Genomic DNA, 57,671 nt, shown 5'->3' with positions numbered 1-57,671 from the left:
GTTACTTGGTGAGTCCTTGCAAGGAGCTGCTGGCGAAATACCTTTAGATCAAACTCAAGTGAGAGTGCAGGTTTTTGTGATTAAAGAGCGCCAGGCGCGGCAAATATTGGTAAACTACACTCAAGTACAACAATCCGCTCCTGATTGGGTATGCCCCAACTGTAATGAGCATAATGGGCCAACATTTGAAATTTGTTGGTCTTGTAGGACACCAAATAATGACTAAAGCGAATAATTTTCAGCGTATAAGAGAGCTTAACTATTTGCAGCAAGCGGTACTGGCAGCAGCATTAATTGAACGCATGCTACCTAATTATGGTTTATTTAGTGAAGCAACAGGATTTGGTGACGAAGCTATTTTACGCAGTGCACTTAATTTGTGTTGGGAAAAAATCTTACTGCCGAAAAGTAAAATAAGCCTTGAAAAGCAAATTGAGAAAATAGAGCCTAATGTTCCAGAACTCGCTGATTTTGATATGTTCGGTACTTATCCTGCTATAGATGCCGCCACTGCCTTATTAGGTTTAATGCATGGTTTAATTGCCAAAGATGAGCAAGAATTTATCAGCATTAGTAAAATCTCTCAGGCGACTGTTGCGCGTTTTATTGAATATCAATTAACGGTTGAAGGTGAGCTGGCTGATAATACAGCGGTACGTGAACATCCGTTAATGCAATACGAAATTGAAGTGTTAGGCGAGTTAATTGATTTTGTTGAGCAGATGGGCAGAGTAACAGCTGAAAATGTGAAAGCGTTAAAGCAACATGCTATCGCTGATGGACAAACAAACATTGGTATTACACTTTAAGTAACCAAAACTCTGATTAAGAGATTTATTTTAAGAATTTAAAAGTGCCAAAGGGCATGGGAGAAAACTGCAGTGCGAATTTTAGGCATTGAATCGTCGTGTGATGAAACGGGAATTGCAATCTATGATGATGAACAAGGTCTACTTGCTCATCAACTCTATAGCCAAGTAAAAGTGCATGCAGATTATGGCGGTGTAGTGCCTGAACTTGCATCTCGAGATCATGTTCGTAAAACCTTGCCATTAATCGATGCTGCTTTTGCACAGGCCGGTTGCGGACCTGAAGATATCGATGGTATTGCTTACACTGCAGGCCCAGGACTGGTGGGAGCATTATTAGTGGGTACTTCAATTGGACGCTCACTTGCCTATGGGTGGAATATTCCAGCAGTGGCTGTTCATCATATGGAGGGCCATCTACTGGCGCCAATGCTTGAAGAAAACGTGCCTGAATTTCCGTTTATTGCTTTACTCGTATCAGGTGGACACACCATGATGGTTAAAGTCGCTGGGATTGGTCAGTATGAAGTATTGGGTGAATCGGTAGATGATGCTGCAGGCGAAGCATTTGATAAAACAGCTAAGTTACTTGGTTTAGATTACCCTGGTGGGCCACGGTTAGCTAAACTTGCTGAGCAAGGTGTTCCTAAGCGCTTTATTTTCCCACGACCAATGACAGATAAACCGGGCCTTGACTTTAGTTTTAGCGGCTTGAAAACGGCGGCTGCAATTACTATTCGTAATAATGACGATGATCAGCAAACCAAAGCCGATATCGCTCATGCGTTTCAAACCGCAGTTATTGATACATTAGTTATTAAATGTAAGCGTGCTTTAAAGCAAACGGGTATAAATCGCTTAGTAATTGCCGGTGGTGTAAGCGCCAATATACAGCTACGTGCGCAACTAGAGCGTGTAATGCAAGGCATGAAAGGACAGGTTTATTATCCGCGCACAGAGTTTTGTACTGACAATGGTGCCATGATCGCCTATGCGGGTATGCAGCGCTTAAAGGCTGGGCAGTTTGCCAGCCTTGATATGAAAACGAAACCACGTTGGCCGATAGATAGTTTAGAGGCTATTTAAATTTAAGTATTGTTATCATCTTTAGTTGGTGGCGTTTTTTTGTCACCAATTTTAGGTTCTTTGCCACTAAATAAACGTTTAATATTGGCGTGGTGGCGAAAGATAATCAAAATAGTTAAAAATGTTACTGGTAAGGTATAAAGCGGTTTGATCCACCAAGTGTATAATGGCGCTAAAGAAACGGCAACTAATGCCCCAAGTGACGAATAGCGTGTAATAGCAACAACAGCCACCCAGGTTGAAATTAATAACCCGCCTAACAACAAGCCAATGGGTAGCAATGTTCCAAATGCAGTTGCAACTGCTTTACCGCCTTTAAAGTGAAAGAATACCGGAAACATATGTCCTAAACACGCAGCAACCCCTATCAATCCCAGCATTAGTGGTTCAAGTTGTAAAAAATAAGCTCCCCAGACAGGAATAGTCCCTTTGAGAATATCAAACACTAAGACTAAGCAGGCTGGAACAGCCCCACCAAGACGATAAACATTAGTTGCGCCAGGGTTGTTTGAGCCATTGCTGCGAGGATCGGGTAGTTTAAATAGCCGAGACACTAAAATGGCTGATGAAATCGACCCGAGTAAATAGGCTAAAACTAACATTAAAACGGCTATCACGCGCTTCCTTATTTTTTAATCGCAGTTTTTCGGCTATCATTGGCCGCAAAAATTGCATTCATACTTTTCGTGGTTCAAATAGCAGATACATAATGTATCTATACGCTTATATCATATGGGTAATTTTTACATGATGTACCTATAGGCTATTGTATGGGTAATTTTTACATAATAAAACACAGTTAAAGTGTATAAAGGCTATAAATGCAAATTATAGCCGATGTAGACTCAAGTCAATGAGTTTTAAGTTTTTGCCAGTTGGAGCAGTTATGGATAAGGTTTTTATATCGCAACTACATGTTGACACTATCATAGGCGTGTACGATTTTGAAAAAGAAACTAAACAGAGTTTGTATTTTGATATCGAGATGCTGTGTGATATTAAACCCGCAGCAAAAACCGATGACATTGCCTTAGCACTTGATTACGCAAAGGTAAGTGAGAGAGTAATCGCGCACACGACAGCAAAGCCTGTTGAGTTATTGGAGACCTTAGTAGAGCAACTAGCGGCTATCATTTTAACCGAGTTTGCTACAACACAAGTTACCATTCGAGTTAGTAAACCCGCAGCCGTCGCGCAAGCACGCACTGTAGGTGTTGAAATTACCCGACTCAAGGCACGTTAAGATGGCGCAAATTTATATTAGCCTTGGCTCTAATGTTGATAAAGAACATTATATCCGCCAAGCGTTAATCGCCCTAAAAGCACACCTTGTAGAATTCGAGCATTCCAGTGTCTTTGAAAGCGAAGCAGTTGGCTTTGCAGGTAATAACTTTTACAACTCAGTCATTGGTGCACAAACACAGATACCGCTTCCCCAGTTATGTCAGTTACTCAAACAGATTGAACGAGAGAATGGTCGTACAAATAACGATAAAAAATTTAGCCCGCGTACACTCGATCTAGATTTACTGTTTTACGATGATGTAGTGTGTGATTCTCCTGCACAGTTACCCCGTGATGAAATCACCAAAAATGCCTTTGTCCTGCAGCCATTGGCAGAAATAGCCCCCGATTTTTATCATCCTACAGCAAAGCAAACAATTGCCCAGTTGTGGAATACTTACAACAACCCTAAGCAAAAACTATGGAAGGTGGAGTTTACTAACCCATGAGTATTATCGAAATTATTGTTTTAGCCCTGATCCAGGGATTAACTGAGTTTTTACCTATTTCAAGCTCAGCTCATCTCATTCTCCCTTCACAAATTCTTGGTTGGCAAGATCAAGGCCTTGCCTTCGATGTTGCGGTGCACGTTGGTACCTTGATTGCGGTGGTGATTTATTTCCGCAAAGAAGTGGTAGAAATACTTGCGGCATGGTTTAAATCATTTGGTGCACAAGGTGCAACAGATGATAGTAAACTTGGCTGGTGGATTATTTTAGGCACTATACCAGCCGCTGTACTGGGTTTAATTTTTAAAGACTTAATCGAGCTCTATTTACGCAGTGCGTGGGTAATTGCAATCACCACTATTTTGTTTGGCTTATTACTTTGGTATGCCGACGTAAAAGGTAAGCAAACTAAAACAATTTATCAATTAACTTGGAAATCAGCACTGATGATCGGTATGGCGCAAGCGATGGCGATGATCCCTGGTACGTCACGCTCGGGTATTACTATGACCGCCGGTTTAATGCTGGGGATGAATAAACAAAGCGCTGCGCGTTTTTCATTTTTACTCGCAATTCCAGTGATCTCAATGATGGGCTTGTATTACACCATTGAGCTGGCATTAGGGGATCATGTAGTTGATTGGACAACGTTAATTTTAGGTGCCGGTTTATCGTTTATCTCTGCGTATGCGTGTATTTTCCTGTTCTTAAAAATAATTGAACGTATGGGGATGATGCCATTTGTTATCTATCGATTATTATTGGGCGTAGGTTTAATTGTATTTTTGATGATGTAGCACTGCGTTTATTAAAGATAAATAAAAACGCCTTAGCTCAATGAGCTAAGGCGTTTTTTATAAGCCAATATACCCTTCAATTAGAAAGTGTATTTTGCACCCATCGATAAGCGACGACCTTTAACGTCAAAGAACTCACCATTATCATAAGTGAATGGATTACGAGGTGGTGCACGGTCTAGGATATTGTTTACACCAATACGTACTTGTAATTCATCTAATAGATAAGTTTTGTACATAAAATCGAACGTTGTGTAAGACGGGATATCATTGTAGTTATTATCTTCAATGTTCCATTCATTACTTTCTACACTACTATGGCGGTAATTAGCCGTTAAAATGTAACTTGAATCATCATGTGAGTAGATTGCGTTAAAGCGACCTTTCCAGCGAGGATCTGCCATTTCACCTACATTTGAGCGGAAATCTGCCGTACGACCGGTTGGGTTTTCACTGTCTTCTTCTAGGTAAGTTGCAGTAAGTTTAATTGCTAAATCACCATTCCCTAACTCTGTGCGGTAAGCTGTTTCAATATCTAGGCCTTTTTTGGCGATGATAGAAGCATTAATTGGACGCTCATAATAGTTAATGATGTCGCCCGTTTCTTTATTTCGTACGAAGTTTGAGCAAAATGGGTTGTCTAGCGATGATGACTCATAACATAGTTCTACGCTATCACGTCCAAAGTATTGAATCGCACCTTCAATTTCAAATGACCAGTAATCAAGAGTTAAATCTAAGCCTTCAATAAATTCAGGAGTGTAGATCAAGCCTATAGTGTAATCGTTTGATGTTTCGTTTTTTAGTGCTTGGTTACCTTGTACAAAACCTGGCAGGCTACCAGCGGCTTGCCAATCGGCAGTTGGCATCCAACCTTCAGCTAAACCGTCCGCTTGACAGTTAGCGATTACATTTACTTTATATTCGCTACCTGAGCTGGTAATTTCATCAGCACGACATGGGTCTTTACGGCCTGAATTAAACGTTTGTGAGCTTGGCGTAAATAAGTCACTTAGGCTTGGTGCACGTACTGATTTTGAACGATTTAAACGCACACGTACTTCGTCTGTAACGCCCCAGTTTAATGATAACTTCCACGCATCATCACCACCAGTAACCGAGTAATCCATATAACGGTACGCAGTTTCAAAGGTTAAGTCAGTTGCTAAAAAATGATCTACAAGCAATGGCACTGAGATCTCTGTTGAGAATTCATTTACATCGATATCACCTTTCATTGGCAAGCTTGAGTTCCCAAAAATAAGGCCATTTTGCATTGCGTGATCAGGATGAGTCTCGGCGCTTTCTCGGCGATGTTCAACGGTAAATGCGGCAGCGACAGCACCTGCTGGTAATTCAAATAATAAACCATCAAATGTTGCAGCAACAACTAGCTGGTCTTGTTTGGCAGTACGCGTAGCATTCGTTGCTATATAATTAAGCTGTGCTTGAGAAGCACTTTGTGCGCCCATAGGGTTAAAAGCAACACACCCTTCACGTTCACCTGTGACATTACCATCGGCATCACGAACTGCACACACGATTTGGCCATTAAGTTCTACAGCATCTATTGCATTGACTAAATTTTGCTCTAATACTTCACCGCGCCATAAGGTATCTTGTTCGATACGGCCATACTGCACATAGGTGCTGTAGCCCCAGTCATCGTTTAAAATGCCTTCAAAACCAAGAGATGCACGGATCACCGAACGATCTTGTTGATAGGCGCGATCACCCCATAGATTTTCGTTAGCTTGGCGCAAAGTAACTTTATCTAACCCGTTAGCATCCATAATCTTAGCCATATCATCGCGGATAAAGGCATTATCACGACGAATCGTGTGAGCAAAGAAAGCTGGCGAGCTTTCAGTAGTTGCTTTTGAGTCAGACCAAGTAAAATCGAATGTTGCAGCATGGTCGTCATTAATTTCGTATGTACCATACGTTGATAAAATAGCGCGCTCTAATGGAGTTTGAAAATAGCTTTTGTAACCATGACTAAAAACACCATCGCCTGGGTTATTAGCATCTGCGTAATAACGGTTATTAGCTGATGCGTTAGGCACACCAGAGTTTTCTACGCGACCTAGACCATAATCAAATGCTTGTACGTTACCGCTATTATCAAATGCCCAGTGATGGTTGTTGTAATGATCGTCAGTTAGCGAGCCTGTTTTACTGAAAAAGTCACCGCCTTCAGAGTAATAGCCAAGGGTACTTTGCTTACCTAATATAACGCGCTCAGGAATACCATCGGTACCAGATTTATTAGCTGGATTTGCGTATGAAGTTACAGGATTACGGTAAAAATCACGACTTAACTTGTTATAGCTATCTGTTTTTGAGTAGTTAAGAGACGTTACAAACGATAGCTTGTCACCTTCCATACCACCGGTGATAGAGAAAAAGTTTTGCTCGCCACCGCTTTGTTCTGGACGAATCGTAGATGCATCAATTTCAATGCCATCAAATGATTTTTTTGTGATGATGTTTACGACACCTGCTACAGCGTCGGCACCATATACTGCTGCTGCACCCCCTGTGGCGATTTCTACTCGTTCGATCAGAGTTGTTGGAATATTATTTAAATCTACCGCAGTGCTGCCTACTGAACCTGCGACAAAGCGGCGACCATTTACTAATACCAGTGTGCGCTCAGACCCTAAACCACGTAAATCGGTGGTGTTTAATCCTGATGCATAAATAAAGCTAGTAGTGGTTTCCGGAGATAGGCCAACCGTTGCTTGCGGTAGCTCAGCTAATAAATCATTAACGTTAGTAATGCCGGCGTTTTCCATCTCAACGCCACTGATCACCGTAACTGGTGTCGGTGAAGTAAGGTTAAATCGCTTTATTTTCGAACCTGTTACTTGAATGCGTTCGACAGGTTTTACGTCAGTTGCTTCTTGTGCAAATGCATTGGCAGCACCAACAGTACCAGTAATTAATACTGCATTAATTGCAGCTGTAATAAGATTTAATTTTTTCAACATAACACCTTTTAATTTCGACAAGGTTTACCCTGTGGGTAATTTAACTTGATGGAATTCACAAAGGACTTACATTGTTAGCCATATTAACTTTGAGGTTAAATATATGCCTTTCAATGTAACCAAATGTAATTTAGTGCGATGTTTTATCACAGTACCCAAATAGAGTCTTTTGTGGGGCAAATATGTCTTTTGTTGCTAAAAAGTGTTTTTTGTTTTTATTATGGGTATTTGTTGGTATCATCTTGATTTTAAATTATATTATTTGTATTCATAGCTTTACGTTTTTTGTTTTTAGTATTTTCATAACATTGAGTTATCTTGCTCATTAACTATTTTGCAATTAACTATCAATTATTTTGTTTGTAAAATGAGCTTTAAAGTTAATTTTGTTTAAAAAGTGTCGCGCAATACTTGAGCGGTTAGGCATAAGTAAGGGAACTATTTAACTTATATACTTATTCGTTGTCATTTAGCACAAGTGTTGTGTTAGATGGCAATGGTAACTGAACGCTATTTTTGGCATTATGGCACCTCATCTATTATCTATTTTTTAGTGCTGCGTAAGCTATGTGTGGCGGCAAAGGAATAATATGCATATTCATATTTTAGGCATTTGCGGCACCTTTATGGGTGGTATTGCAGCGATAGCTAAGTCGCTAGGCCATACAGTCACGGGCTCGGATCTAAACGTATATCCGCCAATGAGCACGCAACTTGAAGAGCTTGGTATTAAATTAACCCAAGGCTATGATGTCTCTCAGTTAGAACCTGCACCAGATATGGTGATTATTGGCAATGCAATGAGTCGTGGTAACCCATGTGTTGAATATGTATTGGACAAGGGCTTAGCGTATACTTCCGGCCCTGAATGGTTAAAGCATAATTTATTACAAAACTCCTGGGTACTGGCGGTTGCTGGAACTCATGGTAAAACCACCACTGCAAGTATGCTGGCATGGATTTTAGAATTTGCGGGTTTAAAGCCAGGATTCTTGATCGGTGGTATCGTGCAAAATTTTGGTTTGTCGGCACGGGTTGGCGAAACGCCTTTTTTTGTTATTGAAGCTGATGAATACGACACTGCATTTTTTGATAAACGCAGTAAGTTTGTTCATTACTTACCGCGCACACTGATTTTAAACAATCTTGAATTTGATCATGCTGATATTTTTGAAGATTTAAACGCTATTAAAAAACAATTTCATCATTTGATGCGTACACTACCAAGTAGCGGCAAAGTTATTTGGCCACAACAAGACGATGCTGTGCAAGATGTGATTAACCAAGGTTGTTGGAGCGAAAGTGAAACACTGGGCGCTGATTGGGGATATGAGCTGATTAATGCCGATGGCAGTGAATTTGCAGTGTTACTCAATGATGAATACCAAGGCTCAGTAAAATGGCAAGCGTTTGGTGAGCACAATGTTAAAAACGCTATTATGGCTATTGCTGCCGCGCGCCATGTCGGGATTGCAATTGAACATAGCATTGCAGGGTTAGGGGAATTTATTAGTCCTAAACGTAGGATGGAGCTAAAAGCCGATATTGCCAATATTAAAGTGTATGACGACTTTGCTCATCACCCAACAGCTATCACTACAACGCTTGCTGGGTTGCGTGCAAAAGTAGGCAATGAAAAAATTATTGCGATATTAGAGCCGCGCTCAAACACTATGAAAATGGGTGTACATCAACATACGTTATTGGCGTCATTAGCTGATGCTGATGATGTGTATTTATTCGAGCCAGATAATTTAACCTGGTCATTAAGTGAGCAGGCCAAACAGGCTGGTATGTTATGCTTGAGTAATACAGATGAGATCGTTGAACAAGTAGTCTCCCAAGCGCAACCGCAGCAACATATTTTAATCATGAGTAATGGTGGCTTTAATGGCCTCCACGACACATTGATAACAGCTTTGCAGCATAAATTTATCCAGCAATAAACCGGAGCGACAGTGCAATATAAAGAAACCATAACGCTGGCCTTTAGTGGTGCGTCAGGCGCGCCATATGGCTTACGATTACTTGAAGTATTGCTCGCGCAGCAGTTTCGCGTGTATGTATTGATCTCAAGCGCGGCGCGTGTAGTGCTAGATACTGAATCAAACATTAAATTATCAGCCAATGAAGATAAAGCCACCGAACAATTAAGTAGCTTATTTAAAGCACAGCCAGGACAGTTACAAGTATTTGGTAAAGATAACTGGTTTAGCCCTGTGGCATCTGGCTCTGCAGCGCCGAAAAAAATGGTCGTGTGCCCGTGTAGTGCAGGCTCTGTCTCTGCAATAGCGATTGGGGCCTCTGATAATTTATTAGAGCGCGCCGCTGATGTCGTGATTAAAGAGCGTGGTCAGTTAATTTTAGTGCCACGAGAAACGCCATTTAGTGAAATCCATTTAGAAAACATGCTAAAGCTCGCAAAGCTCGGGGTAACAATTATGCCAGCTGCACCAGGGTTTTATCATCAACCGCAAACTATTAATGACTTAGTTGATTTTATGGTTGCACGTATTTTAGATCATTTAAATATTGCACACACACTAACTAAACGTTGGGGTTATGGGGAGGGTAAATCATGAGTAAAGCATTGGCTTTGAATATTGAAGGCCTGACCAAGGTATATAAAAATGGTGTTGAAGCCGTTAAAGGCGTTGATCTAAAAGTATATGAAGGTGATTTTTTTGCCTTGTTAGGCCCAAATGGCGCGGGTAAGTCAACTACCATTGGGGTAATCTCATCATTGGTCAATAAAACCAAAGGCTTAGTAGAGGTGTTTGGTCACAACATAGATTCAGATTTAGAAGCCGCTAAATCACAACTAGGCTTAGTGCCACAAGAGTTTAACTTTAGCCAGTTTGAAACGTTGACGCAAATACTGGTAAATCAAGCGGGTTATTACGGAGTTCCCCGTAAGGTGGCGCATCAACGAGCGGATAAATATTTAGCGCAATTAGGCTTACTTGAAAAGAAAGACAAACAAGCACGAACACTATCAGGCGGTATGAAACGTCGTTTAATGATTGCTCGCGCGTTAATGCATGAACCAAAACTGCTAATTTTAGATGAGCCAACCGCCGGTGTTGATATTGAATTACGCCGTTCGATGTGGGATTTTTTAAGACAAATTAATGAGCAGGGGGTGACGATTATTCTCACCACCCATTACTTAGAAGAAGCCGAACTGCTGTGTAAAAATATCGCGATTATTGATTCCGGCATTATCGTTGAAAACACCACCATTAAAGCACTGCTTGCCAAACTAGATAAAGAAACCTTTATTCTTGATTTAAAACAGCCTGTCCAGCCAGTTACCGTTACGCTTGATGGTTATAAGTTTACTATGGCTGATGATCATACTATTGAGGTTGAAGTAGCCAAATCACAGGGCTTGAATGCAGTATTTACAGCATTAACCGAGCAGGGCAATACCGTGCTTAGCATGCGTAATAAAGCTAATCGATTAGAAGAGTTGTTTGTAGGTTTACTAGAGCAAGGGCGGGGCAAGTAGATGTTTAAATATGGCGTAGCCTTAAAGAGTTTATGGTTTAAAGAGTGCATTCGATTTTTGCGTATCTGGGTACAAACACTCGTGCCGCCGGCAATCACTATGAGTTTGTACTTTGTGATTTTCGGTAATCTTATAGGCTCTCGTATTGGTGATATGGGGGGCTTTAGTTATATGGAGTTTATTGTACCGGGTCTTATCATGATGTCGGTGATCACTAATTCGTATTCTAATGTGGCATCAAGCTTTTATTCAACCAAGTTTCAAAAAAGCATTGAAGAGCTGTTAGTTGCACCCGTGCCTAATTATATTATTGTGCTTGGCTATATGGGTGGCGGCATGACCCGTGGCATGCTGGTAGGATTAATTGTTACGTGTGTGTCGTTATTATTTGTTGATATTCAAATCCATAATATTTTTGTGATCATCGCGACAGTAATTTTAACTTCTGCGGTATTTGCTTTAGGCGGTTTGATCAATGCTATTTATGCTAATAGCTTTGACGATATCAGTATAATTCCGACCTTTATTTTAACGCCATTGACCTATCTAGGTGGTGTGTTTTACTCAATCACTTTATTGCCAGAGTTTTGGCAAGGCGTATCGCAGGTTAATCCAATTATTTATATGGTTAATGCCTTTAGGTATGGTTTCTTAGGCGTGTCGGATGTTGATTTAACTGTCGCATTTGGCGTGTTGTTATTATTTATTACAGCCTTATTTATATTAGCTTTAACGTTAATTAAAAAAGGTGTGGGGTTAAGACACTAATGAGTGATGCAAATTCACGAAGTATTGTATCGAATCAACAAGGCTTACATGAAAAGCTGGATGATATAGTTAATAAGCATTTAACTGCACAGTTTAAAAAACCCATTGCAGCTCATACGCAAACGGCGTTTGATCAAGTAAATGAAAAAGTGCAGGCTTTTAATGGGCCCATTATTTTAGATTCGTGTTGTGGGGTAGGTGAAAGCACGGCTAATTTAGCTAAACGCCACCCTGATGCGTTAGTTATAGGAATTGATAAGTCATCGCATCGTTTGGATAAGCATGATATTGAATATAAACAAACCGATTCAGGTCAGTACATTTTAGTGCAAGCCGATTTAAATGACTTTTGGCGACTCGCAGTGGCGGCTAATTGGCAACCCACACATCATTATTTGCTGTATCCAAATCCGTGGCCAAAAGCGAAGCATATTCAACGTCGCTGGCATGGCGCTGCTATTTTTCCATTTATCGTTAAATTAGGTGGGCTGTTAGAAGTTCGCAGCAATTGGGATATTTATGTTAAAGAGTTTGCTCAAGCACTGAAGCTCACCGGACACGACTGCACAGTCGAACTTTATCAAAATGACCTGGCAGTTACGCCATTTGAACGTAAATATTGGGCAAGTGGTCAACAAAGTCACCGTTTAGTGATTAATTTAAATGCTGGCTCGAAATAAAAATTAAGTGTTTTATAAGTTAATGTTTTCGTATATCTCTTAACCTGAGTTCAGGTTAAGAGATTGGATACGGTTGATTTTTATTTGCAGTAATATGTGGCACAGGCTCGGCAAAGTAATTGCCTTGCATTAGCGTCACATTTGCTTTTTTAAGCGCGTTGGCGATAGGTTTACTCTCTACATGCTCAGCAATTAGCTGTAAGTTGAGTTGCTTTGCAAAGTTGGCAATATGCTCAACATATAGATAAATGTCTTTATCGTGAATGATCTGTCTGATCAAACTACCATCAAGCTTAATACCATCTACTTCTAATTTTAGTACATTAGAGATATTCGAATAACCTGTACCAAAATCATCAATTATTACCCGTATACCACGATTTTTAACCATGGTTATAAATGCTTTTACTTCAGAAAAATTTGCGATAGCTTCGGTTTCCAATAGTTCTAAGGTAATATTACTCGGTAGTGGATAGCGTTTAAATTCGTTTTCCAAAAATTCAGCAAGGCTTGGATCAAGCATATCTTGGGCTGTAATATTGATGCTCCAGCACGTACTGGTTTTTCTAAATCGTGCAAAGCATTGTGTGAGCATAGTGCGGGTGAGCATGCCATCCATGCGAGAGCGATTAACGACATCTAAGAACGATTCTGGTTTAAGAATTTCACCATGGCAGGTGATCATTCTAGCCAAACATTCATACTGAATAATGGCATTCGTTTCATTATCATAAATTGCCTGAAAATAAGGCACAATTCTGTTGTTCTCAAATGCTTCACGTACTTCTTTTGCCATTGCTACATTATACTGATATTGGTTTTTTACATCATGTAGTGCGCTGGAGTAATTGACCACAGTGTGGCGTCCCTGCTTGGCTTGTAATGCGGCAATATGGGCATTTTCAAGTAACATTGATTTATTGCCACTGGCGATGCCTGCGCACAAGGTGATGTATATAAAAGGGTCGGTAAGTAATGGGGTACTGCAATTATAGGCTTGGATCACCTCGAGAAAACCTGCATTATCTTTACCCAAAGGAGCGATGAGGACTATTTTGTTGGTCGTTAGACGAAACATCTGACTACCCGCAGGGCGGCGCTTTTTGAAGTGTTGCAACAAGTTTTTCATAACGCGGTCGCCTACTTCAGTACCATAAAAACTGCTTATATCTTCAACTTCATTTACCCAAATAACAGCAAGTTGCAGATGATGATTAGGGGAGTTTTTAATATAATATTCAAGTGCAATATGATTGGCAAAGCCACTACTGGTATCGGTTGAAATTGCACGTTTCAATAAATACACATAAATACCGGCTACCAACAGAGCAATAAAAAAGAAAAAAATGGCCATGCCCGCAGCTTTAGATACACTTTGCGCTAATCGCTGATTGAGATCGTATATGGTGATATCGGCCCCTGTTAAGTAGGTGACTCCATTGGCATCAACGAAAGGGACAAAAATTGTTTTAAAATGTCCCCATTGATCTTTTGATATTTCAAACACCGGCTCTGTTGAATAAAATGCGCCAATATTAGCGGCAGTTGCTTCAGGGTAAAGATCGAGTAATTGGGTGATTCTACCGGTATTTTGATCGTTTTGAGTGTAACTCGATGCACTAAAATGTACATTACCGTCTTTTAATATCATGGCGTACACATAAGCGATATTTAACGCATTAGCAAACTCTGAAAGTTGCCGACTTTTTTGTTGGTATTCGGTTGATGATATATATTGGCCTGCATTGATTTTTTGATGATAGTCATCACCAAGTATATGCTTGACACTTAATGCGGCATTGAGTAATCGAGTATCGACGCTGTGCATAATATCGTTACGGGTGCTGTTGTAGGTGTAATAGATGTAGCTTAATAAACTGATAAAAAACAGTATGAAACCCGCGATTATCCAATTTGTCCGTAAATTTGTATTTATCATGCTCTTCCTTGATTTATTAGCCCTTCTATTATACAAAAAAAGGCTGTATCGCCTATAAAAATATAGTTAGCCAAATTAATGATAAATATTAATCAACTTATCATTAATTTGTCATGCAATTGGCTACTTTTGTGGCTTTATACGAGACATTTCTACTCTATTACAGTAAAGTTAACGCATTTCATAGAATCATTGTAGTTTTGGCGTTATTAGCGATGGAGTTCATTGATATGGATCTTCAGCTAAACAAAGCTACATTCACTGGGTATAAAGATGGATCAAAAGCGTTGTGCCGTCGCCTCTAAAGAAACTCTGATGCGTATATTTACTGTGCCTGAAGCACCAGACTCAACTTTGAGTAAAATCGAACTTGAGATCTCGAGCAATTTAGCAGGTTTTTTGAATGAGAACATAGCGGCAATTGAAAAGCCATTGCATGAGATTGAAAAAGATTTTCAATCGGCAGCGATCCCAGAAGATCCGACTTTTGTATCTGCTTATGCGCAAGATATTATGGAGCAACTTGTCGCTCATTCAGTGCATACGGCTGCGCCAAGCTTTATTGGTCACATGACGTCAGCATTACCGCATTTTGTATTGCCACTTTCTAAGTTGATGGTTGGCCTTAATCAAAACTTAGTAAAAATAGAAACCTCCAAAGCATTTACTCCACTTGAGCGCCAAGTGCTTGGTATGATGCATCATTTGGCATACGGGCAAGATGACAGTTTTTATAGCAAATGGATGCACAGTGCGAAAACGTCGCTAGGTGCTTTTTGTTCGGGTGGCACAATCGCCAATATTACCGCATTGTGGATTGCTCGTAATCGCTTACTGAAAGCGGACGGTGAATTTAAAGGGATTGGTTCACAAGGTTTGATCAGTGCAATGTTGCATTATGGATATAAAGGCCTTGCAGTACTTATTTCTGAACGTGGCCATTACTCGCTAGGAAAATCAGCTGATTTACTTGGCATTGGTCGTGATAACTTTATTGCCATTAAAACTGCAGATAACAATAAGGTTGATGTTGATGCAATGCGCGCCAAAGCCCATGAGCTAGCAGCGCAAGGTATAAAAGTGATGGCCATTGTTGGGGTAGCCGGCACGACTGAAACCGGTAATATTGATCCTCTTGATGCTATGGCTGATTTAAGCGCTGAACTCAACTGCCATTTTCATGTAGATGCAGCATGGGGAGGAGCTACGCTGCTTTCTAGTACATACCGCTCGTTACTAAAAGGTATTGAGCGAGCAGATTCAATTACCATCGATGCTCATAAACAAATGTATGTGCCAATGGGCGCTGGGTTAGTGCTATTTAAAGATCCTACAGCTACGGATGCTATAGAACATCATGCAGAATATATTTTACGTAAAGGCTCTAAAGATTTAGGCAGCCACACACTTGAAGGTAGTCGTCCTGGTATGGCTATGTTAGTGCATGCTTGCTTACGCGTTATTGGCCGTAAAGGCTACGAAATATTAATAGATAAAGGGATTGAAAAAGCCCGTTACTTTGCTGATTTAGTGAAAGCAGATGACGACTTTGAGCTGATCTCAGAACCTGAGTTATGTTTACTGACATACCGTTATGTGCCAAAACAGATAAAACAAAAAATAGCTCAAGCAGATGAACAAACGCGTTTGGATATCTTTGCCTCGTTAAATCGTTTTACTGCCAGTATGCAAAAACGCCAACGTGAAGCCGGTCGTTCATTTGTGTCCCGTACCCGTTTAACTCCCGCGCAGTATGATCATCAACCTACAGTGGTATTTCGAGTCGTACTTGCAAATCCGCTGACATCAGAGAGTATTTTAAAAGATATACTTGCTGAGCAAAAAGAGCTGGCTAAAACAGATCCTGTATTTAAGAAATATCTTAAGAAATACATGGACTGAGCAGTAACAGTTGCGTTATTCCCAGGTTGCGTGGGGATAACGCAAGCAGCACTTTCTTTGTTAGCTAAAACACGATGTTCTGATCATTTCAGTGATAATATGTTGAGATGGTTTAATTTTTTCCATCGCCAAAAATTCATCGGGTTGGTGAGCCTGATTAATTGAACCCGGTCCCATCACAATCGTTTCACAACCTAATTGTTGAATAAATGGCGCTTCAGTACAGTAGTTCACTGCAACTGCTTGCTCTCCTGATATTTTTTCTGCCAGTTTAACTAATGCCGAATCAGTACTGCCGGTAAAAGCGGGGATTGGCTCGTGCATATCCATCACACTGACTGAATCTGGATATTGGTTATTGATCTCTGTAGCTATTTTTAACAGCATCATTTGCAGTTCTTGCACACTTAGACCCGGTAAAGGGCGCATATCAATATGCATTTCACAGCAGCCACATATGCGATTTGCATTATCGCCACCATGAATGTGTCCTAGATTTAAAGTAGGGTAAGGAATAACAAAATGCTCAACTGCATATTTATTCTTTAATTGCTCTTTTAAAGTTAACAGTTTTGCAATAACTTTATGCATCACTTCAATGGCATTTAAACCACGTTCAGGATCAGAGCTATGTCCGGAACGACCGACTACGCGAATCGCGCTGCTCATATGTCCTTTATGTGTGAAAACAGGTGTCATATCAGTAGGTTCACCAATAATACACCGAGCTGGCTTTAAGTTTTTATGCTGACAAACTTGCTGTGCACCGGCCATGGTGGTTTCTTCGTCGGCAGTAGCTAGAATCAAAATTGGCTGTGTTTGAATATTCTTATCTAGTTCACTGATTGCCTGTAATACAAAAGCGAAAAAACCTTTCATATCAATACTGCCTAGACCATATAATTTATTGTTATCTTCACTTAATTTAAACGGATTATAGTTCCAACGACTATCATCAAATGGGACTGTATCGGTATGACCGGCAAGCATTAAACCACCATCTCCCTGGCCACGTTTTGCGAGTAAGTTAAAACGACCTTTAGGGCCCGACAACTCAGTAATTTCACATTCAAATCCAAGACTTGTACACCAAGTAGCTAATAAATCGATCACCCCTTTATTGCTCATAGACAATGACTCATCCATGGCACTAATTGAAGGTGCAGCAATCAATTGCTGATACATAGATAAAAAAGACGGTAATGACATAAAAAAATCCAAAATAAGTATTCAATCTAATTGCATAACAATATAAAAGTATTTATGATGAATATCAATTCACTTTTTAAGCATAAATATATTAAAGCGACGCAATGAATATAAAACGACGATAACCAGATTTCATTCATAAAATAGTGTTTTATGCACTGTTAAACCCGATTTGAATATATATGTAGTAACAAAAAACCAAAAAGAGTAACGAATGAAAGTAGTGATTATTGGCGCAAGTGGCTATAGCGGCGCAGAATTAGCAAGTTTGGTAGTAAAACACCCGCAATTAACCTTAGCTGGTTGCTATGTATCTGAGCAAAGCTTAGATAAGGGTAAATTATTAAGTGACTTGTATCCTGAGCATTTAGGTTTGCTTGATTCTCCTTTATTGCCTCTTAGTGAGAGCGCTTATAACGACATTGAAAAGTCGGCCGATTTTGTATGTTTGTGTACTGATCATAAAGTGAGTGTTGACTTAGCGCCACGTTTTTTAAGCATGGGCAAAAAAGTATTTGATTTATCGGGTGGCTACCGTTTAAGCAGTAATGAAGATTATCAAACTTATTATGGTTTTGAGCATCAACATACGGAATTACTCAGTGAAGCGGCTTACGGATTGGCTGAATGGAATAGTGAAGCAATCGCTAAAGCGCAGTTAGTCGCTGTGGCTGGTTGCTATCCAACAGCAGCGCTGAATGCGTTAAAACCTTTGCAACAAGCCGGCTTATTAGCCGATCAAACCATTATTATTAATGCTGTATCGGGTGTAACCGGTGCGGGGCGTAAAGCTAGTGTAGCCACGCATTTTTGTGAAGTGTCGTTAGCACCTTATGGATTGTTTAATCATAGACACAGTCCTGAGATTGAGCAGCATTTAGGTCACAAGGTGTTATTTACGCCGCATTTAGGTAATTTTCCACGCGGTATTTTAGAAACTATTTATGTGCAATTGAAACCTGGAGTTACACCAGAGCAAGTTACACAAGCTTATCAAGTGCTTGCTGATGAGCCACTGATCAGATTGCTTGGTAATAAAATGCCATCAATTAAAGGAGTTGCAAAGCAGCCTTACGTTGATATTGCATGGCAGCAGCAAGGTACGCAGCTAATTGTGATGGCAGCTATTGATAACTTATTAAAAGGTGCTGCAGGGCAAGCATTGCAGTGCATTAATTTAGCCATGGGTATTGCCCATAGTACAGGTTTAAAAGGGTAGTTAGTAATGCAAACATGGGTCATTAAACTCGGTGGTGCAGTACTCAATACAGAAGACGCGGCTAAAGCGTTATTTGAGGCGCTTGCATCGCAAACTCAAGCACAATTTGTCATCGTTCATGGTGGCGGTTCACTAGTTGATAATTGGTTGACTGAGGCTGGTTTTGCTAGTGCGAAACATCAAGGTTTACGCATCAGTCCAAAAGAGCAAATGCCTTATATTGTTGGCGCGCTTGCTGGGTGTGCTAATAAACAATTAATGAGCCAAGCAATTATCGCAGGTCATAAACCCGTCGGGCTTAGTTTATACGAAGCGGGCATTATTTCGTCACAAAAACTCAAAGCGCTTGGTCAAGTTGGTAATTGTGACGGCGGTGTGCAAAGTGTGATACCGGAGTTATTAAAACTTGGTCGTTTACCTCTGGTCAGCTCTATCGGCTTTGGTGAAGATGGCCTTTGGTATAACGTAAACGCTGATGAAGCCGCGGCGGCAATAGCTAAAGAGCTTAATGCGGAAATTATTTTTATGACTGATGTAGAAGCTGTACTTGATGCAAATAAACAGCCGTTACATCAACTTGACACAAACCAGATCAATACTTTAATTGCAGAAGGAGTAATTTTGGGTGGGATGGAGGTCAAAGTAAAGACCAGCCTTCTTGCTGCCCAGCACTTACGACGTGGCGTTTACATTTCGAGCTGGCAAAAGCCAGAAAACTTAATTGCTCTACTCGCGGGTGAGCACGTCGGAACAAAAATTACACCATAGGTTTTATATGTTTAATCATTTTTTATCGGGTCTAGAGTTAGACCAACAAGGCGCACTTAAATTACTTAACTTAGCGCAAAAAATTAAAGCTAACCCAGCTGATTTTAGTCAAGCACTGGCTGGCAAATCGGTGGTTACTTTATTTGAAAAACCAAGCTTACGTACGCGTTTATCATTTGATATAGGTATTAATAAGTTAGGTGGACATGCTGTGTATCTTGATTCACAAAATGGCGCCATGGGCGCACGTGAATCAGTAAAAGACTTTGCATTGAACATTGCCAGTTGGGCTGACGGTATTGTGGCGCGGGTATATCAGCATAAAACATTAACCACACTTGCTGAATTTTCAAGCGTACCTGTGGTCAACAGTCTGTGCGATTTATATCATCCATGCCAAGCACTTGCTGACTTTCTAACACTGCAAGAAGTATATGGCGATGTAAGCCAGCTAAAATTAGCTTATTTAGGTGAAGGCAACAACGTAACGCATTCACTGATGTTACTTGCGGCTACTTTAGGCACAGATTTTGTTGCCGTATGCCCTAAAGGTAGTTCACCAGACTCGCAAATTTTAAAGCAGGCTGAGCAAATTGCCGCAATGAATGGTGCATCAGTGATGGTGAGTGATCGTGTTGAAGCGGCTGTAGGCGCTAACGCAGTGTATGCCGATACATGGGTATCAATGGGCGATGATACGCCACTTGAACAAGTAAAAGAAAAGTACATGCCGTATCAATTAAATGCGGCGTTGCTTAAACAGACTGGGGCTGACACTGTACTGCATTGCCAGCCAGCACACCGTGAATTTGAAATTACTTCTGAGGTAATGGATGGTCCGGCGTCAAAAATTATACAACAAGCAGAAAACCGTATGCATGCGCAAAACGCATTGCTTGTTTCATTATTAAATCCAAATTTTGTGTAAGGTATCACCAATGAGTTCTATTAAAAAAGTTGTATTAGCCTATTCTGGTGGTTTAGATACGTCAGCCATCGTGCCATGGTTAAAAGAAAACTACGGTTGTGAAGTTATCGCGTTTGTTGCCGATGTAGGTCAAGGTGCTGAAGAACTTGAAGGCGTTGAAGCAAAAGCGATCGCATCTGGTGCGTCTGAATGTTATGTAGTTGACTTAAAAGACGAAATGGTAAGTGATTATATTTACCCAACGTTAAAAACCGGTTCAATTTACGAAGGTACTTATTTATTAGGTACGTCAATGGCACGTCCTATTATTGCTAAAGCGCAAGTTGAGATTGCTCGTAAAGTAGGTGCTGATGCACTTTCTCATGGTTGTACTGGTAAAGGTAATGACCAAGTGCGCTTTGAATCTTGTTTTGCGGCCCTTGCGCCTGATCTTCAAGTTATTGCGCCATGGCGTGAGTGGGACTTATCAAGCCGTGAGTCATTACTTGACTACTTGGCAGAGCGTAATATTCCATGTTCTGCATCGGCAACTAAAATCTACAGCCGTGATGCAAACGCGTGGCATATTTCTCACGAAGGTGGCGAGCTTGAAGATCCGTGGTGTCAACCAAGTGAGCAAGTGTGGACTTGGACTAGCTCACCAGAGCAAGCACCCAATGAGCCTGAATTTGTTACCTTAAACGTGGTTGAAGGTGAAGTTGTTGCTGTCAATGGCGAGCAGCTTAAACCGTATGATTGTCTAGTTAAACTTAATGATATTGCATCCCCACATGGTGTTGGTCGTGTTGATATCGTTGAAAACCGTTTAGTGGGCATGAAATCCCGTGGTTGTTATGAAACCCCTGGTGGCACAGTGATCATGGCGGCATTACAAGCGATTGATGAGTTAGTACTTGATAAAGCAAGCCGCAAATGGAAAGAAGTACTGGGCGGCGAGTTTTCACATTTAGTATATGACGGTCGTTGGTTTACACCACTTAAAGATTCAATCTTAGCGGGCGCAGAAGCGTTATCAACTGTGGCTACTGGTGAAGTTATTCTTAAGCTTTATAAAGGCCAAGTAACAGCGGTTCAGAAAAAATCACCTAATAGCTTATACAGCGAAGATTTTGCTACGTTTGGTGCAGATGATGTTTACGACCAATCGCATGCTGAAGGCTTTATTCGTTTATTCTCGCTTTCAAGCAGAATTTCAGCACTAGCGAAGAAGTAATTTTACTACAGCCTCGTAGCAATAAGGCGGGGCAATTTCAGGGTTTGGAGAGATTTCATGGCATTATGGGGCGGACGTTTTTCTACGGGTCCAGATGAGGCGTTTAAACAATTTAACGACTCACTTCCCTTCGATTATCAACTCGCAGAGCAAGATATAGTTGGCTCTGTAGCGTGGGCAGGTGCCCTTAAGCAGGTTGACGTATTAAGTAGTGATGAACACAAAAAGTTAGTCGCTGCGTTATATGAATTACTCGACGAAGTAAAAGCTGATCCACAAGCTGTGGCAACGTCAGGAGCTGAAGATATTCACTCACATGTTGAAGCTGCATTGATCGAAAAAGTGGGTGACTTAGCTAAAAAATTACATACCGGACGTAGTCGTAACGATCAGGTCGCTACTGACTTTCGTTTATGGTGTCGTGATACCGCCGCTCACATACTTACGGCGCTTGGTCAGTTAAAAGGTGAGTTTATCGCTTTAGCTGAACGTGAGCTGGGCACTATCTTACCTGGTTATACCCATTTACAACGTGCTCAGCCATTGTTGTTTAGTCATTGGTGTATGGCTTACGTGGAAATGATCGAACGTGATGAAAGCCGTTTAGCAGATGCTAAAGCGCGAATGAATTTTTGCCCTTTGGGCAGTGGGGCACTTGCCGGTACTGCGTACCCAATTGATCGGCAAGCACTTGCCGTGGGGTTAGGTTTTACCGCTGCGACTAAAAATAGTTTAGATGCCGTATCAGATCGTGACTTTGTGGTTGAGCTATTAAGCTGTGCATCAATCTCTATGATCCATTTATCGCGTATGTCAGAAGATTTGATCTTTTATAATTCGGGTGAAGCGGGTTTCATTGAGTTAGCAGATAATGTTACTTCAGGCTCATCATTGATGCCACAAAAGAAGAACCCCGATGCGCTAGAGCTTATTCGCGGCAAAACAGGGCGTGTATTTGGTGCCTTTAGTGCCATGATGATGACGTTAAAAGCACTGCCACTTGCCTATAATAAAGATATGCAAGAAGATAAAGAAGGCTTATTTGATGCCATGCCAACGTGGCTAGCTTGTATTCATATGGCGCAAGCGTGTATCAAAGGTATAAAAGTAAATGGCGATCGTACTTTAGCCGCCGCTAAGGGCGGGCATTCAAATGCGACAGAGCTTGCTGACTATTTAGTCGCCAAAGGGATCCCTTTTAGGGAAGGTCATCATATTGTTGGTGTGTTGGTACAAATGGCTATCGCACAAGGGAATAACTTAGAAGATTTAAGTTTAGAACAATTCCAATCGGTGCATAGTATTTTTGCACAGGACGTATATGCTGTACTAGAGATAGACGCATGTATAAAAGCGCGTCAAGCACTTGGTGGTACATCTTTAGAGCAAGTTACAGTTGCAGTTAAAGATGCCAAAAAAAAACAGCAAATAACAGTTCGTGACGCTAATCTTGACGATGTAGAGTCAATTGCTAAATTGATCCAGCACTGGGCTACGGTAGGTGAAAATTTACCGCGTGCTAAAAGTGACATGGTACATTCGATCAATGAGTTTGCAGTTACCGAAGTTGCTGGAGAAGTCGCGGGCTGCGCATCATTGTATATTTATGATACTGGTCTTGCTGAAATTCGTTCACTAGGGATAGATCCTGAAACAGGTATTACTGGGCAAGGTCGTCAGTTAGTTGAACATTTATTAGTTAAAGCCAAAAAATTGGCACTCAATCGCATCATTGTTTTGACGCGAGTACCTGATTTCTTTGAGAAACAAGGTTTCACATTCTGTACTAAAGACAGCTTACCGGAAAAGGTAATGAAAGATTGTGAACTGTGTTTACGCAGAGACAATTGTGACGAAGTCGCAATGGAATTTATTTTAAAGCTAAGTACGAGTACGGAGATCCCGTGTAAAAACGTGGCTTAAAATCCCTGGATATAAAAAGCGTACGGTTATCCCTGTGCGTTTTTTTATGTCTTGCTATATCTGGTATGACCTGTTGTATTGGTTAGCTGTAGCAAATAAAAGATCAAAAAAAGATCGTTTTTTTAAATGTTGGATCAGTAATTGCTTATTACTAGGTGTAAGATGGCTCAGCGTGAGTTCATCTTTAAAAGCGCCAAGCAGTTATCAGAGCGTTAAAAACAGTGGCTTATTTAATAAGTCATTTTATTCAACATTTATTGAAAGGATTAATCTTATGCAAGTTACAGCTAACAGCCAATTACAAATGCAAGCATATAATAATATGCAACAATCAAAGCCAGCACTTGAACAAAGCGCTAGTAATAAAACCCTACAATCTGATACAGTGTCTATATCTAATGAAGCTCTATTAGCGTCTAAAGGCGAAGCTGAAATTCAGCGCGGTGGTGGTGGTATTACAACTGAGCCAGACCGTCGTCGTCCTTCGTAGTTTGCTGATAGACTCGACAAAAAACGAGCTGGTGTATGTATTTTGATTTAACATCTTTGGGAATTCACTTTGATACTATAATCATTTGGGGATTGTTAATGGCTTGCCTGTATAACTTATTTTTAAAGTTTGCAGTCGAAGACCGAAGTAATTCACCACTCGTTGTTTCTTGTTTAATGTTATTTTCATACTCGCTCAGTTATGAAATTGTCGATTTGAATGCCGGTGTATCTATTTACTCTATTTGGGCTACATATGATGTAGTTACCATGTTAGTTATATTACTTTCTCACAAACTGTTAAGGTTGCGTTTTACTTCAACATTGTATTACGTAATGTTTGGCTTATCATTTAATACACTTTTATATTTAATTTTGCATATTGATATTGTCGTTTTTGAGAATAAAGATTATTGGTGGTTTTGGAGCTTTTTCTCTGTAGGCATAAATACAGTAGATTTTTTCATGGTTGTAACACTGATCTTTGGGAAAGATTGGTTACATATCGGTAAATTATATTCTAAATGGACAAAGAAAAAACCGGCGATTAATTTTAAAAATTGCTAAAGCAATTTTTAAAATTAATTAATGACGTTGTTTCAAGAGTATTTCAGTATCTATTTAGCTTCACTCATTATGTGGGGCTTCATGATGGCGTTTCTATACAATGTTGTTAAAAAATCATCAGCTCCAAGTAGTGATCCTTCTGTTATGTGGATGTCATTAGCTATTTTTTTATCTTATCTTGTTTCTGACCCTTTACTCAATTTATCACTTGGGGTTGATATGATGTATAGCTATTACAGCTATTCTATTTGGGCTATTTGTGATTTATTTCTCCTCGTTGTGATTTTGCTCATTGCTAAAAACAAATCTATTAAAAATTGCCCAGCTAAGCTATATCTAAGCATAGGTTTAACAGTGAATATGCTGTTATTTATTGGCATGCATATAGATGTCAGCATCGTTAACCGTTTTGAGCCTTGGTGGTTTTGGAAAGTTTATTCTGTCACGGTTAATATTATGGATGTGATGATGATTATTGCATTATTGTGTAACAAAGATTTTTTAGGTTTGGTGCGTGGGTATAATCGGTTACGAGGCCTAAATAAACATTAGGCCCTTGTTTAGAACACTTAAAACCGATATTCCCAGCTGGTTTTTAATGCGCTGTTGGTATCAGACTCGTTAGCAAGTTCGTCTTTATACACTGAGCCGCTGATCTTCCATAAACCACTAAAAATAGCCTGCTGATAACCAAGCTCTAATTGTAAGCGTTCAAACGTTTCAGCGACTTGAGTCAAGTCGGTGATGTCAGTTTTAAACCAACGTAACTTCGCATAGCCGCCATAACCGTTCATAGTATGATAATGCGCACCTAATACTGCTGATTTACTTTGCTGTGGTGTTGCAGAGCCAATTAAGCGGTCTTTATGATTATAGGCTTGGGCATAGTTCGTAAAGCTTTCATTAGCCTCATTACAGCTAAGTTGGGCCGTACAATCTTGTTGGGTATTTGAATATTCAAAATAGGTTTTTAATAACTGTTTTTGATCACCAAAAAAACTCTCTACACCAAGGGTATAAAAAGGATCACTGGGCGCAATACCACTGTCATTTTTACCCATTAGCTCAGTATAAAAAGCAATCGGTTGATTGGCGATGCTGGTTGAGTACTTAGCATCTAAACTGGTTAAGCGTTGCTTAGTTGTTATCAGTTCGAGCGAATTGGGGGCTATTTCTGTGCTGGTTAAATAATCAGAGCCCGCTGAGCTAAATGCAATCTCAAGCCCCGCAAGTGGTGTGCTGGCAAAGCGCATAGCCCAGTAGTTGCCTTTTTCACCATTACTTAAATGCGGTTTTTGTTTCGCGTAAATCCCGGTTAACTGCCAATTACCAATAAAGGAGAGCCAGCTTGGACCTACATATTGGGTGTTAGCGCGGTTTATCCGTAGCCCTTTCATTGGTGCTGCATTATTTGATAGCAGTAGTGCGTTATCGTTACTGGGTCCCCACCAATGGCTTACTTGCTCTGCACTGACAGACCAGCCGCCGATTAATACTGCTAAATAACTGCCGTGATAATTTGTGTATTCATCATCTAGTGCCTCATCAGCGTAATTAACACTGACTTTGGCGCTAACACGGTCGCCAGTGATAGAGCCATAGCTATTTATACCACTTTTTTGTTGATCGCGCTTACCAAAGCTTTGTTGCAAAGCTGGCTCACTATTGTAGTTAAGCCTGACACCAGAGCTACTGCCTTGTTTAGCTCTATCTAAGGCATGTTTTACGTGTTGATAAGCAAATTGACTCTGTGTTGATAAACTGCTGCTTTCAATTGTACTTAAATCTCTGGCAATACCTTGCCACATTAGGGGATAACTATTGATCGGTTGTTTAATCACACCTTGGTTAAAGAGCATTTCAATTGAAGCGCGTAATAAAGGGTCGTCACTTTCAATCCAAGGTGTTGCAAACGCCGGTGTAGCAATGGCAATTAAGGCGCTTAAATAGATATTTAACTTCATCCGTGTAACTTTTCCTGCAATGCTTTTACTACAATAGGGTGTACAAACTCACTGACATCGCCTTTATGACGGGCGACTTCTTTAACGAGGGTTGAAGAGATAAATGAGTTTTTTTCAGCTGGGGTTAAAAAAACACTCTCCAAATCAGGATTTAAACGACGATTCATATTGGCAAGCTGAAACTCATAATCAAAGTCAGACACAGCACGAATACCGCGGATCAACACATTAGCACTATGATCGCGTGCTAAATCAGCTAATAATCCAGAAAAGCCAATAACACTGACGTTATCTAAATGAGTGAGTAAACTATTGGCAATTGCTACCCGCTCATCAAGGCTAAAGCAGGGTTTTTTACTAGGGTTGTGAGCAACTGCAACAATTACAGTATCAAACATTTTAGCTGCCCGCTGGATCAGATCTGTGTGTCCATTGGTTAATGGATCAAAGGTACCAGGGTAAATTGCGGTGACTTTCATAAATATCATCTTAGTGTTATTTTGAGGGTTATATTAACAGTCTTTGTTGTCCAGATCAGCCTGCAAATTGCGACTGCATATTTTCATTTGTAAATGAGTTTATTTCAATAAGAAACAATAACTACGAATTATGGATTAGAAATTTTCAAGGTAGTATTTTATTGGATTATATTTGTATATACTGCGCGGCTAATAATACTGAGTGAATTATGGTCATTTACTCTAATAAAAATAATCAGAGTCGCAGGATATGAGTACCAAGGATAAAATAATTACAACTAGCATAATGCTATTTAACCAACATGGCGAGCGCGCGATAACAACCAATCATATCGCTTCTCACATGGGCATCAGTCCCGGTAATCTTTATTATCACTTTAAAAATAAAGAAGACATTATTCGCCATATTTTTGCATTATATAGTAAGCATTTGCACACTCAGTTTGTGCCAATGGAAAAGCAGGATGAAGCACTGACACACTTAACTGGGTATCTTGATGCTTTGTTTGAGTTGATGTGGCGTTTTCATTTTTTCTATGACAATTTGGGTGATATTTTATCTCGCGACGAAGTACTGAAAAAAGACTATATTGAGTTCCAAGCAGCTTTGTTAAGCCAAGTGCGCGAAATTGTAATTGGCCTGCGTGAAGTTGGTATGATCGCAATTGACGATGAAGATGCTGTTGAGCTTGCTCACATGCTAAAAATTACTGTCAGTTTTTGGACTCCTTACATTAAAGCTAGACGGTTAAGCGGTGAGTTAATTCAGCAAGATATTTATAATGGTATCTTAAAAGTGTTAGCACTTTTTAAAGCATTTGGTACAGAGCAAAGCATCCCAAAAATTAACTTGTTACGCGAAAAATACAGTAAATTAGCGGCACAGGCAGGTGCCGTTTAATTAAACGCAGCGGTTGTTTATTTCCTAGACGTTAGATTTTTTGTTATAATCCCGCGCCCAACACGTGGGTGCGTGAATCCTAAATATTGTCTAACGAGTAAACTATGCTTAAATTTATCGTCAAACTCCATCCTGAAATAGCCATTAAAAGCCGTTCTGTGCGAAAACGTTTTACTAAGTTGTTAGAGAACAACATTAAAATTGTATTACGCAAGCTTGACGAAAAAGTACAAGTACAAAATAACTGGGACAATATATCCGTCGTAACTAAATTAGATGACGCGCAAATGCGTATTGATTTTATCGATGGCTTACAACGGATCCCAGGTATCGTGCAGTTTATTGAAGTGACAGAAACTAACTACGAAAACCTGCACGATATTTACGAAAAAGCGCTAGATATGGTTGGTCACACTGTTGTTGGCAAAACATTCTGTGTGCGTTGTAAACGCCAAGGTAAGCATGATTTCACTTCTACCGATGTAGAGCGTTATGTTGGGGGTGGGTTAAATCAACACGTCGATGGCGCCAGCGTAAGACTGAAAAATCCTGAAGTAACTATTCGCCTTGAAATTAAAGATGATAAAGCTTACGTAGTAACGCACACCCATCATGGTATGGCCGGTTTCCCATTACCAACGCAAGAAGATGTCTTGTCGTTAATGTCAGGTGGATTTGACTCGGGCGTTGCTAGTTATCAAATGATCCGCAAAGGCGCTCGTACGCACTTTTTGTTCTTCAATTTAGGTGGTGCGGCGCACGAGATTGGTGTTAAACAAGCCAGCTATTATATTTGGAAGCAGTTTAGCTCAACCCATAAAGTTAAATTTATCAGTGTTGACTTTGACCCCGTTGTTGCCGAAATTTTAGAAAATGTTGAAAACAGTCAAATGGGTGTAGTCCTCAAACGTATGATGATGCGTGCAGGCAGCCAAATAGCTGAAAAAATGGGGATTCAAGCGCTTGTTACCGGTGAGAGTCTAGGCCAAGTTTCAAGTCAAACATTAGCCAATTTAAGTGTGATTGACCGTGTTACCGAAACGCTTATATTACGCCCGCTGATCCAACACGACAAACAAGAAATTATAAACATCGCTCGTAAAATCGGCACCGCAGAAATGGCCGAAACTATGCCGGAATACTGTGGTGTGATCTCTAAAAAGCCTACAGTTAAAGCTAAAATTGCCGTAGTAGAAGCTGAAGAGCAAAAGTTTGATTTTGATGTGCTCAATACTGTTATTGAAAACGCACGTATTATGGATATTCGTGACATTGACGTTGAAGCTAAACAAGAGCTAAAAGAGGCAGAGTCAGTTTCTGATTTACCAGCTGATGCAGTTGTTGTTGATATTCGCTCGCCGGAAGAAGAAGATGCAGCACCGCTTGAAATTGATGGGATAGAAGTTGTGCATTTGCCATTTTTCCGCTTAGCGACCAAATTTGCAGACCTACCACAAGACAAAGACTACTACTTATATTGCACTAAAGGTGTAATGAGTCAGCTACAGGCGCTTATTTTACATGAAAATGGCTTTGCCAATGTTAAAGTTTATCGCCCGTAAGGTTGATAGTTATTAATAACAAGCGCGAGTTAAATCGCGCTTTTTTTATGTCTGATAGCATCGAGTAAAGATTGATTGTGAGGGGTATTAATACCGAGTTGATTACCTTTTTGGCAAATATAACCGCACATCGCGTCAATTTCTGTGATGCGATTATGGGCGACATCTTGATGCATTGATGAGTAATTGTTTTTGGTATCACTCATCACTTGATAGGCGTTCGCTAATGCTTCAGCAAGTCGCACATTAATACCTAGTTTATTTGCTACGGTACACGCTTCGTTTAAGATATTTAAAATTATGCCACTAAACTGTGGTGCAGTCAGTGCGCCATTTTTCACATTGTGCAGCGCACTGAGTGGATTAATAGCAATATTAACGAGTAATTTTTCAAAGCGTAATTGTTGTATATTATTTGTGGTTGTTAATTCAGGAATAGCGTTTAGTAGATTTTTAACTTCAGCGAGTTGTGTTTTTGCTTGCTGGTTACAATCACCTAAAATGCTGCTCCCGATACCAGTATGCAACACACTAAAAGGTGCATCTTTGTAGCCCGCTAAACGTGTTGTTAAAAAATATAGTCCTTGTTGTTTTGTAAGTTCGCTATTTATTTCATCTACATTACCCATGCCATTGTGAGATAAAATCAGTTGGCATTGAGCGCTTAAAAAAGGCTTTAGTTGCCTAAATGCGGTGGCAACTTGATATGCTTTAACAGTAAAAATAATAACATCGACTTGGCCGTGCTTGGATAATTGAGTCAGGTTTGTCAGTTGGCAATTAATTGCTTGTTTTGGCGCGTTTGCTTGTTGATAAAAACGAGGTTCGTCAATAGCATGCTTGGTAAGTAGGGTAACCCTGTGCTGTTGACTCAAATAATGGCTATAGAGCAGCCCAATGGCACCATCGCCAACGACGAATATATTAGCCATTTTGATTCTTTTTAAAACGAGAATAAATACCGAACAACAAAAAGAAACTAGCAGCCCCAGAAAAGTCAGCAACAACATCAGCAACAGATGCGCTACGATAAGGGATTGTGCTTTGCATTAGCTCAATAGCGATGCCATAAAATGCTAATAACACGAGGTGAACGAATACAGGTAGCTTGAACGCTCTGACCATGACGGCTGCCAGAACAAAGAAAATAATAAAATGCACTAACTTATCTAGATGAGGCAGTGACGATACCCCAACGCCCCTAAAATCGCGGGCAAACAAAAAGGTAAATACCAGAATACTGATTAAAAATAGAGTTTTATAAACACGCCGAGTCACGAAAAATCCTAAATCGTTTAAAAATAGAACCGCAGTATATCAAACAAATTTCGTATCGCACCTGAACAAAGCATAGAAAAGTGTAAAGATTTATAAAATTTATATAGTATAATTATCGACAATATAAATTTGAATTAAAAATATCTTGTTAGGAGAGACTTATGCCTTCATTTGACATTGTTTCGGAAGTCGAAATGAACGAAGCAAAAAATGCTGTTGATAACGCTAACCGTGAACTTGAAACTCGCTTTGACTTTAGAGGCGTTGATGCGTCAATAGAGCTTAATGATAAAACCATTAAACTAAAAGCAGAAGCTGATTCACAGGTTATGCAGTTGTTTGATATTTTAGCGAGCAAAATATCAAAACGCGGTATGGACGTATCAAGTTTAGAGCTGCAAGATATTTCACGTGCGGGAAAAAATGTTTACCGTAATGTTGCGCTAAAGCAAGGTATCGAAAAAGATATGGCTAAAAAAGTCGTTAAAGCCATTAAAGACTCTAAAGTAAAAGTACAAGCCGCGATCCAAGGCGAAGAAGTACGTGTAACGGGTAAAAAGCGTGATGACCTACAAGAAGCCATGCAAGTAGTGCGCAGTGCCGATTTAGGGCAGCCATTTCAATTTAAAAACTTTAGAGATTAGAAAGCTAGGAGCTAGGTTTCTAGGTGCTAGAAAAAGCCAAATTGCAGCAATGTAGTTTGGCTTTTTTAGTTTAGAACTTATGATTATACCTAGAACCTAGAGTGTTTAGATGTATAGCCGTCCATTGACTTTTGTGCTTAAAATAATCACAATAGCGACCTATTTTCAAGGTGCTTGTGGTTACTTTTCAAGGTTGTTGATTAAGTAAAGCAAGATAATCGGGAAGTTGGTGGCGTTTATAGGATATAAACGAAGTCCAACACTGCCCCCGCAACGGTGATACATACTTTTAGCTAAATTTATTAGCGAGTTATGTTAAGTCCGGAGACCGGCCTTGAAGTCAATTTACTATTACTTGTGCGGTGGGCGCGGGTCAGGGGATATCATGTTAAACAAATCTACTTTAGGCGTAGCAATTGCCGCTGCGTTGTCTTTTTCTGTGTCTGCAGAGCAATCAATTGAACGCCTTACGGTAACCGCTAATAAATTTGAACAATCAATTACTGATGTACTTGCCAGTGTAACTGTTATTGAGCGCAGTGATATTGAAACAAGTAATGTCCGTGATTTACCGAGTTTACTAGCAACCCAAGTTGGTTTTCAAATAAATTCCAATGGTGGCTTTGGGCAAAGTTCTGGCGTGTCACTTCGCGGTTCAAGCTCACGACATACACTTATTTTGATTGATGGCGTACGTACGGGCTCTGCAACCCTTGGTTATAAATCAATTAGTAATATTCCTCTTAATTCAATAGAGCGCATTGAAATTGTTAAAGGTTCTCGTGCTGCAGTTTATGGGTCTGACGCGCTCGCTGGTGTGATCAATATTATTACTCGTACAAAGGAATCCGTCAGCCTAGATGCAACATTTGGTACTGATGCTTATCAAAATTATCAAGTTGCAGGTACAACGGTAGTTGATGCTGTTAAAGCGTCGTTTAATGCTGGGTTTGAAAAAACGGATGGCTTTGACGTATTGCAAGGCGTAGCATCGGATGAAGATGGTTATGAGAACAAAAATTTAGGATTTAATATTCGCTATGCAGATGAGCTGTTAGGTGAGCTTAAAGCGCTGGGTCAATACAGTGAAGGTAATGCACAATACGACAATGCTTTCTCGCCTATTGATAGTATCGTAGAAAATAATGAATTTGAAAATTATCAGCTAGGGCTGGATTGGGATAAATCCTTTACCGATCATAAGCACTCAATTAATGTTGCTATTGCAACCGATGATTCTGACAACAAAGGCTATGATTACACTGGTGCGATTATTACTAATAGTTATAAAACAAAACGTAAACAATTTGATTACCACGGCAGTTATAATGCAAGCCAAGTTTTAACCGTTAATGGCGGGCTTAATTGGTATAAAGATGAAATATTTACTAATGGTAAGGCTTATCTAGCGGATAGCAAAGTAGCTAAAGCTGCATTTCTTGGGGGCTATTTTGATGATAATAAATTCATTGCAAATTTAGCATTGCGTTTAGATGATGATGAGCAGTTTGGTAATGAAACAACTTACGCCGCAGCTGTTGGTTATCACTTAAATAAGCGTGCAACACTTCGATTGAGCCAAAGCACGGGCTTTAAAGCGCCAACATTTAATGATCTTTATTTTCCTGACCCTTTATCTCCAGGTAATCCAAATTTAGCACCAGAGACATCAACTAACCAAGAGTTAGGTTTGAGTTTAGACTTTTCTCAGGCAAAGCTTGATATATCAATATTCAGAAATAATATTGAAAACCTAATTGCATGGGCACCTAATGCAGCTGGTAAATGGCAGCCAGAAAATATAATTGAAGCACGCCATGAGGGTGTTGAGTTTAGCTTTGCCAAAACAGTACTTGGTTTTGATAATCAGTTTAATTTTACTTATTTAAATGCTGAAAATACCGAAACGGGTGTAGCACAAACTTATGTTTCACCACGTACTGTGAACTGGTCTGTTGCGAAGCAGTGGGGCGATTTTGATGCCGGTTTTGATATGCAGTACCGTAGTGATCGTCAAGGTAAAGTAACAGAGCTTAGTTCTTATACGTTATGGAACTTAACTGCAAATTATCAATTTAACAGTGCGCTTTCATTTTCTGCTCGTGTTGAAAACTTATTTGATAAGCAATACAACGCGGTTGACTCAAGTATGGATTATGCAACTGGCGAAGTGTTTTACTACAATACAGTTGACCGTCGCTTCTTTGTTGGCGCAAGTTACCAGCTCTGATCTCGTTCTAGCTTAAATAAAAAAGCCCGACACTTTTGTTTGTCGGGCTTTTTTATATTCAGATGAAAATGCTTATTTAGCACTTTGCTTAGTTTACTAAAAACTGTTTATAGTCTTTCTCAAACTTTTTCAGCTTAGGTGCTATCAATAAACTGCAATAGCGTTGCTCAGGGTTTTCGTTGTAGTAGTCTTGGTGATACTGCTCTGCTGGGTAGTAAGTGGTTGCAGGGCTAACTTCAGTGACGATATCTTCGCGTATTTGGCTTTGTAATTTTGCAATATATTGATTAGTTTGCGCTTGCTGCTCGCTATCATGATAATAAATCACACTTCGATATTGGGTGCCTATATCATTACCTTGGCGGTTTAGCTGAGTGGCATCATGCAGGGTAAAAAACATCGCCAGTAAGGTCTCATAGCTTATCTGGCTACTGTCAAACTTAATCTGTACAACCTCTGCGTGGCCGGTGAGGCCAGTGCAAATTTGTTTATACGTAGGCTCAGTTGTTTCGCCGCCAGTATAGCCAGAGCTTACTTGTAAAACGCCTTTCACGCGCCTAAACGCGGCATCAATACACCAAAAGCAGCCACCACCAAATGTTGCAGTTTCATTTGTTATACTCATTTAGTTGTTCCTTAAAGCTGTTAAATTACACGGATTATCTAGCGTAACAGAAGAACGAGCAAGGAGGTTTATTATTTCATTTAATTACGGCAGGGAAGTGTGTTGAAGTGAAAAGTAGCGTTGCTATGGGTTTGCAACGCTACGATGAGATTAAAGCTCTTTTAGCGGCCTTTCAGCTTCTTGTTGGTTGAGCTTTTGTTGTAAAAACTCAGGAGACTGAGTATTGCGAGCCAGCGCATAGTACGCCGCAGGAACAACAAATAGCGTAAGTATGGTTGCGACAATAACACCAGTAAACACCACTACACCAATTACCATACGGCTCTCTGCACCAGGGCCTGAGGCTAGCACTAGTGGCACCGCACTCATTACCGTAGTCAAAGAGGTCATAATAATTGGTCGCAATCTTTGGGTTGCTGCTTGTAAAATAGCTTCACTAAACTCTACGCCTTTATCGCGCAATTGATTGGTAAATTCGACAATCAATATACCGTTCTTAGCACTAAGACCAATCAGCATTACAATGCCTATTTGGCTGTAAATGTTTATGGTTAGTCCTGCAACCCATAAACCAAACATTGCGCCCATCAAACCCAGTGGCACAGTGAGCATGATCACAAAGGGGTGCATAAAGCTTTCAAACTGAGCGGCTAAAACTAAGAAGGTAACAGTAAGCGCTAGAATGAAAACATACGTCATCGCTGAGGCACCTTCATAATATAATTGCGATTCACCTTTATAATCAATGGCGCCATCAATTTCGTTTTCTTCCATTGCCACTTTATTTAAAAAGTTAAGCGCTTCTTCAAGGGTATAACCATCGGCGAGGTTAGCGCTCAAAGTAATAGCACGCATTCGGTTGTAACGATTTAGCCTTGATGCAGTGGCTTCTTCTTTTAAGCTAATTAAGCTATCTAGAGGAACCAGTTCATCACTGCGTGATTTTAAGTAAATATTTGATATATCGGTAGGATCAGCAAAGTCAGCTTTAGTGCCTTTTAAGATCACATCGTACTCTTCACCACGGTCAATAAAGGTGGTAACACGGCGTTGGCCTAACATGGTTTCAAGGGTGCGGCCAACATCCGAAACTGAAATCCCTAAATCCGCCGCTTTGTTTTTATCGATACTGATCAAAAACTGCGGGAAGGTTTCTTTGTAGTCATGGTCAATACGCACCAGTCCTGGGTTTTTCTCTGCACGTTCAATGATCCGGTCTCGCCAATCAGCTAATTGTGCATAATCATTACCTTGCAGGACAAACTCAATGGGCCGTGATGAGCCACCGCCACCAATACCACGGCGCATAATAGCAAACGCGCGCACATCGGTGACTTCAGTCATTTTTGCACTGATCTCATCCATTACTTCCCAAGTTGAACGTTTACGTTCATCCCAGTCTGCCATACCAACAATTGCCACACCACCGCTGCCACCCCAGCCAGGAACGCGTACCAACACTCGACTTAGTTCGCCCGCTTCGGAATAAGGCATTAAACGTTCTTCAATTTTTGCCATGTTGGCGGCGTTATTTTCATAACTTGCCCCTTCAGGGCCACTCATCATGATAAAGAAAGTACCACGGTCTTCTTTTGGCGTAAGTTCTGAAGGAATTTGTTGGAACAGTAAATAACTAACAAAACCAGCCAGCAGTAGGGTGATTGTTAAACCACCTGAACGCGTCATATTTGAGCGTAAAGAGTTTTTATAACTTTGCTCAATCTTACTAAAGATACGGTCCATCCATTGGCTGAATTTACTCTCTTTTGAGGATGGTTTAAGTACTAATGAACACAACGCTGGCGAGAGTGTTAATGCGGTAATGCTTGAGAAGAATACCGCGGCGCTGACGGCCATCGCAAACTCGGTAAATAATGCGCCGATACGGCCATCCATAAATACCAAGGGGACAAACACCGAGATCAGCACTAAGGTGGTGGCAATAATTGCAAAGCCAACCTCACGGGCGCCACGATAAGCGGCTAGTAGGGCAGGTTCGCCCAGTTCGATACGCCGGTGAATGTTTTCTAGCATTACAATCGCGTCATCAACAACCAAGCCAATTGCTAGCACCAGCGCCAGTAGTGTCAATAAGTTAATTGAGTAACCCATCGCCAATAAGAACATAAAGCTACCGACCAGCGCAACTGGGACTGTTACCGCTGGGATCAAGGTGGCGCGAATGTTCCCTAAAAATAAGAAGATAATTAATACCACCAAGGCCATAGAAATAGCCAAGGTTCTGTAAACCTCGTTAATTGATTCTTTAATGAATATTGACGAGTCGTAGCTGTCTTGAATAGTTGTGCCTTCTGGCAGGTTGCGTTTGATTTTTTCAAGTTCAGCACGGGCATTATCAACCACGGTAAGTGTATTCGCTTTAGCTTGTTTAACAATACCAAGGCCAACCATATTGCGGCCATTACCTCGGAATAAGCTTTCATCGTCAGCGGCTTCTAATTTTACATCAGCGACTTCACCAAGACGAACTAAGTAACCATCGTCGCCACGTTTAATTACTAAGTTTTGAAAATCACGCTGCTCTTTGTAACTACGCGCTGTTCGAACTGTAAAGTCACGGTCGATAGATTCTATCTCACCTGCAGGTAGCTCAACATTTTCAGTTCGTAGGGTGTTTTCTATGTCACTACTGGTTATGCCACGAGCAGCCATTGCTTGGCGGTTGAGCCAAATTTTCATGGCATATTTACGTTCACCACCAACACGTACATTGGAAACACCATCTACCACAGCTAAACGGTCGACAATAAAGCGCTGTGCATAATCAGACAGTTGCAATGAATCCATTGTGTCGCTATTGAGTAAAAACCATGCAATAGGGCTTTCATCACTGTTAGATTTAGATACTTCTGGCGGGCGTACTTGCTCAGGTAGACTATCAAGTGCGCGCGCTACACGTTCACGGACATCGTTTGATGCGGCATCAATATCACGGCTGATATTAAACTCAATGGTAATATTTGAGCGGCCATTTCTACTTGATGAATTAATGCTTTTAATGCCTTCAATACCGGAAATACGGTTTTCCAGCACTTGGGTAATTTTTGTTTCAATGATCTCGGCTGACGCTCCCGTATATTCAGTGCTTACACTGACTATGGGTGATTCAATATCAGGATATTCGCGCAGCGGTAACATCGAAAAAGCCACTAAGCCAAAGGTTAGTAACAGTAGGTTAATTACAATTGCAAAAACGGGACGTTTGACACTGGTATCAGTAATTTTCACAGTTTACCCCTTCACAGTAACTTTGCTGCCTGAGCGAATTTTAATAATTCCTTCAGTAACAATTTGTTGCCCATTACTAATACCTTCATCGATGGCAACCCAGCCATTGTGACGACCTGCAACGTGAACCTCTACTTTGGTTGCTATTCCGTCTTCAATTTGAAAAACATAATGTTTATCTTGTTGTGGGATCACCGCTTTCTCTGGCACCATCATCGCTTGATTCGAGCTAAGTTGTAACGCGGTCTTGAGCAACATGCCAGGGCGTAATAAACCACTTTTATTCGCGAAGCTTGCTGTGACTTCAACACTGCGGGTGATTGAATCAATCCGAGCACTAACGTGCGTTACTTTACCGGTGAAGGTTTTTTCAGGGTAAGCATCATTTTGGGTCATTACTTTCATGCCAACGTTTAATTGCGCAAGGTATTTTTCTGGGACTTTAAAATCGACTTTAATAATGCTTATATCATCTAAGCTTGTAATAATTGTGCTGTTATTTACATACGCACCTACTGAGATCTGACGCTTACCTAAAATACCTGAAAAAGGCGCGGTAATAGTCATTTCAGATAATTTTGTTTTGGCGTTTTCAAGCTGAGCTTCGGTTGCATCAACGCGAGAAAGTTGCTCTTCGAGTAATGACTTTGCAGTTGCTTGTGAGCGAGAAAGCTCTGTTAAGCGTTCAAGTTGACGTTTTTCTTCGCGTAAGTTGATTGCCAGCTCTTTAACAGTGAGCTCTTCTTGCTGCGATTGCAATTGTACGAGCTTTTGACCTTTACTGACTAAATCACCGTCTTTGAAATAAATGTCAGTTACGTAATCATTTTGTGCGCTTTGTATATAAATTGCTTGATTAGCGCGGGCACTGCCGATAGCCTCAATGAGGACAGCATTTTCTTCACTTGCAACAGTGTGAGCGGTTACTTGCGTTGCATTAGCTGTGAAGTCAGATTGCTCACCTTGGCTGCTTGGTAAATAAAGATAAACACATAGCCCCAAAAGTAGAGTAATAATAAATGGAAAGAGCGCTTTGCCAGATTGCTTTGCATACATTGTTAAAAAATACCGGAGAATTAATTGCCTCTAGTGTACAAAATTACAGCGTGAATTGGCGGCCGCGTATCTCATAAATCTGTCGGTTAGGCGTAAAAGTTCAGTTGTTTTTCATTTTGTTCCCATTTTATGTTGGTGTGTGAGAGAGTTATGAAGTTAACGAGCAAATGTCCGCGTTGTATGAAAATACGTAAATTGATAATTTGGGCTATAATTATGTACGCTTTTTATATTGTTTTTTATCGTTATGGTTAAACGCAAAAACGCTGTTTTGAAATTGCGTGCGCAAGGTGCGCGCAATGGTATCGAAACTCTCACTGTCGGTGCGGTTGGGCTTTTATTTATAATGCTAGTTAATTTACTGCGGCCCGACGAAATTAGCATTTTCGAAATTTTCTTGGTGAGTTTATGTTTGGCTGCCATTTTTGTTGGGTTTTTAAAAACTCAAGAGCCATTTTACAGTTTAGTTATTACAGAAAAGGAGCTTACTTACCAGCATAAGTATGGCTGCTGGTGTGTTAAGCAAGAAAATCTAAATTACAGTGGTATTCCTAAAGTAGAACAAGAACTTGAGCAACTTGAGTTAAATGCTGTAGGTATCAAACTTAACGACACCGATGAATTTTTATTACAACTAGGACCAAGAATTGCAGGTAAATTATTGATCGAACAACGACATTTATTTATGCAAGTAATTCAAAAACATTGCAAAAATGGCAATTGCCCATCAGAATGGTTAGTTGAGGATAATCATTACACTTCTGTGAATGGTCGCAGTTTTAATGGCCTTATAGCCATGTTTGCTAATAGAATGCGACATCTACGACAATTAACAGGATATGATTTACTGTTACCAGCAAGTGTATTGGATAGAAGTATTTGGGATTTTAGCCACAGCTTAAATGCATGGCGGAATAACCCAGTAGTATTTATTGAATCTCAATTAGAGAGTAAGACGCCTGAAAATAGGCGTTAGTTAGTAGGATGAAGCGATGAGTCAAGATAGATCTTTTATTAAAAGTGGCAGAAATACCATAATCCATAAAGATAAAAAACTCGATTTAGTGATCGTGAATTCTGAAGTGCACCCAAAAATAAAGGTAACTCAACATGGTTTAGAACCATTCAAAGAAGAGTTGCCAAAAAACCGTCGTGAAGCTAAAGAACGCTATTTAGAAATGGTCTATGTTGGCAGTGTAGACGTATTTGGTGAAGAGAAGCGTTTACTGTTTATTCAGGCGTTAGATGGCCGTGAGTATAAGATAGATTATAGTAAAATAGGCACAAAGTTATTTGTCCGTATTCACCAAGATAGCTATTTATAACATCCTCTCTTTTGTATCTGGCATTGTTGTTGCTTAATTTATTGATTGGCGTGGCTATTAACATTAAGGCTATGTAATTTCAGTTTTAAATGAGGAATCAGTGCATGAAATCCCCCTTGATAGTTTTACCGTTATTAGCTGTATTGACAGCATGCGGTGGCGGCGGAGGCGGCAACGATAATCCCGTGGTTGCAGCATCCGTTTTTGCTGGCGATGATCAGCGCATTATTGAAAAAAGTGAATTTACTATTGAAGCCAAAGGTTCGCCTGTTGATGGTACTTTTACGTGGCAGCGAGTAAGTGGACCAATTATTGACAGTTTCCCCCTTGATGGTGCACTACAAACAATTACCGCCCCCGATATTAAAGCAAACAGCGAATTATTATTGCGTGTTAGTTATCAAACCACAGATGGTCAATTAGTAAGTGATGACTTACTGATCGAAATTGAGTCAAATAATCAGCTTCCTCAGGTTATTGTTACTCAAACTTCACCCGAAACACTGCCTTCTGATTATAAAGATACAATTACCTTAAGTGGTGCCAGCTCAGTTGATCCGGATGAAAATGGCCAAATTAATAGCTATAACTGGCAACAAATTGCAGGACCAACGCTTGCTGTAGATAGTAATAGCAATGCAACAATTAGTTTCACTCATCCGTTACTTGATACCAACACGCAGATCACTTGGCTGTTAACAGTTGTCGATGATGAGGGGGGAGAAGCAAGCACGCAATATTCACATACCTTAAATAAAACCAGCGATGTGATTATTGCCAATGCTGGTATTGATCAGAGTGCTATTGAGCTGGAAAGAGTGACCTTAGATGCCACAGGTTCAGAAACAGTAACAGACACCTTTAAATGCTATTGGCAACAAATATCTGGCAATGCAATACTTGATAATCAGCAACAATGCATTACCTCTTTTACTGCACCAGCGACCGAAGCGGTTAACACGCATACCTTTGAAGTAACCGTGACTGATAGCAAAGGGCGCACAGATACAGACACCGTCAATATCGTGGTTAAATCAAAACCGCTTGGTTTGCTCAATGATACCGGTATGGATAAATGTTACAACAACACCCAAGAAATAGCCTGTACGAGCCCTGACTTTCCTCGCCAAGATGCTGTTTTGGGTCGTGACAGCGTCGCAACTACACATATAGAAAAAGTCGGTAAAGGTGAATTGGCTTTTGATTTTACTAAATTAAATGAGTTCGCAGATGAACTGAGTGATTCTGCAAGCAACTTTAGTTGTATTCGCGATAACGTAACGGGTTTGATTTGGGAAGTAAAAAGCCCTAATACAGGCACTTTGCCAAATACGGCGTTGCGTGAAGGTCAAAATCACTACACATGGTATTTAAATAGTGGCGATGGCGTACAAACGGGGAGTGTACAAGGGACACCGAATAGTACTTGCCCAAGTAGTAGTAACTGTAATTTGCAGGTGTATATTAATGCCGTCAATACACTCGATTATTGTGGTGGTACCAACTGGCGAGTGCCTACTTACACAGAGTTATTAACGCTACTTAATTATGGCAAGCATGGACAATCAATATTGCTTGATGAGAATTATTTTCCTAATACGCCTAATAGCAACTTATTAGAGGATGGACTAATTTATTGGACCTCACAAACTTCGGCCGATGGTACCAGTTTATCGCAAGCGTATGTTTTTGATATGAGTAACGGCAATGATCTGGCTTATCCAAAAGGTAATACCGCCTTTGTGCGCTTGGTTAGAACTGCAGGAGCATCGCAATGAAATCATTATTAGTTGGCTTACTGCTACTTAGTCCTGCCGTGATGGCTGTGCAGACTTGCTACACTGGTGTGACCGAAACAACACCCGCAACCCGTTTTACAGTTAGTGTTGATGGCACCGTTAGCGACAGTGTAACCGGGCTAATGTGGCAAACCTGTAGTTATGGACAAGGTTATGATGTTGCCACCAACAGCTGTATTAATAGTGCTGTAAAAGTAAATTGGCAAGAGGCGCTAAGAGCCGCTGTGAATGACCGAACAGGTGCATATACAGATTGGCAACTACCTAATAATAAAGAGCTTGCTAGTATTTTAGAGCACAGCTGTGTTACCCCAAGTATTAATCAGTCTGTATTTTTAGGTAATAAAAGTGAAAACTATTGGACAAATACTTCAGGTATTGCCGATAAAACTTCAGCTTGGGTATACACCTTTGACAGAGGCCTTAACAGTTTGCACGATAAAACCTCATTTGTGTACCTACGTCTAGTACGTTATGAAAAGTAGCTAGCTTAGTTAATTGAAATACTGCTGCAATATCTCTAACCGCGCTTGTTCTAGCGCGGTTTTTATTGCTGCGCCCTTAATGCCTTGCGTAATAAATTGCTGCGGGTTAATTGCTTTAGCTGCTTTGGTTGCTGTTAATAATTTTTGATTAGCCAGTGATGCTGCTTGGTTAATCTCAACGGCTTTAAGAACTGCCTCGAACCGTTCAGGGCGGCGCCATAAATCGAGTTGATTGCAGCAACGGAGTAGTTGCTGTGCGGTGATTGTTTGGCTACTTAAGGTTGCTTGGTGGGCATTAAGTTGTAATGCCAAATCGCGTACGTCATTTGGTAAACGAATAGTTTGACTGAGAATTTTAATCTCTTCTTGCGTCAATGATGCAGTGGCTTGTGCAAACAATAATGCCTGATCGGTTATATTTTGGCTTTGTGCGTAAGCGTAACGGTTTTTTAGTTGTTGATATAACTCATCGCTCCAGTTACCTGCTAAGGCAGGGCTGATTGCACTAAGCGCGCCTAACTGCGCTAAAATATTCAAAAACTCAGCAAATGCGCCATCCGTTAATGATTTTTCACATTCTAGCCAAATGCGTTCTGCGGTGAGTGTTTGTAACTCACCTTGGTTGATCATCTGTGTTAGCAATTGCTGGGTTTCTTCGGCAATCGTAAAACCAAGATAATGATAACGAGCTGCAAAACGGGCAACGCGTAATATACGTAGTGGATCTTCGCTAAATGCGTCAGATACATGGCGCAAAATGCGGTTGTCTAAATCTTGCTTGCCGCCATAAGGATCAATTAAGTTGCCATCTTGTGCTTTTGCAATAGCGTTAACGGTTAAATCGCGGCGGCGTAAGTCGTCTTCTAAGGTAACATCTGCTGAAAACTCGCAGACAAAGCCCGTGTAACCTTGGCCTTGTTTTCGCTCGGTACGAGCTAGTGCGTATTCTTCTTTAGTTTTTGGGTGTAAAAAAACGGGAAAGTCTTTACCAACTTGTTGATAGCCTTGTTTGATCAGTTGCTCAGGAGTTGCACCGACCACCACATAATCGCGTTCTTTGATGATTCGCCCTAATAGCTCATCACGAACTGCTCCACCGACCAAATAAACTTGCATAATTTCCCCTGAATATTAACTGTGCAAACTATTTTACGTTATTTAGCTAATAAAACGCTAACAAGGTTTTCACTTACGCTGTTTTTTTGCCATTATAGGCCGTGATTTAATCAGTAAGGAAATTTAGGGTGTATTTAAGCTATTTTGGCTTGTCAGAGAAACCGTTTTCAATCGCGCCAAATCCACAGTACTTATTTTTAAGCGAACGCCATAAAGAAGCGTTGGCGCATTTAACTTATGGCTTAGGTGAAGCCGGTGGGTTTGTATTGTTAACCGGTGAGGTGGGAACAGGGAAAACGACCTTAACCCGCAGTTTGCAAGAGCAGTTACCTGAAAACACACAAGTGGCGTTGATCCATAATCCAGCACTGTCACAATTGGAACTGTTAGCGAGTATTTGCGATGAATTTCATATTGTTTATGACGAGCAAAATGCGACGTTAAAAACCTTAACTGATGCAATTAAAAAGCATCTTGAAGCAAATCATCAAGCTGGTGGCCACACTATTTTGATTATTGATGAAGCTCAGCTTTTAGCCCCTGACGTACTAGAACAGCTTCGTTTATTAACTAACATAGAAACAAATCATAAAAAATTACTACAAATAGTATTGGTTGGTCAGCCAGAATTACAGGCTTTATTAAAGCGTAATGAGTTGCGTCAGTTAGCGCAGCGGATCACTGCTCGTTATCATTTACTACCGTTAACTGAAGGACAAACTTTTGCTTACGTTAAACATCGTTTGTATGTTGCAGGTTGTGATCGGGGACTATTCTCAAATGATGCGTTAAAAACGATTCACTTAGTTACTGCAGGTATTCCGCGTTTAGTAAATTTATTATGTGAACGCTGTTTAATGGGAGCTTTTTCTAAGCAGCTAACGATGATTGATAGTGATATAGTAATGCGCTCAGCACAAGAAGCGTTACCGCCGAGTGCATTAAGTTCCGTTAGCATAGAGCAGCAGTCGTCGTTTAATTGGCTCTATCCGTTGGCATTTTTAACTGTGCTCAGTCTGGGTATTGGTTTGTCGTTCATTCTTTAATTAATGGTCATATATGTCGTATTTATTAGATGCCTTAAAACAATCAGAACAACATGATGAAGCGTCAGCACATGACAGAAACGCTGAGCAATTAAAACAGCAGCAAGAACTACAGCGTTATCGTTTTATTGCGATTTCGCTTGGCTTGTTGGTTGCTTTTTTACTGACCTTGATGGCAGGGTTTTCAATTGGTAAATGGTTACAAAAAAATCATTTAAATACCCCTGAACAAATGGTAACGAGTGTTCAGGATCAATCAGTGGAGCCTGCTGATGACAAAACACCTGTGCCTGCCACAGTGAAGCCTGAGCAATCGATACCTGTGCAAACAAATCCAGTACAAACTAGCCCAGCGCAAGTTGCTAGCACGCAGCCGATGTCTCAGCCGCAATTTGTTCAACCTCAGCAATACCAACAAGCAACAGGGCAATATCAGTGGGTGCAAGTGCCAGTAAATACTGCACCAGCTTATCCGCAAGGTCAGCCAATACTGGTGCAAACACCTAATGGTTATCAGCAAGTATATGCAGCGCCTCAGCAGCAATATAATCCTAATGCAGTGCAAATGCAGCCAATGATTAACAATAGCGCTAGCAATATCGATATGAGTAAATACAAAGTATTGGGGAAGCCTCTTGGCGAACCGACTAGTGAGAAATCAAAGCCGGTTGCAACGGTAAGCGATGAAGAACTTGAAACTGTGCCAACGGCGCTTAAAAATGCCTTTGCTCGCGCTATCGAAGATACTCAAAGCACCCAATCTCATCAAGTAACGCAAGGCACTAAAAATTCATCTTATGCTGAGCCGATTGAGTTACTACCTGATGCTTTGTTGGCATTGATGCCAGAAATTAAATACCAAGCGCATATTTACTCATCATCACCTGATAAACGTTGGGTTAAGCTCAATAATCGGGAGTTGTATGAGGGGGATAGCATTGGGGACTTAAGAGTATTAGAGATCACTCCAGAGCAAACGGTGCTGAGCTTTGATGATTATGAATTTAGCTTAAAAGCGCTGCAAGATTGGCCCGAGTGAAGATTAGATAGCTACTTCGCGCAGGCCAATTTCGTTTTCGGCGATTATTACGGCAAAATTGAATTTTTGAAAAATCTAATTAAATCAATGTTGAAATCCGCTGGTTTAATGGCGGATTCTAACGAATCTTGAGTTCGGTTGTGCGCCAGATCTATATCTTGAACTTGTGTGTAGTGAGCGTGTTTTGCATTGTAAAAAGTTTTCACTTGAGGTTTAAGAGGGCTGCTAGGGTTGCTTTTGGTCACTAGGCCGACTTTTTGACTCGACAGTTTAACTAACGTGCCAACTGGATGAACGCCAATACACTGAATAAATTTAGTCAGTAACTCGCCATCAAAGCTATCTGGACAACCGTCTTTGAGTATTTTAAAGGCCTTGATTGGCTCCATGCCGGCCTTATAAACACGCTCTGCGGTAAGTGCGTCATAGACATCAACAATCGATGCCATACGCACGTACTGGCTTATTTCATCAGCTCGCTTGCCAAACGGGTAACCCGTGCCATCTAGTCGCTCATGATGAAAGCCTGCAATATCGACAGCAATGCCTTTAAGGCCCGCCAGTTCTAAAATTTCTTTACTAAAGCGCGCATGATCCTGAATCACTTTATATTCTTGATCGGTTAACTTACCCGGCTTATTAAGAATGTCATCCGGTATCTGAATTTTACCAATATCATGTAACAGCGCACCGGTGGCAAGTTCTTCAATAAGCGCTCGTTCAAAACCTAAGTGTTTGGCAAAAATACTGATTAAGATCGAGACGTTGATCGAGTGTTCTAGTAGGTAGGCGTCTTTTTCACGCATACGGGTGATGCATGCTAGGGCATCTTGATTACGAAATACCGAATCAATAAAGCCGCTAGCTAATTCTTTAAAGGGGGCAATATCTATAGTGTTACCGGCTTTTATATCGGTAAATGCTTTGCTTTGCAGTTGTTTTGCTTCGCTGTAGAGCTTAAATGCTTTGTCCATCTCTTGCTCAACACTGTGTGTTGTAGACCAAGGATCACGTTGTTTAGGCGGTTCAACCTTTATATCGTTTGTTGTGGCTGTAGGAGTGAGTTCAACGATGGTTTTATCAGGATCAATTTCGATTTCTAAGATACCGGCTTTTATAAGCTGCTGCACGCCTGCTTGCGTTTTTACCCAACCTTGGTTTTTGATTTTAATTTTACCAGTTTGTTTAGTTACGCTATGCACAAACATACCTGGCATAAGCTGATCGATTGGGATAATTTTCAATGTGTTTACTTCATAATAAATAACGTACTACAAAACTAGCAAACTTTTTACTGGATAAGTAGTAAAAAGGGCGCTAATTAGCGCCCTTTGTTAATATCTACTTAAACTCTACTCGTCATCTTCAACTAAAGTCATTAGTGATGTATTACCGCCCGAAGCAGTTGTATCAATACTTATGGTCTTTTCTGTTACTAAGCGTTTGATTAGCGTGTCGTAGTACTCAGCACTGATCACTGGCAAGATAGCTCCTTTACGTTGTGCCAGCTGTTGACTGAAGTAACCTAAGCGCGATGAGCGCGCTGCAACAACAGCACCTGCTAAATGAGGGTGCGCCAAAATAGCTTGTAACTGATTCGGCTTAGCTACTTGGAATACCCCTTCAGCAATACCAGTTGAGATAAATTTATCTTTAAAGGCTACCGCTTCGTCATAGAATAACTCAGATGCTACGGTGATCACGGTATTACCAGCAGCAAGAGCTGTGATGATCGAAATAGCCCAGAAGTTAAACGAGGTACTCTTATCTGCATAACAAACCACACAACCACGCGCTTCAAGGTGAAGGGTGTTTGATTCACCTGTTGGCCCCGGCAAAGTAGTAAACTTACGCATGTGCTTTTCAAGGCGATTAAGCTGGGCACGTGCATCGGCAAGTGTTAATGCTAAATCGTCGGCTAGTTCATCGATAATATCGACTGTGGCAACTTTAGCTAATAGCTGACGTACCGCTGAAACACGATCGTTCAGTGGTGTTGCGCGCCAAATTTTTTCATCGCGCATTGAATTTGCCATTAACTTCTCGACTTGCTCAGCAGCACCTGAATAGTGGTGAGTGTCAAGCTCGTCTGGCGTCAAGTTAGTCATTTGCACGTTTTCAGGCGATGCTTTTTCTTTAACTAAACGAGTTAAGTAGTTAGGGCCACCAGCTTTAGGTCCGGTGCCAGATAAACCACGACCACCAAACGGTTGTACGCCAACAATCGCGCCAATCATATTACGGTTAACGTAGACGTTCCCGGCACGCGACATTTTTGCTAAGTATTCACAACGCTCTTCGATGCGTGAATGGATACCCATGGTTAAACCAAACCCAGTGTTATTTATTTGGTCAATCACGTTATCAAGTTCTGTGCCTTTAAAGCGAATTATATGCACACATGGGCCAAATACTTCACGTTTCAGTACAGATAGATCTTTGATTTCATATAAACGTGGCGCAAAGAAATACGCTCCGTTTTCGCTGTTATCTGGAATATCACACTCATAATGCAGTGTTGCGTTGCCTTTTAAGTACTCAACGTGTTCGTTTAAGTTCATCAAGGCTTTTTCATCAATTACAGGGCCGATATCGGTTGATAGTAATGATGGATCGCCAATGTGTAGCTCTTTTAACGCGCCTTTGATCATTTCAATTACGCTATCTGCGATATCTTCTTGAATGAACAATACACGCAGTGCAGAACAACGTTGACCAGCACTTTGGAAACCAGAGCTGATCACATCGTCAACGACTTGCTCTGGCAGTGCTGTTGAATCTACGATCATACAGTTCTGACCGCCTGTTTCGGCAATCAACGGTACTTGAAGATCATTACGTGCAGCAAGTGTTTGAGAAATGATGGTACCGGTCTCAGTAGAGCCTGTGAACATAACCGCTTGAATGCGTTCATCAGGAACAATGGTTTTTCCTACTTCACTACCACGTGCGATAACAGGCTGTACCACATGCTCTGGTAAACCAACAGATAACATAAGCTCAATAGTACGCAGTGCAATATAGCTAGTTTGTTCAGCTGGCTTTGCAATAACAGTGTTACCAGTTACGATTGCTGCAGCAACTTGACCTAAGAAGATTGCTAGTGGGAAGTTCCATGGGCTGATACATAAAATCACACCACGGGCTTCAAAACGCTCATCTTCACTTAGCTCTTCGGCGCGAGCAGCGTAGTAGCGACAAAAATCAACCGCTTCACGTACTTCGTCAATACCATCTTGTGCTACTTTGCCGGCTTCTTTGATACAGATAGCCACAAGTTCGTCGTGATGACGTTCTAGAATATCAGCAATGCGGCGTAATAGGTTTGCGCGCTCTTTAACTGGCGTTTGTGACCACGACTCAAAGGCGGTTTCTGCATTGCTTAGTAGAGTGAGCATATCATCGCTATTTTGTAGCTTGATATGACCGATAATCTCTTGATGATTGGCAGGGTTTTTAACTGCAATTGAACCTTCAGGAATATCGCTTTCACTAATACGGTGCTCTGCAAACCAGTTATCAAGATTTTCCTTGAATGGCGTGATCACATTGATATCGGTTAAATCCATACCTTTTGAGTTAGCACGTTCAGCGCCGTATAAATCAATTGGCATCTTAATTTGCGTGTTGTATTTGTTACGCAAACCTTGCAGTGTTTCTACCGGATCCGGTAATAACGATTCAACAGGTTTAGTGGTATCAACAATGGCGTTAACAAACGATGAGTTAGCACCGTTTTCAAGTAAACGACGCACTAAATAAGCCAATAAATCTTCGTGCTGACCTACAGGGGCATAAACACGACACTGAATTTTTTCTTCAGTTACGATTTGGTCGAATAATGATTCACCCATACCGTGCAGGCGTTGGAATTCAAAACCTTGGTTATCACCTTTAGCAACTTCTAAAATTGTTGCCGCAGTGTAGGCATTGTGGGTTGCAAACTGTGGATAAAGTACATCACGTGCTTCTAGCATTTTGATAGCACATGCTTTGTAAGATACGTCGGTTGTTGCCTTACGAGTAAATACTGGGAAGTGCTCTAAACCATCTTGTTGTGTGGTTTTGATTTCGGTATCCCAGTAGGCACCTTTAACTAAACGCACCATCATTTTACGACCAACACGGCTGGCAAGCTCAGTTAACCATTCAATCACAAAAATTGCGCGTTTTTGATACGCTTGCACAGCTAAACCAAAACCATGCCAACCAGCTAGGTCATCATCACTAAATACTGCTTCGATTACATCAAGTGAAATATCAAGGCGATCAGCTTCTTCAGCATCAACAGTAAAGCCAATATCGTAGCTTTTAGCTGCCATGGCCAGCTCTTTAAGCTTAGGCACAATTTCGTTCATGACACGTTCTTTATGAGTGAACTCATAACGAGGATGGATCGCAGACAGTTTCACTGAAATACCAGGGCTCTTAATTGGGCCACGGCCATTTGCCGCTTTACCAATAGCATGAATCGCATTCATATAGCTATTAAAGTAACGCTGTGCATCTTTCATGGTGCGAGCGCCTTCGCCAAGCATATCGTATGAATATACATAGCCTTTTTGCTCTTTTTCTGCAGCGCGTTCGATGGCTTCGTTAATTGTACGACCCATAACAAACTGCTTACCCATGATCTTCATGGCAAAGTTTACTGACTTACGAATAACCGGCTCGCCTAAACGACCAATGGTTTTTTTCAGTACACCAAACTGCTGTTCTTTGGTTTTATCAGTGTAGTTAACCATTTTACCGGTCACTAATAGACCCCAAGATGACGCATTAACGAATAGTGAGTCGCTGCTGCCTAAGTGAGAGCTCCAGTCGCCTTTGGCTAACTTATCGCGAATTAGCGTGTCTTGAGTGGCTTTATCTGGCACGCGAAGCAATGCTTCAGCTAAGCACATCAATACCACACCTTCTTCACTAGAGAGTGAGAACTCATTAAGTAGTGCATCAACACCGCTTTGACCATCTTGATCGCGACGAATAGTGTGAACTATCTGGCGAGCACGTTCCCAAGCACGGCTGCGAGCTTTTACGCCTACTTCAGCAAGCGGTAAAATATGATCAATTACAGCATTTTCGTCAATGCGATAAAAGTCACGGATTTTTTGTCTGATTGGACACGTTGTTGTCAAATCGCCGTCAAATAACATAAGCAACCCTCTGGTGTATGGAGTCTTGCAGCTAAAAAATTTCGCTGCCCGATTTTTATGTACGTAATGCGTGCATTCTAATTAAAATCCAGCAGAATATGCTGGTTAAATTTAGCGTTTTACGATAATTTACAGGGCATACTTTAAACTTATCCGCATAAAATTCTGTTATGACAAGTCCGAATAGATTACGCATGCTCGATCGTATCGATTTAGCAATTTTAGACGTTCTGCAAAAAAACGGCAGAATTTCTAATGTTAACCTCGCAAAGCAGGTTAACTTAAGTCCCAGCCCGTGTCTTGATCGAGTAAAACGGCTTGAACAAGAAGGTTATATCGAAGGTTACTTTGCCAAGTTGAGCGAAGCCAAACTTAATCAAAGCTTAGTCGCGCATGTGCAAGTGTCGTTAGTGACGTCAAATACTGCGGTATTTAAAGTGTTCCGTGAACATATTTTAAAAATCAAGCAAGTTGTTGAGTGCGACATGGTTGCTGGTGGCTATGATTACCTATTAAAGATTCGGGTTTCGGATATGGATGAATACCGTCAAGTGCTTGGTGATTTAGTCGATATACCGGGAGTTGGTACGCACCACACTTATATGGTGATCGAAAAAATTAAACAAGACACTGGGCTCAGACTCGATACTTAAATTTAAACTCGCTGCTACCAATACGTAGGCGCGGGTTTACCCCACGCAATTAGATTAAAGTTCTTTCAGAGATTAATTCACCACCGAGAAGAAATAAGTGATTTTTACTTTGGTTTCTCTGTGTAGCGCGCAGCGCCTCTGTGCCCTCGGTGGTAAAATAGGTTTATCGGTGTAAATGTATAAACAGTCGCGAGGTAAACTCGCTGCTACCAATACGTAGGCGCGAGTTTACCCCACGCAATTAGATTAAAGTGCTTTCAGTAATTAATTCACCACCGAGAAGAAATAAGTGATTTTTTGCTTTGGTTTCTTTGTGTAGCGCGCAGCGTCTCCTGCCCTCGGTGGTAAAATAGGTTTATCGGTGTAAATGTATAAACAGTCGCGAGGTAAACTCGCTGCTACCAATACGTAGGCGCGGGTTTACCCCACGCAATTAGATTAAAGTTCTTTCAGAGATTAATTCACCACAGAGAAGAAATAAGTGATTTTTTACTTTGGTTTTTCTGTGTAGCGCGCAGCGCCTTTATGCCCTCGGTGGTTAAATAGGTTTGTTTGTGTAAAGGTATAAACAGTCGCGAGGTAAACTCGCTGCTACCAATACGTAGGCGCGGGTTTACCCCACGCATTAAAAAAGCACCCAAGGGTGCTTTTTTAATATCAAATATAGTGGTTATCGATTAAGCCCAGCCGTCGTAACGTTTACGGCGCGATAATACGATAGTCAAAATAATACCTAAAAATAGACCTATGAAGGCAATTGCTCCGCCATAAGTTAGTAGCTGACGTTTTTCTTTTGCACCGGCTTGTTGTTTTTCAGTGCGTTCAACTTCTAAGGTACTTTTTAATTTAGTAATCTGCTCTGATAGAGCACTATTTTGGTCAGTTAAAGTTTGGCTTTGCTCTTGCAGCTGCGGCAATTCAATTTGTGCTTGACGAAGTTGCTCTTGCATTGATGCCATTTCAGCACTGAGCGTGCGATATTGTTGGTGAATACCAGGAGTTTTAGAAACAAATTTAGCTTCTACCCAGCCTTCTCGTTCTTTATCATCAATAACTTTAACAAAGCCATTTTCTTCAGCAGATAGCTGGGTTAATTTTGTACCAGCATCAACAGAGCCAACAATGCGGTAATTTTTACTCGCGCCAGAGTGCATAAATGTATAAAGATTATCGACTATATAAGCGGTGTTTGCATCGCTAGCTGAATTGCTTTCTTCTGCGTGACTCATAAATGCGGCCGCCGCGAATAGCAAAGCTAATAAAGAATGTTTAAACATCAATCTACCCTGTTAATGTAACCGTCTGTGGGACAGCAATCGTATTATTCATAGTTAAGTATTGAGATAGTATGGATTTAGCGCCCTAATAGCAAGACTGATATTGTAATCATGGCTGCTGTTTCATGATTCAAATAAGCTAAAAAATTTGCAATGTTGAGCAGCTTTGTTTATTTTGAGCTCTTATTTATTTTAAAGGTAATCCTCAAGCCTAATGGATACTGAGATAGAACTGAAGTTTTTGGTGTCAGACGCCGTAATCCCACTGATCCCCGCGTTAATTACTCAATTTGCAAAAACGGTTACTAATAAACCTTCGCGTAGTTTACAAAATGCTTATTTTGACACGCCAAGCCGTGAATTAAGAGCGCTCGATATCGGTTTTCGTACCCGCTGTGCTGATAATCAATGTGAGCAAACTATCAAGCTTGCTGGAGAAGTTATGGGCGGGTTGCATCAACGACCTGAATATAATTTACCGCTGGAAAGTAGCCGACCAAATATAACTGCATTTGATGCCAGTATTTGGCCGCATGGTATGCAAATAAGTGCAATTTCCGCTAATCTTTATCCTATTTTTAGTACTAACTTTATTCGTCGTACTTGGCTTATTGAAACCGACAGTGGCGCTAAAATTGAGGTAGTGTTAGATAAAGGCGAAGTATCTGCATCGGGTTTGATGGAGCCAATTTGTGAGCTTGAAATTGAACTGGTTGAAGGCAGCCGCGATGAATTATTTGCTTTAGCTGATAAGTTAGTGAGTCAAAGTAATATTCGTTTAGGGTTATATTCTAAAGCGGCTCGTGGTTATCGCCTTGCGGATGAAAAACCACTTAAGCCAAGTAAATCAATTGGCTTTGTATCGTTACCTAAATATGCAACACAAGAGCAAGCACTTATAGCCGCAATTGGCTTTGGTATTCGTTTTGTACAAAAACATGAACAGTGTTATTTCGATAAACCGAGTTTAAAAACTCTGAAACGAGTGACCGATGGTATTAGTTTAATCCGTCATACGTTCTGGTTGTTTGACGATATTGTTGATAAAAGCACCACCGAGCTATTACGCACCGAGCTAAAATGGCTGTTAAGTGAGTTAGCATGGGTTGAAAACGCGATTCAACTAAAAACATATACTTCTAAGCGCCACGCATACTATAAAAAAATCAACAGTGCACCTGAGTTAACGCAAGTTATTAATGACTTAAAAGAGCTACAGCCAAGTATTGATGATATTAATCGGTTGTTTCATAGCGCTCGCTATAACCGCTTATTATTGTCTTTAACCACCTGGCTGGTGGATAAGCAATGGCGTAAAAGTTGGGGACAAGTACAGTTTCAAGCAGCTGAAAAACCAGTCGCTGAGATTGCTAATCGATTATTTGAAAAAGATTGGCAAGACCTTCATCAATTACTTCCAGAACAAAAAACACTGACAGTTAAGGATTACTTGGATTTACGCATGCGTTTAGAAAACAGCTTACTCAGTGGTAACTGTTTAGGTTCGTTATTTGAAAAAGATGAACGCAGTGAGTTTCGTATTCCATGGTTAGATATTTCACACGGCATGTACGAGCTCAGCACGCTTGAGTATCTAAAGCAGTTATGTGCAGGACAAGATGATGAAGAGCTGGCAAAAATTCAAAGCTGGCTTGAAAGAAAGTCTGAATTCTTGGTCGACGCAATGGAACAAAGCCGCTTAGCTTCATATAAAATATCACCTTACTGGCAGTAATCGCCTTTAAGCCAGTACATAGGGAATACACATGGTACGGCGGGTATTATTACTAATTCTGCTATTTAGTGCTGATGCGATCAGTGATGTTCAGCATTGGCAACTCTGGAAACAGCGTGATGGTGCAAGTGTGTACTACAAAAAACATGACAATGGTATTTTTGAAGTGCAGGCAGAGATCACTGTTGAAGGCGTCACGGCCAATGACTTTATGACATTGCTAAGTGATACTGACAGCGCGCCGTTATGGATTGATAATGTTACCCATGTGAAAGTGTTGGAACGAGTAAGCCCCTCAGAAACTATTGTACATACCGAGTTTGACTCGCCGTGGCCGCTCGCTGATCGCGATATGGTGAGTTACTCATGCTACCAACAACTGAACGACACTCAGACGAAGTTAACGATTGCAGCAAAAACAGGGGAGCTTGCAAAGCGCCAAGCTGTGATCCGTATCACAGATCTAAAAGCACATTGGTTATTAACCCAGCATAACAGTGAAGGGCAATCATTGTTAACCATAACATATGAAATATACGCCAACCCTGGTGGTGCAATTCCTTATTGGCTAAGCAATAAAGTGGGATTAAAAAGTGCGATGCATACCTTGCTTGCTCTTAAATTACGCTTAATCAATAAAACCTATCAAACAGATCAGCAAGTAAGCCAAGTTGGCAATTGTAGTCATACCAATAAACAATAGCGTATTAATGCTAACAATCGACATAATCTAGATGGCTAGTTAATTTCTTGTTACTGTTTTTTTATTAAATATTTATTACAAATAATTACAAAAAAAATATTGTTACTGTAACTTAAATCGGTAATATTCCCGCCCTGGGAACATACTACTTTAAGGACAGTATAGTGTTAGCTTCATCACTTGCAGGATCACTTGCAGGCTCAAGCCGTTGGTTTTCATTTGTTAACGAAAGTTGGCGCATCGCTACATTATGGCTAGCGGGTGTTTTATTGTTTATGAGCTTTCGGATTTTCTTTTTAGTCTACTTTCATGACCGAATCACTACACCAATAGATCTTGATGTCATTTTAAACACCTTAGAAACAGGATTTGCTTTTGACTCAGCAGCCAGTGGTGTGTGTTTTAGCATCCCCTTTTTATTAAATTGTATTTTACAGCCGATGCGTTTAGGTCATTGGGTAAGAATGGTGCGTAACTTTACAGGTAAACTCTTTTTTATAGTCGCTATTTTACTCTGTATAACTAGTATTACGTATATTTCAGAGTACGGCAGTCAATTCAATTACTTTATGTTTGAAGGGTTGCACGATGATCAGCAAGCAATTGCTTTAACCGTGATTGAACAATATCGGCCATGGGGAAGTTTACTGGGGTTATTTACACTGTTAGTAATTGCATTTAAGTTATGTCATCGCGTTGATAAGCAGTCGAATAGCTTTTTACAGCGCATTTTTACTGACTGTAAATGGAAGCGTACGTTGTTAATTAGCATCATAGTGGTGTTATTTATCTGTGCTATTCGAGGTTCTTTTGAGTCACGTCCGGCATCACGGAAGTGGTCTGCGGTAACGCCGGACCCATTTATTAATAATTTAGTGATCAATCCATTTCGCAGCTTTTTATATGCCATTAAAGATTACAACGATCTACAAAGTCATGGCGTAGACGGCGAAAATCCATATTTAAATCATAACTCAGTGCTTGATGTCTTACCTTTAAACGCATTGAGTCAATATACTACAGCACCTTTGTTAGCTGCACCGTCACACGTGTTCGTGATTGTTATGGAAAGCTATGATTCTTGGCCGTTACAACAGAAGTATGCTTCGCTTAATTTAACCAATCAGTTAAAAAATCTAGCTAGTAAAGGTATTTACCTAGATAACGTTTTACCTGCAGCTAGCAGTACTATGAATTCGCTATCCAGTATTGTATCTGGGATCCCTTATGCAGGGGTTAATATGAGTTTGATTGGGCCACAAAAACCAAGCAGCAAGCTATCGTTATTTAATCAATTAGAGCAGTTAGGGTACACCAGTCAGTTTTTTTATGGTGGTTTATTATCATGGCAGAATGTCGGTGAGTACGTTCTATCTCAAGGTGCTGATAAGGTCTATTCAGCTACCGATGCTGGCGGTAAAGGTAGTGCAGGAGTCTGGGGCATTGATGATGGTCAGTTATTTGATTTAGTGGCAGAAAAAACCACACAGAAAAGCTTTAATGTGATTCTCTCTGGTAGTTATCATGGCCCGTTTAATCTCGATTTAGACAAATATAACTACCCTTATAAGTCGGCTGCAGATTATCCTGCAGAGATAAATAGATTAGAAGGGGAGTTATTAGATCCGTATGTATTAGGGCACTTGTGGTATGCAGATAAAATGCTGGGTGAGTTTGTGGCTAAGATGGAGCAACGCTATCCAGATGCATTATTTGTCATTACAGGGGATCATTATAGTCGTCGCAACTTTCACAAGCGTCCAAATTTATATGAGTTAACTCATGTGCCGATGGTGATTTATGGCAAAGGTGTTAGCGCAGATTTAGTGCCAGCACAACAAGTGGCAAGCCATATGGATATCGCTCCAACATTATTAGATTTAATTGCGCCAGCAAATACTCAGTTTTATAGCATGGGACAATCATTATTTAATGCAGCGCCAGATCGAAGGGTATTTGGTTTTCAAACAATACGTCACAATGAGCAGCTTTGGCGTGGTGATTTATCGGCACTTTATGAGTATTATAGGGTCAATGAGCGGGATAAAACTCAGCTTTTACCGACAACACCACCGCAATTTGTCGAAGTTGATGCGCAGGCAGAGCAAGCATATACCCAGTATATGGCGACAGCCTGGCAGTTATTAACTCAAGGCATGGATTAAGGTAATGTGTTTGGCCCATCACCCGATAAGCAAAAGCTATACGCTAAAGATCATAAAATGACTAAACCAGAAATTAATTTAGTAAACAAACCCAACGGCATAGGGATTGGGCGCATTTTTAAAGCAACCAAGTGCTCAATTAAAGGTTTTAAAGCTGCATTTAAGGAAGAATCGGCCTTTCGCACTGAGCTTGCGCTAGGGCTAGTATTATTGCCGTTATCATTTTGGCTAGCACAATCATTGCAGCACTGGGCACTTCTTGTAATCAGCTTTTTGTTATTGTTGATTGTTGAGTTGCTAAACTCAGCAATTGAAGCATTAACAGATCGAGTAGGTGTTGAATACCACGTGCTATCAGGGCGTGCGAAAGATATCGCTTCAGCGGCTGTAACATTAGCACTGATAGTGTTGTTTATTGTATGGGCTGTGGCTGGGTATGAAAAGATACTTACATTGATAGGTTAGGAAGTTAGGTAAAACGTCACTGGCTTTGAGCGACAAGCTTCGAATACACCCTAACTCCTAGTTATACCAATCGACTTAAATATTTAACCATTCTAGCGAGCTAAATAAAGCGCTAACTGCGTTATAATTTTTTCAAGTAGAACAACTACATGTCAAAATTTACGCCTTGTTATCACTGTATTTAT

The 57,671-nt window shown here is 40.6% G+C and carries 50 protein-coding genes and 1 riboswitch (1 of these 51 running past the window's edge); of the genes, 35 read left to right on the top strand and 15 right to left on the bottom strand.

The genetic code is table 11. The annotated features are described in order from the left end of the window. The 3 genes from H5162_RS14025 to tsaD form a co-directional block, all read left to right on the top strand. Window positions 1-226: the 3' portion of a DUF2007 domain-containing protein gene (locus tag H5162_RS14025; RefSeq protein ID WP_145235085.1), read on the top strand. Its footprint begins 131 nt before the window's first position; 226 of the gene's 357 nt are visible here — the last part of the coding sequence; its start codon lies off the left edge, out of view; the stop codon is at window positions 224-226. Further along, a complete protein-coding gene (locus H5162_RS14020) occupies window positions 219-809 on the top strand; it encodes a YjaG family protein (RefSeq protein WP_145235087.1) in 591 nt (196 codons plus the stop codon). Before H5162_RS14025 ends, H5162_RS14020 begins: the two co-directional genes overlap by 8 nt. Window positions 810-881: 72 nt before the next feature. Further along, window positions 882-1,895: a tRNA (adenosine(37)-N6)-threonylcarbamoyltransferase complex transferase subunit TsaD gene (gene tsaD, locus H5162_RS14015; protein ID WP_145235089.1), complete on the top strand. Its 1,014-nt coding sequence runs from the start codon at window positions 882-884 to the stop codon at window positions 1,893-1,895. Window positions 1,896-1,897: 2 nt separating this feature from the next. On the opposite strand, the gene plsY is transcribed toward tsaD, so the two are convergent. Next, on the bottom strand, window positions 1,898-2,512 hold the full coding sequence (plsY, locus tag H5162_RS14010; RefSeq protein WP_145235091.1) for a glycerol-3-phosphate 1-O-acyltransferase PlsY: 615 nt from the start codon (window positions 2,510-2,512) through the stop codon (window positions 1,898-1,900). Window positions 2,513-2,781: 269 nt separating this feature from the next. On the opposite strand from plsY, the gene folB reads away from it, so the two are divergent. Genes folB through H5162_RS13995 form a run of 3 tightly spaced genes read left to right on the top strand, consistent with a single transcriptional unit; the run spans window position 2,782 to window position 4,425 of the window. Further along, window positions 2,782-3,138: a dihydroneopterin aldolase gene (folB, locus tag H5162_RS14005; protein ID WP_145235093.1), complete on the top strand. Its 357-nt coding sequence runs from the start codon at window positions 2,782-2,784 to the stop codon at window positions 3,136-3,138. A gap of 1 nt (window position 3,139) precedes the next feature. Further along, window positions 3,140-3,628, top strand: coding sequence for a 2-amino-4-hydroxy-6-hydroxymethyldihydropteridine diphosphokinase (folK, locus tag H5162_RS14000; protein ID WP_145235095.1), 489 nt, complete (start codon window positions 3,140-3,142; stop codon window positions 3,626-3,628). Next, window positions 3,625-4,425: an undecaprenyl-diphosphate phosphatase gene (locus H5162_RS13995; protein WP_145235097.1), complete on the top strand. Its 801-nt coding sequence runs from the start codon at window positions 3,625-3,627 to the stop codon at window positions 4,423-4,425. The genes folK and H5162_RS13995 overlap by 4 nt, the downstream gene beginning before the upstream one ends. Before the next feature lie 80 nt (window positions 4,426-4,505). Here H5162_RS13995 and H5162_RS13990 read toward each other — a convergent pair whose 3' ends face one another. Continuing rightward, on the bottom strand, window positions 4,506-7,418 hold the full coding sequence (locus H5162_RS13990) for a TonB-dependent receptor domain-containing protein (protein WP_182778803.1): 2,913 nt from the start codon (window positions 7,416-7,418) through the stop codon (window positions 4,506-4,508). Between the two features lie 590 nt (window positions 7,419-8,008). Here H5162_RS13990 and mpl point away from each other — a divergent pair. The 5 genes from mpl to H5162_RS13965 are packed head-to-tail and all read left to right on the top strand — an operon-like array spanning window position 8,009 to window position 12,377. Continuing rightward, complete coding sequence (gene mpl / locus H5162_RS13985; RefSeq protein ID WP_145235101.1) at window positions 8,009-9,364, top strand: UDP-N-acetylmuramate:L-alanyl-gamma-D-glutamyl-meso-diaminopimelate ligase; 1,356 nt, start codon at window positions 8,009-8,011, stop codon at window positions 9,362-9,364. A 12-nt stretch (window positions 9,365-9,376) separates the two neighbouring features. Further along, window positions 9,377-10,000, top strand: coding sequence for a flavin prenyltransferase UbiX (locus H5162_RS13980; RefSeq protein WP_182778801.1), 624 nt, complete (start codon window positions 9,377-9,379; stop codon window positions 9,998-10,000). After that, the gene (locus tag H5162_RS13975; RefSeq protein WP_145235104.1) at window positions 9,997-10,929 is read left to right on the top strand and encodes an ABC transporter ATP-binding protein; all 933 of its coding nucleotides are present in this window, start codon (window positions 9,997-9,999) and stop codon (window positions 10,927-10,929) included. The genes H5162_RS13980 and H5162_RS13975 overlap by 4 nt, the downstream gene beginning before the upstream one ends. Beyond that, window positions 10,930-11,697 carry an ABC transporter permease gene (locus tag H5162_RS13970; RefSeq protein ID WP_145235106.1) on the top strand — a complete coding sequence of 256 codons (768 nt, stop codon included), beginning with the start codon at window positions 10,930-10,932 and terminating at the stop codon, window positions 11,695-11,697. Next, window positions 11,697-12,377 carry a tRNA (guanosine(46)-N(7))-methyltransferase TrmB gene (locus H5162_RS13965; RefSeq protein ID WP_145235108.1) on the top strand — a complete coding sequence of 227 codons (681 nt, stop codon included), beginning with the start codon at window positions 11,697-11,699 and terminating at the stop codon, window positions 12,375-12,377. The genes H5162_RS13970 and H5162_RS13965 overlap by 1 nt, the downstream gene beginning before the upstream one ends. Window positions 12,378-12,432: 55 nt before the next feature. On the opposite strand, the gene H5162_RS13960 is transcribed toward H5162_RS13965, so the two are convergent. Then, window positions 12,433-14,316, bottom strand: coding sequence for a bifunctional diguanylate cyclase/phosphodiesterase (locus tag H5162_RS13960; protein WP_145235110.1), 1,884 nt, complete (start codon window positions 14,314-14,316; stop codon window positions 12,433-12,435). Window positions 14,317-14,589: 273 nt separating this feature from the next. Between H5162_RS13960 and panP the strand changes: the two genes are divergently transcribed. Beyond that, window positions 14,590-16,218, top strand: coding sequence for a pyridoxal-dependent aspartate 1-decarboxylase PanP (panP, locus tag H5162_RS13955; protein ID WP_182735357.1), 1,629 nt, complete (start codon window positions 14,590-14,592; stop codon window positions 16,216-16,218). 60 nt (window positions 16,219-16,278) lie between these two features. On the opposite strand, the gene argE is transcribed toward panP, so the two are convergent. Beyond that, entirely contained in the window at window positions 16,279-17,427 is a 1,149-nt protein-coding gene (gene argE, locus H5162_RS13950) for an acetylornithine deacetylase (protein WP_182718378.1), read from the bottom strand. Window positions 17,428-17,641: 214 nt separating this feature from the next. Between argE and argC the strand changes: the two genes are divergently transcribed. The 8 genes from argC (at window position 17,642) to H5162_RS13910 (ending at window position 25,086) form a co-directional block, all read left to right on the top strand. Then, a complete protein-coding gene (gene argC / locus H5162_RS13945; protein ID WP_182760245.1) occupies window positions 17,642-18,646 on the top strand; it encodes an N-acetyl-gamma-glutamyl-phosphate reductase in 1,005 nt (334 codons plus the stop codon). Window positions 18,647-18,652: 6 nt separating this feature from the next. Next, a complete protein-coding gene (argB, locus tag H5162_RS13940; RefSeq protein WP_145235118.1) occupies window positions 18,653-19,414 on the top strand; it encodes an acetylglutamate kinase in 762 nt (253 codons plus the stop codon). A gap of 7 nt (window positions 19,415-19,421) precedes the next feature. Then, the gene (locus tag H5162_RS13935) at window positions 19,422-20,342 is read left to right on the top strand and encodes an ornithine carbamoyltransferase (protein ID WP_145235120.1); all 921 of its coding nucleotides are present in this window, start codon (window positions 19,422-19,424) and stop codon (window positions 20,340-20,342) included. Between the two features lie 10 nt (window positions 20,343-20,352). Then, the gene (locus H5162_RS13930; protein ID WP_145235122.1) at window positions 20,353-21,555 is read left to right on the top strand and encodes an argininosuccinate synthase; all 1,203 of its coding nucleotides are present in this window, start codon (window positions 20,353-20,355) and stop codon (window positions 21,553-21,555) included. 57 nt (window positions 21,556-21,612) lie between these two features. Beyond that, on the top strand, window positions 21,613-23,478 hold the full coding sequence (gene argH, locus H5162_RS13925; protein WP_182735353.1) for an argininosuccinate lyase: 1,866 nt from the start codon (window positions 21,613-21,615) through the stop codon (window positions 23,476-23,478). Window positions 23,479-23,752: 274 nt separating this feature from the next. After that, window positions 23,753-23,968 (top strand): hypothetical protein, encoded by a 216-nt coding sequence (locus H5162_RS13920; RefSeq protein WP_182778799.1) that lies wholly within the window; start codon window positions 23,753-23,755, stop codon window positions 23,966-23,968. Window positions 23,969-24,003: 35 nt separating this feature from the next. Continuing rightward, window positions 24,004-24,534, top strand: coding sequence for a hypothetical protein (locus H5162_RS13915; protein ID WP_182778797.1), 531 nt, complete (start codon window positions 24,004-24,006; stop codon window positions 24,532-24,534). An 81-nt stretch (window positions 24,535-24,615) separates the two neighbouring features. Further along, a complete protein-coding gene (locus H5162_RS13910; RefSeq protein WP_182778795.1) occupies window positions 24,616-25,086 on the top strand; it encodes a hypothetical protein in 471 nt (156 codons plus the stop codon). A gap of 17 nt (window positions 25,087-25,103) precedes the next feature. On the opposite strand, the gene H5162_RS13905 is transcribed toward H5162_RS13910, so the two are convergent. Both H5162_RS13905 and coaD read right to left on the bottom strand, forming a co-directional pair. Continuing rightward, window positions 25,104-26,498 (bottom strand): capsule assembly Wzi family protein, encoded by a 1,395-nt coding sequence (locus H5162_RS13905; protein ID WP_182778793.1) that lies wholly within the window; start codon window positions 26,496-26,498, stop codon window positions 25,104-25,106. Next, a complete protein-coding gene (coaD, locus tag H5162_RS13900; protein ID WP_145235133.1) occupies window positions 26,495-26,977 on the bottom strand; it encodes a pantetheine-phosphate adenylyltransferase in 483 nt (160 codons plus the stop codon). The genes H5162_RS13905 and coaD overlap by 4 nt, the downstream gene beginning before the upstream one ends. A 250-nt stretch (window positions 26,978-27,227) precedes the next feature. Here coaD and H5162_RS13895 point away from each other — a divergent pair, with 250 nt between their 5' ends. Together H5162_RS13895 and thiI are read left to right on the top strand one after the other, a co-directional pair. Then, window positions 27,228-27,878 (top strand): TetR/AcrR family transcriptional regulator, encoded by a 651-nt coding sequence (locus H5162_RS13895; RefSeq protein WP_145235136.1) that lies wholly within the window; start codon window positions 27,228-27,230, stop codon window positions 27,876-27,878. A 104-nt stretch (window positions 27,879-27,982) separates the two neighbouring features. Beyond that, complete coding sequence (gene thiI / locus H5162_RS13890; RefSeq protein WP_182760243.1) at window positions 27,983-29,440, top strand: tRNA uracil 4-sulfurtransferase ThiI; 1,458 nt, start codon at window positions 27,983-27,985, stop codon at window positions 29,438-29,440. 29 nt (window positions 29,441-29,469) lie between these two features. Here thiI and H5162_RS13885 read toward each other — a convergent pair whose 3' ends face one another. Beyond that, on the bottom strand, window positions 29,470-30,372 hold the full coding sequence (locus H5162_RS13885) for a ketopantoate reductase family protein (protein ID WP_182778791.1): 903 nt from the start codon (window positions 30,370-30,372) through the stop codon (window positions 29,470-29,472). Continuing rightward, window positions 30,365-30,718, bottom strand: a complete 354-nt coding sequence (locus H5162_RS13880) for a VanZ family protein (protein WP_182778789.1) — start codon at window positions 30,716-30,718, stop codon at window positions 30,365-30,367. Before H5162_RS13880 ends, H5162_RS13885 begins: the two co-directional genes overlap by 8 nt. A gap of 161 nt (window positions 30,719-30,879) precedes the next feature. On the opposite strand from H5162_RS13880, the gene H5162_RS13875 reads away from it, so the two are divergent. Both H5162_RS13875 and H5162_RS13870 read left to right on the top strand, forming a co-directional pair. Next, window positions 30,880-31,362, top strand: a complete 483-nt coding sequence (locus H5162_RS13875; protein ID WP_145235145.1) for a YajQ family cyclic di-GMP-binding protein — start codon at window positions 30,880-30,882, stop codon at window positions 31,360-31,362. Between the two features lie 173 nt (window positions 31,363-31,535). Then, a riboswitch (cobalamin riboswitch) is annotated at window positions 31,536-31,714 on the top strand. A 33-nt stretch (window positions 31,715-31,747) separates the two neighbouring features. Beyond that, window positions 31,748-33,592, top strand: a complete 1,845-nt coding sequence (locus H5162_RS13870) for a TonB-dependent receptor domain-containing protein (RefSeq protein WP_182778788.1) — start codon at window positions 31,748-31,750, stop codon at window positions 33,590-33,592. Window positions 33,593-33,680: 88 nt separating this feature from the next. Here H5162_RS13870 and msrA read toward each other — a convergent pair whose 3' ends face one another. The 3 genes from msrA to H5162_RS13855 all read right to left on the bottom strand — a co-directional run bounded on the left by msrA (window position 33,681) and on the right by H5162_RS13855 (window position 38,522). Next, window positions 33,681-34,217 (bottom strand): peptide-methionine (S)-S-oxide reductase MsrA, encoded by a 537-nt coding sequence (msrA, locus tag H5162_RS13865; protein ID WP_182758410.1) that lies wholly within the window; start codon window positions 34,215-34,217, stop codon window positions 33,681-33,683. A 150-nt stretch (window positions 34,218-34,367) separates the two neighbouring features. Then, window positions 34,368-37,466 (bottom strand): efflux RND transporter permease subunit, encoded by a 3,099-nt coding sequence (locus tag H5162_RS13860; RefSeq protein WP_145235151.1) that lies wholly within the window; start codon window positions 37,464-37,466, stop codon window positions 34,368-34,370. A gap of 3 nt (window positions 37,467-37,469) precedes the next feature. After that, entirely contained in the window at window positions 37,470-38,522 is a 1,053-nt protein-coding gene (locus H5162_RS13855; protein WP_182760239.1) for an efflux RND transporter periplasmic adaptor subunit, read from the bottom strand. A gap of 247 nt (window positions 38,523-38,769) precedes the next feature. Between H5162_RS13855 and H5162_RS13850 the strand changes: the two genes are divergently transcribed. The 4 genes from H5162_RS13850 (at window position 38,770) to H5162_RS13835 (ending at window position 42,131) form a co-directional block, all read left to right on the top strand. Further along, window positions 38,770-39,498, top strand: coding sequence for a DUF2982 domain-containing protein (locus tag H5162_RS13850; RefSeq protein WP_145235154.1), 729 nt, complete (start codon window positions 38,770-38,772; stop codon window positions 39,496-39,498). A 16-nt stretch (window positions 39,499-39,514) separates the two neighbouring features. After that, entirely contained in the window at window positions 39,515-39,847 is a 333-nt protein-coding gene (locus tag H5162_RS13845) for a hypothetical protein (protein WP_145235156.1), read from the top strand. A 104-nt stretch (window positions 39,848-39,951) separates the two neighbouring features. Beyond that, complete coding sequence (locus tag H5162_RS13840) at window positions 39,952-41,625, top strand: DUF1566 domain-containing protein (RefSeq protein ID WP_182760238.1); 1,674 nt, start codon at window positions 39,952-39,954, stop codon at window positions 41,623-41,625. After that, the gene (locus tag H5162_RS13835; RefSeq protein ID WP_182760237.1) at window positions 41,622-42,131 is read left to right on the top strand and encodes a DUF1566 domain-containing protein; all 510 of its coding nucleotides are present in this window, start codon (window positions 41,622-41,624) and stop codon (window positions 42,129-42,131) included. Before H5162_RS13840 ends, H5162_RS13835 begins: the two co-directional genes overlap by 4 nt. A gap of 9 nt (window positions 42,132-42,140) precedes the next feature. Here the strand turns inward: H5162_RS13835 and H5162_RS13830 are convergent, their stop codons facing one another. Further along, window positions 42,141-43,247: a tRNA nucleotidyltransferase gene (locus tag H5162_RS13830; protein WP_145235163.1), complete on the bottom strand. Its 1,107-nt coding sequence runs from the start codon at window positions 43,245-43,247 to the stop codon at window positions 42,141-42,143. Between the two features lie 128 nt (window positions 43,248-43,375). Between H5162_RS13830 and H5162_RS13825 the strand changes: the two genes are divergently transcribed. Both H5162_RS13825 and H5162_RS13820 read left to right on the top strand, forming a co-directional pair. Further along, window positions 43,376-44,293, top strand: coding sequence for an ExeA family protein (locus H5162_RS13825; RefSeq protein ID WP_145235164.1), 918 nt, complete (start codon window positions 43,376-43,378; stop codon window positions 44,291-44,293). Window positions 44,294-44,306: 13 nt separating this feature from the next. Further along, window positions 44,307-45,332, top strand: a complete 1,026-nt coding sequence (locus H5162_RS13820; RefSeq protein ID WP_182778787.1) for a general secretion pathway protein GspB — start codon at window positions 44,307-44,309, stop codon at window positions 45,330-45,332. Window positions 45,333-45,379: 47 nt separating this feature from the next. On the opposite strand, the gene H5162_RS13815 is transcribed toward H5162_RS13820, so the two are convergent. Then, the gene (locus H5162_RS13815) at window positions 45,380-46,576 is read right to left on the bottom strand and encodes an HD-GYP domain-containing protein (RefSeq protein WP_182760235.1); all 1,197 of its coding nucleotides are present in this window, start codon (window positions 46,574-46,576) and stop codon (window positions 45,380-45,382) included. A gap of 108 nt (window positions 46,577-46,684) precedes the next feature. After that, window positions 46,685-50,488 carry a bifunctional proline dehydrogenase/L-glutamate gamma-semialdehyde dehydrogenase PutA gene (putA, locus tag H5162_RS13810; RefSeq protein WP_182778786.1) on the bottom strand — a complete coding sequence of 1,268 codons (3,804 nt, stop codon included), beginning with the start codon at window positions 50,486-50,488 and terminating at the stop codon, window positions 46,685-46,687. Between the two features lie 170 nt (window positions 50,489-50,658). Between putA and H5162_RS13805 the strand changes: the two genes are divergently transcribed. Next, complete coding sequence (locus H5162_RS13805) at window positions 50,659-51,141, top strand: winged helix-turn-helix transcriptional regulator (protein WP_145235173.1); 483 nt, start codon at window positions 50,659-50,661, stop codon at window positions 51,139-51,141. Window positions 51,142-51,818: 677 nt separating this feature from the next. Here the strand turns inward: H5162_RS13805 and H5162_RS13800 are convergent. Further along, entirely contained in the window at window positions 51,819-52,418 is a 600-nt protein-coding gene (locus H5162_RS13800) for a TIGR04211 family SH3 domain-containing protein (protein WP_145235175.1), read from the bottom strand. Between the two features lie 214 nt (window positions 52,419-52,632). Between H5162_RS13800 and H5162_RS13795 the strand changes: the two genes are divergently transcribed. The 4 genes from H5162_RS13795 to H5162_RS13780 all read left to right on the top strand — a co-directional run bounded on the left by H5162_RS13795 (window position 52,633) and on the right by H5162_RS13780 (window position 57,486). After that, entirely contained in the window at window positions 52,633-54,153 is a 1,521-nt protein-coding gene (locus H5162_RS13795) for a CYTH and CHAD domain-containing protein (protein ID WP_145235177.1), read from the top strand. Window positions 54,154-54,184: 31 nt separating this feature from the next. Continuing rightward, a complete protein-coding gene (locus H5162_RS13790; RefSeq protein WP_182778785.1) occupies window positions 54,185-54,856 on the top strand; it encodes an START domain-containing protein in 672 nt (223 codons plus the stop codon). A gap of 164 nt (window positions 54,857-55,020) precedes the next feature. Further along, on the top strand, window positions 55,021-57,021 hold the full coding sequence (locus H5162_RS13785) for a sulfatase-like hydrolase/transferase (protein WP_310736431.1): 2,001 nt from the start codon (window positions 55,021-55,023) through the stop codon (window positions 57,019-57,021). Window positions 57,022-57,078: 57 nt separating this feature from the next. Next, window positions 57,079-57,486 carry a diacylglycerol kinase gene (locus H5162_RS13780; protein WP_182731772.1) on the top strand — a complete coding sequence of 136 codons (408 nt, stop codon included), beginning with the start codon at window positions 57,079-57,081 and terminating at the stop codon, window positions 57,484-57,486. Window positions 57,487-57,671 lie beyond the last annotated feature (185 nt).

Origin of the sequence: Pseudoalteromonas sp. SR41-8 (assembly GCF_014163915.1) — a bacterium.
Taxonomy (GTDB): Bacteria; Pseudomonadota; Gammaproteobacteria; order Enterobacterales; family Alteromonadaceae; genus Pseudoalteromonas; species Pseudoalteromonas rhizosphaerae.
The sequence above is the reverse complement of the archived record's forward strand: the minus strand, read 5'-3'. Positions and strand labels throughout refer to the sequence as shown.

What these genes read in the sequence shown, in the direction of transcription:
- folB (WP_145235093.1), top strand. Translation starts at nt 2,782, where the DNA reads ATGGATAAGGTTTTTATATCGCAACTACATGTTGACACTATCATAGGC.
- H5162_RS13835 (WP_182760237.1), top strand. Translation starts at nt 41,622, where the DNA reads ATGAAATCATTATTAGTTGGCTTACTGCTACTTAGTCCTGCCGTGATG.
- H5162_RS13915 (WP_182778797.1), top strand. Translation starts at nt 24,004, where the DNA reads ATGTATTTTGATTTAACATCTTTGGGAATTCACTTTGATACTATAATC.
- H5162_RS13935 (WP_145235120.1), top strand. Translation starts at nt 19,422, where the DNA reads ATGTTTAATCATTTTTTATCGGGTCTAGAGTTAGACCAACAAGGCGCA.
- H5162_RS13840 (WP_182760238.1), top strand. Translation starts at nt 39,952, where the DNA reads ATGAAATCCCCCTTGATAGTTTTACCGTTATTAGCTGTATTGACAGCA.
- H5162_RS13855 (WP_182760239.1), bottom strand. Translation starts at nt 38,522, where the DNA reads ATGTATGCAAAGCAATCTGGCAAAGCGCTCTTTCCATTTATTATTACT.
- H5162_RS13990 (WP_182778803.1), bottom strand. Translation starts at nt 7,418, where the DNA reads ATGTTGAAAAAATTAAATCTTATTACAGCTGCAATTAATGCAGTATTA.
- msrA (WP_182758410.1), bottom strand. Translation starts at nt 34,217, where the DNA reads ATGAGTATAACAAATGAAACTGCAACATTTGGTGGTGGCTGCTTTTGG.
- argC (WP_182760245.1), top strand. Translation starts at nt 17,642, where the DNA reads ATGAAAGTAGTGATTATTGGCGCAAGTGGCTATAGCGGCGCAGAATTA.
- argB (WP_145235118.1), top strand. Translation starts at nt 18,653, where the DNA reads ATGCAAACATGGGTCATTAAACTCGGTGGTGCAGTACTCAATACAGAA.
- H5162_RS13920 (WP_182778799.1), top strand. Translation starts at nt 23,753, where the DNA reads ATGCAAGTTACAGCTAACAGCCAATTACAAATGCAAGCATATAATAAT.
- H5162_RS13905 (WP_182778793.1), bottom strand. Translation starts at nt 26,498, where the DNA reads ATGAAGTTAAATATCTATTTAAGCGCCTTAATTGCCATTGCTACACCG.
- panP (WP_182735357.1), top strand. Translation starts at nt 14,590, where the DNA reads ATGGATCAAAAGCGTTGTGCCGTCGCCTCTAAAGAAACTCTGATGCGT.
- putA (WP_182778786.1), bottom strand. Translation starts at nt 50,488, where the DNA reads ATGTTATTTGACGGCGATTTGACAACAACGTGTCCAATCAGACAAAAA.
- H5162_RS13910 (WP_182778795.1), top strand. Translation starts at nt 24,616, where the DNA reads ATGATGGCGTTTCTATACAATGTTGTTAAAAAATCATCAGCTCCAAGT.
- H5162_RS13970 (WP_145235106.1), top strand. Translation starts at nt 10,930, where the DNA reads ATGTTTAAATATGGCGTAGCCTTAAAGAGTTTATGGTTTAAAGAGTGC.
- H5162_RS13790 (WP_182778785.1), top strand. Translation starts at nt 54,185, where the DNA reads ATGGTACGGCGGGTATTATTACTAATTCTGCTATTTAGTGCTGATGCG.
- coaD (WP_145235133.1), bottom strand. Translation starts at nt 26,977, where the DNA reads ATGAAAGTCACCGCAATTTACCCTGGTACCTTTGATCCATTAACCAAT.
- H5162_RS13780 (WP_182731772.1), top strand. Translation starts at nt 57,079, where the DNA reads ATGACTAAACCAGAAATTAATTTAGTAAACAAACCCAACGGCATAGGG.
- argH (WP_182735353.1), top strand. Translation starts at nt 21,613, where the DNA reads ATGGCATTATGGGGCGGACGTTTTTCTACGGGTCCAGATGAGGCGTTT.
- H5162_RS13820 (WP_182778787.1), top strand. Translation starts at nt 44,307, where the DNA reads ATGTCGTATTTATTAGATGCCTTAAAACAATCAGAACAACATGATGAA.
- H5162_RS13875 (WP_145235145.1), top strand. Translation starts at nt 30,880, where the DNA reads ATGCCTTCATTTGACATTGTTTCGGAAGTCGAAATGAACGAAGCAAAA.
- folK (WP_145235095.1), top strand. Translation starts at nt 3,140, where the DNA reads ATGGCGCAAATTTATATTAGCCTTGGCTCTAATGTTGATAAAGAACAT.
- H5162_RS13800 (WP_145235175.1), bottom strand. Translation starts at nt 52,418, where the DNA reads ATGTTTAAACATTCTTTATTAGCTTTGCTATTCGCGGCGGCCGCATTT.
- H5162_RS13870 (WP_182778788.1), top strand. Translation starts at nt 31,748, where the DNA reads ATGTTAAACAAATCTACTTTAGGCGTAGCAATTGCCGCTGCGTTGTCT.
- H5162_RS13830 (WP_145235163.1), bottom strand. Translation starts at nt 43,247, where the DNA reads ATGCAAGTTTATTTGGTCGGTGGAGCAGTTCGTGATGAGCTATTAGGG.
- H5162_RS13965 (WP_145235108.1), top strand. Translation starts at nt 11,697, where the DNA reads ATGAGTGATGCAAATTCACGAAGTATTGTATCGAATCAACAAGGCTTA.
- H5162_RS13805 (WP_145235173.1), top strand. Translation starts at nt 50,659, where the DNA reads ATGACAAGTCCGAATAGATTACGCATGCTCGATCGTATCGATTTAGCA.
- H5162_RS13850 (WP_145235154.1), top strand. Translation starts at nt 38,770, where the DNA reads ATGGTTAAACGCAAAAACGCTGTTTTGAAATTGCGTGCGCAAGGTGCG.
- thiI (WP_182760243.1), top strand. Translation starts at nt 27,983, where the DNA reads ATGCTTAAATTTATCGTCAAACTCCATCCTGAAATAGCCATTAAAAGC.
- H5162_RS13885 (WP_182778791.1), bottom strand. Translation starts at nt 30,372, where the DNA reads ATGGCTAATATATTCGTCGTTGGCGATGGTGCCATTGGGCTGCTCTAT.
- argE (WP_182718378.1), bottom strand. Translation starts at nt 17,427, where the DNA reads ATGTCATTACCGTCTTTTTTATCTATGTATCAGCAATTGATTGCTGCA.
- H5162_RS13960 (WP_145235110.1), bottom strand. Translation starts at nt 14,316, where the DNA reads ATGATAAATACAAATTTACGGACAAATTGGATAATCGCGGGTTTCATA.
- H5162_RS13895 (WP_145235136.1), top strand. Translation starts at nt 27,228, where the DNA reads ATGAGTACCAAGGATAAAATAATTACAACTAGCATAATGCTATTTAAC.
- mpl (WP_145235101.1), top strand. Translation starts at nt 8,009, where the DNA reads ATGCATATTCATATTTTAGGCATTTGCGGCACCTTTATGGGTGGTATT.
- H5162_RS13995 (WP_145235097.1), top strand. Translation starts at nt 3,625, where the DNA reads ATGAGTATTATCGAAATTATTGTTTTAGCCCTGATCCAGGGATTAACT.
- H5162_RS13930 (WP_145235122.1), top strand. Translation starts at nt 20,353, where the DNA reads ATGAGTTCTATTAAAAAAGTTGTATTAGCCTATTCTGGTGGTTTAGAT.
- H5162_RS13845 (WP_145235156.1), top strand. Translation starts at nt 39,515, where the DNA reads ATGAGTCAAGATAGATCTTTTATTAAAAGTGGCAGAAATACCATAATC.
- H5162_RS14020 (WP_145235087.1), top strand. Translation starts at nt 219, where the DNA reads ATGACTAAAGCGAATAATTTTCAGCGTATAAGAGAGCTTAACTATTTG.
- H5162_RS13795 (WP_145235177.1), top strand. Translation starts at nt 52,633, where the DNA reads ATGGATACTGAGATAGAACTGAAGTTTTTGGTGTCAGACGCCGTAATC.
- H5162_RS13975 (WP_145235104.1), top strand. Translation starts at nt 9,997, where the DNA reads ATGAGTAAAGCATTGGCTTTGAATATTGAAGGCCTGACCAAGGTATAT.